General features: G+C 56.7%; 43 protein-coding genes and 1 tRNA gene (2 of these 44 running past the window's edge). 20 read left to right on the top strand and 24 right to left on the bottom strand.

Annotated elements, in window-relative coordinates; all coding sequences use genetic code 11:
- Positions 1 to 304 carry the end of a Gfo/Idh/MocA family protein gene (locus Pan181_RS16635; RefSeq protein WP_145248317.1) on the top strand. The gene continues 764 nt to the left of window position 1, outside the view, so only the last 304 of its 1,068 coding nucleotides appear in the window; its start codon lies off the left edge, out of view; the stop codon is at positions 302 to 304.
- Between the two features lie 333 nt (positions 305 to 637).
- Positions 638 to 1,135 (top strand): hypothetical protein, encoded by a 498-nt coding sequence (locus Pan181_RS16630; protein ID WP_145248315.1) that lies wholly within the window; start codon positions 638 to 640, stop codon positions 1,133 to 1,135.
- A 1,139-nt stretch (positions 1,136 to 2,274) separates the two neighbouring features.
- Here the strand turns inward: Pan181_RS16630 and Pan181_RS16625 are convergent.
- Positions 2,275 to 3,822, bottom strand: coding sequence for a hypothetical protein (locus tag Pan181_RS16625; RefSeq protein ID WP_145248313.1), 1,548 nt, complete (start codon positions 3,820 to 3,822; stop codon positions 2,275 to 2,277).
- A gap of 297 nt (positions 3,823 to 4,119) precedes the next feature.
- On the opposite strand from Pan181_RS16625, the gene Pan181_RS16620 reads away from it, so the two are divergent.
- Positions 4,120 to 5,175, top strand: coding sequence for a calcium/sodium antiporter (locus Pan181_RS16620; RefSeq protein WP_145248311.1), 1,056 nt, complete (start codon positions 4,120 to 4,122; stop codon positions 5,173 to 5,175).
- Positions 5,176 to 5,181: 6 nt separating this feature from the next.
- Here the strand turns inward: Pan181_RS16620 and Pan181_RS16615 are convergent, their stop codons facing one another.
- On the bottom strand, positions 5,182 to 5,625 hold the full coding sequence (locus tag Pan181_RS16615) for a DUF2721 domain-containing protein (protein ID WP_197528429.1): 444 nt from the start codon (positions 5,623 to 5,625) through the stop codon (positions 5,182 to 5,184).
- Between the two features lie 199 nt (positions 5,626 to 5,824).
- Positions 5,825 to 7,141, bottom strand: a complete 1,317-nt coding sequence (locus Pan181_RS16610; RefSeq protein WP_145248307.1) for a DUF5685 family protein — start codon at positions 7,139 to 7,141, stop codon at positions 5,825 to 5,827.
- A 175-nt stretch (positions 7,142 to 7,316) separates the two neighbouring features.
- Between Pan181_RS16610 and Pan181_RS16605 the strand changes: the two genes are divergently transcribed.
- From Pan181_RS16605 to Pan181_RS16595, 3 genes are all read left to right on the top strand, one after another.
- The gene (locus Pan181_RS16605; protein ID WP_231943619.1) at positions 7,317 to 8,267 is read left to right on the top strand and encodes a lysylphosphatidylglycerol synthase transmembrane domain-containing protein; all 951 of its coding nucleotides are present in this window, start codon (positions 7,317 to 7,319) and stop codon (positions 8,265 to 8,267) included.
- Positions 8,268 to 8,276: 9 nt separating this feature from the next.
- Positions 8,277 to 9,263, top strand: coding sequence for a glycosyltransferase family 2 protein (locus Pan181_RS16600; protein WP_145248303.1), 987 nt, complete (start codon positions 8,277 to 8,279; stop codon positions 9,261 to 9,263).
- A gap of 76 nt (positions 9,264 to 9,339) precedes the next feature.
- The gene (locus Pan181_RS16595; protein WP_145248301.1) at positions 9,340 to 10,869 is read left to right on the top strand and encodes a DUF2029 domain-containing protein; all 1,530 of its coding nucleotides are present in this window, start codon (positions 9,340 to 9,342) and stop codon (positions 10,867 to 10,869) included.
- Positions 10,870 to 10,871: 2 nt separating this feature from the next.
- Here Pan181_RS16595 and Pan181_RS16590 read toward each other — a convergent pair whose 3' ends face one another.
- Together Pan181_RS16590 and Pan181_RS16585 are read right to left on the bottom strand one after the other, a co-directional pair.
- Positions 10,872 to 11,132, bottom strand: a complete 261-nt coding sequence (locus tag Pan181_RS16590; protein ID WP_197528427.1) for a hypothetical protein — start codon at positions 11,130 to 11,132, stop codon at positions 10,872 to 10,874.
- A gap of 47 nt (positions 11,133 to 11,179) precedes the next feature.
- The gene (locus Pan181_RS16585; RefSeq protein WP_145248297.1) at positions 11,180 to 12,259 is read right to left on the bottom strand and encodes a DUF1559 domain-containing protein; all 1,080 of its coding nucleotides are present in this window, start codon (positions 12,257 to 12,259) and stop codon (positions 11,180 to 11,182) included.
- Between the two features lie 152 nt (positions 12,260 to 12,411).
- Between Pan181_RS16585 and mntR the strand changes: the two genes are divergently transcribed.
- Entirely contained in the window at positions 12,412 to 12,837 is a 426-nt protein-coding gene (gene mntR / locus Pan181_RS16580; RefSeq protein ID WP_145248295.1) for a manganese-binding transcriptional regulator MntR, read from the top strand.
- A 6-nt stretch (positions 12,838 to 12,843) separates the two neighbouring features.
- On the opposite strand, the gene Pan181_RS16575 is transcribed toward mntR, so the two are convergent.
- The 3 genes from Pan181_RS16575 to Pan181_RS16565 form a co-directional block, all read right to left on the bottom strand.
- Entirely contained in the window at positions 12,844 to 15,957 is a 3,114-nt protein-coding gene (locus tag Pan181_RS16575; RefSeq protein ID WP_145248293.1) for an efflux RND transporter permease subunit, read from the bottom strand.
- Between the two features lie 74 nt (positions 15,958 to 16,031).
- Entirely contained in the window at positions 16,032 to 17,423 is a 1,392-nt protein-coding gene (locus tag Pan181_RS16570) for an efflux RND transporter periplasmic adaptor subunit (protein ID WP_145248291.1), read from the bottom strand.
- On the bottom strand, positions 17,423 to 18,019 hold the full coding sequence (locus tag Pan181_RS16565; RefSeq protein ID WP_145248289.1) for a TetR/AcrR family transcriptional regulator: 597 nt from the start codon (positions 18,017 to 18,019) through the stop codon (positions 17,423 to 17,425). Before Pan181_RS16565 ends, Pan181_RS16570 begins: the two co-directional genes overlap by 1 nt.
- Before the next feature lie 338 nt (positions 18,020 to 18,357).
- On the opposite strand from Pan181_RS16565, the gene Pan181_RS16560 reads away from it, so the two are divergent.
- A complete protein-coding gene (locus Pan181_RS16560) occupies positions 18,358 to 20,019 on the top strand; it encodes an efflux transporter outer membrane subunit (RefSeq protein ID WP_145248287.1) in 1,662 nt (553 codons plus the stop codon).
- A gap of 171 nt (positions 20,020 to 20,190) precedes the next feature.
- A tRNA-Pro gene (locus Pan181_RS16555) sits at positions 20,191 to 20,264 on the top strand.
- Positions 20,265 to 21,272: 1,008 nt separating this feature from the next.
- On the opposite strand, the gene Pan181_RS16550 is transcribed toward Pan181_RS16555, so the two are convergent.
- Complete coding sequence (locus Pan181_RS16550; protein ID WP_145248285.1) at positions 21,273 to 21,635, bottom strand: hypothetical protein; 363 nt, start codon at positions 21,633 to 21,635, stop codon at positions 21,273 to 21,275.
- 305 nt (positions 21,636 to 21,940) lie between these two features.
- Here Pan181_RS16550 and Pan181_RS16545 point away from each other — a divergent pair, with 305 nt between their 5' ends.
- Positions 21,941 to 22,639 (top strand): leucine-rich repeat domain-containing protein, encoded by a 699-nt coding sequence (locus Pan181_RS16545; protein WP_145248283.1) that lies wholly within the window; start codon positions 21,941 to 21,943, stop codon positions 22,637 to 22,639.
- 339 nt (positions 22,640 to 22,978) lie between these two features.
- Here Pan181_RS16545 and Pan181_RS16540 read toward each other — a convergent pair whose 3' ends face one another.
- From Pan181_RS16540 to Pan181_RS16525, 4 genes are all read right to left on the bottom strand, one after another.
- Positions 22,979 to 24,142 carry a hypothetical protein gene (locus Pan181_RS16540; protein ID WP_197528426.1) on the bottom strand — a complete coding sequence of 388 codons (1,164 nt, stop codon included), beginning with the start codon at positions 24,140 to 24,142 and terminating at the stop codon, positions 22,979 to 22,981.
- Between the two features lie 439 nt (positions 24,143 to 24,581).
- Positions 24,582 to 25,742: an aminotransferase class V-fold PLP-dependent enzyme gene (locus Pan181_RS16535; RefSeq protein ID WP_145248278.1), complete on the bottom strand. Its 1,161-nt coding sequence runs from the start codon at positions 25,740 to 25,742 to the stop codon at positions 24,582 to 24,584.
- A 160-nt stretch (positions 25,743 to 25,902) separates the two neighbouring features.
- Positions 25,903 to 27,423, bottom strand: a complete 1,521-nt coding sequence (locus tag Pan181_RS16530) for a hypothetical protein (protein WP_145248276.1) — start codon at positions 27,421 to 27,423, stop codon at positions 25,903 to 25,905.
- 53 nt (positions 27,424 to 27,476) lie between these two features.
- A complete protein-coding gene (locus Pan181_RS16525; RefSeq protein WP_145248274.1) occupies positions 27,477 to 28,013 on the bottom strand; it encodes a sigma-70 family RNA polymerase sigma factor in 537 nt (178 codons plus the stop codon).
- Positions 28,014 to 28,627: 614 nt separating this feature from the next.
- Between Pan181_RS16525 and Pan181_RS16520 the strand changes: the two genes are divergently transcribed.
- The 4 genes from Pan181_RS16520 to Pan181_RS16505 all read left to right on the top strand — a co-directional run bounded on the left by Pan181_RS16520 (position 28,628) and on the right by Pan181_RS16505 (position 35,309).
- On the top strand, positions 28,628 to 29,698 hold the full coding sequence (locus Pan181_RS16520; protein WP_197528425.1) for a DUF1559 domain-containing protein: 1,071 nt from the start codon (positions 28,628 to 28,630) through the stop codon (positions 29,696 to 29,698).
- An 84-nt stretch (positions 29,699 to 29,782) separates the two neighbouring features.
- Positions 29,783 to 30,949 (top strand): hypothetical protein, encoded by a 1,167-nt coding sequence (locus tag Pan181_RS16515; protein ID WP_145248270.1) that lies wholly within the window; start codon positions 29,783 to 29,785, stop codon positions 30,947 to 30,949.
- A 154-nt stretch (positions 30,950 to 31,103) separates the two neighbouring features.
- On the top strand, positions 31,104 to 34,121 hold the full coding sequence (locus Pan181_RS16510) for a PEP-CTERM sorting domain-containing protein (protein WP_145252273.1): 3,018 nt from the start codon (positions 31,104 to 31,106) through the stop codon (positions 34,119 to 34,121).
- 99 nt (positions 34,122 to 34,220) lie between these two features.
- Positions 34,221 to 35,309, top strand: a complete 1,089-nt coding sequence (locus tag Pan181_RS16505) for an IS630 family transposase (RefSeq protein WP_145246142.1) — start codon at positions 34,221 to 34,223, stop codon at positions 35,307 to 35,309.
- 148 nt (positions 35,310 to 35,457) lie between these two features.
- Here Pan181_RS16505 and Pan181_RS16500 read toward each other — a convergent pair whose 3' ends face one another.
- The 6 genes from Pan181_RS16500 to Pan181_RS16475 all read right to left on the bottom strand — a co-directional run bounded on the left by Pan181_RS16500 (position 35,458) and on the right by Pan181_RS16475 (position 42,881).
- Positions 35,458 to 36,474 carry a phosphatase PAP2 family protein gene (locus tag Pan181_RS16500; protein ID WP_145248268.1) on the bottom strand — a complete coding sequence of 339 codons (1,017 nt, stop codon included), beginning with the start codon at positions 36,472 to 36,474 and terminating at the stop codon, positions 35,458 to 35,460.
- Positions 36,475 to 36,541: 67 nt separating this feature from the next.
- On the bottom strand, positions 36,542 to 38,977 hold the full coding sequence (locus Pan181_RS16495; RefSeq protein WP_197528424.1) for a glycosyltransferase: 2,436 nt from the start codon (positions 38,975 to 38,977) through the stop codon (positions 36,542 to 36,544).
- Positions 38,978 to 39,099: 122 nt separating this feature from the next.
- Positions 39,100 to 40,185, bottom strand: a complete 1,086-nt coding sequence (locus tag Pan181_RS16490) for a M56 family metallopeptidase (protein WP_145248264.1) — start codon at positions 40,183 to 40,185, stop codon at positions 39,100 to 39,102.
- Positions 40,182 to 40,568 (bottom strand): BlaI/MecI/CopY family transcriptional regulator, encoded by a 387-nt coding sequence (locus Pan181_RS16485; protein WP_145248262.1) that lies wholly within the window; start codon positions 40,566 to 40,568, stop codon positions 40,182 to 40,184. The genes Pan181_RS16490 and Pan181_RS16485 overlap by 4 nt, the downstream gene beginning before the upstream one ends.
- A 14-nt stretch (positions 40,569 to 40,582) precedes the next feature.
- Positions 40,583 to 41,488 carry a DUF1559 domain-containing protein gene (locus Pan181_RS16480; RefSeq protein WP_231943618.1) on the bottom strand — a complete coding sequence of 302 codons (906 nt, stop codon included), beginning with the start codon at positions 41,486 to 41,488 and terminating at the stop codon, positions 40,583 to 40,585.
- A gap of 235 nt (positions 41,489 to 41,723) precedes the next feature.
- Positions 41,724 to 42,881, bottom strand: a complete 1,158-nt coding sequence (locus Pan181_RS16475) for an AraC family transcriptional regulator (RefSeq protein ID WP_197528423.1) — start codon at positions 42,879 to 42,881, stop codon at positions 41,724 to 41,726.
- Positions 42,882 to 43,287: 406 nt separating this feature from the next.
- On the opposite strand from Pan181_RS16475, the gene Pan181_RS16470 reads away from it, so the two are divergent.
- Genes Pan181_RS16470 through Pan181_RS16460 form a run of 3 tightly spaced genes read left to right on the top strand, consistent with a single transcriptional unit; the run spans position 43,288 to position 49,589 of the window.
- Positions 43,288 to 45,327 (top strand): glycoside hydrolase family 30 beta sandwich domain-containing protein, encoded by a 2,040-nt coding sequence (locus Pan181_RS16470; protein ID WP_145248255.1) that lies wholly within the window; start codon positions 43,288 to 43,290, stop codon positions 45,325 to 45,327.
- A 47-nt stretch (positions 45,328 to 45,374) separates the two neighbouring features.
- A complete protein-coding gene (locus Pan181_RS16465) occupies positions 45,375 to 47,789 on the top strand; it encodes an FAD-dependent oxidoreductase (protein WP_145248253.1) in 2,415 nt (804 codons plus the stop codon).
- 27 nt (positions 47,790 to 47,816) lie between these two features.
- On the top strand, positions 47,817 to 49,589 hold the full coding sequence (locus tag Pan181_RS16460) for a sodium:solute symporter family transporter (RefSeq protein ID WP_145248251.1): 1,773 nt from the start codon (positions 47,817 to 47,819) through the stop codon (positions 49,587 to 49,589).
- On the opposite strand, the gene Pan181_RS16455 is transcribed toward Pan181_RS16460, so the two are convergent.
- Complete coding sequence (locus tag Pan181_RS16455) at positions 49,552 to 50,493, bottom strand: IS5 family transposase (protein ID WP_145244898.1); 942 nt, start codon at positions 50,491 to 50,493, stop codon at positions 49,552 to 49,554. The genes Pan181_RS16460 and Pan181_RS16455 overlap by 38 nt on opposite strands.
- Positions 50,494 to 50,708: 215 nt before the next feature.
- Positions 50,709 to 53,105, bottom strand: coding sequence for an FAD-dependent oxidoreductase (locus tag Pan181_RS16450; RefSeq protein WP_145248249.1), 2,397 nt, complete (start codon positions 53,103 to 53,105; stop codon positions 50,709 to 50,711).
- A 227-nt stretch (positions 53,106 to 53,332) separates the two neighbouring features.
- Here Pan181_RS16450 and Pan181_RS16440 point away from each other — a divergent pair, with 227 nt between their 5' ends.
- Together Pan181_RS16440 and Pan181_RS16435 are read left to right on the top strand one after the other, a co-directional pair.
- The gene (locus Pan181_RS16440) at positions 53,333 to 53,797 is read left to right on the top strand and encodes a helix-turn-helix domain-containing protein (protein WP_145244956.1); all 465 of its coding nucleotides are present in this window, start codon (positions 53,333 to 53,335) and stop codon (positions 53,795 to 53,797) included.
- The gene (locus Pan181_RS16435) at positions 53,785 to 54,432 is read left to right on the top strand and encodes an IS630 family transposase (RefSeq protein WP_145244957.1); all 648 of its coding nucleotides are present in this window, start codon (positions 53,785 to 53,787) and stop codon (positions 54,430 to 54,432) included. Before Pan181_RS16440 ends, Pan181_RS16435 begins: the two co-directional genes overlap by 13 nt.
- Here the strand turns inward: Pan181_RS16435 and Pan181_RS16430 are convergent.
- The 3 genes from Pan181_RS16430 to Pan181_RS26800 form a co-directional block, all read right to left on the bottom strand.
- Positions 54,420 to 55,979 (bottom strand): hypothetical protein, encoded by a 1,560-nt coding sequence (locus Pan181_RS16430; RefSeq protein ID WP_145248245.1) that lies wholly within the window; start codon positions 55,977 to 55,979, stop codon positions 54,420 to 54,422. The two genes, Pan181_RS16435 and Pan181_RS16430, sit on opposite strands and share 13 nt — an antisense overlap.
- A 32-nt stretch (positions 55,980 to 56,011) precedes the next feature.
- Entirely contained in the window at positions 56,012 to 56,428 is a 417-nt protein-coding gene (locus tag Pan181_RS16425) for a hypothetical protein (RefSeq protein WP_145248243.1), read from the bottom strand.
- Between the two features lie 969 nt (positions 56,429 to 57,397).
- Entirely contained in the window at positions 57,398 to 57,532 is a 135-nt protein-coding gene (locus tag Pan181_RS26800) for a hypothetical protein (protein ID WP_261342232.1), read from the bottom strand.
- An 87-nt stretch (positions 57,533 to 57,619) separates the two neighbouring features.
- On the opposite strand from Pan181_RS26800, the gene Pan181_RS16415 reads away from it, so the two are divergent.
- Positions 57,620 to 57,671: the 5' portion of a DUF1559 domain-containing protein gene (locus Pan181_RS16415; protein ID WP_145248239.1), read on the top strand. Its footprint extends 998 nt past the window's final position; only the first 52 of its 1,050 coding nucleotides appear in the window; its start codon is at positions 57,620 to 57,622; its stop codon lies beyond the right edge, outside the window.

The following is a 57,671-nucleotide window of genomic DNA, read 5'->3' as shown; positions in this document are numbered from 1 at the left end:
CGACCTTGCTACGCTGTCGGCCGACCAAACAGCCTACTACCGCGAGCATCTGTTCGAAGAACTCTTGATCAAGCAGGAGTTGGAACCTGAGCAAACCAACGCGATTGCCGAAGAGCACCGCGACTTTGCCGAGTCGATTCGCGAAGGTCGTCAAGTCCGCGTGAGTGGCAAAGCCGGCCGGGCCGCGTTGGCCGTGGCCGAGCAAGTGCTGGCTTCAATCGCCATGCATCACTGGGATGCCCCACCGCTCGGACGCCGAGGTGCTCACATGCTACCAGCCATGCCGCTCCGCAAGGCCGGTTAACACGCCGAGAGCCAAGTTCAACATTCAAAGAACCCCTCTTTCCTGCTTGGGAAAGAGGGGGTCTTTTGTTTTGGGGGCTGATGGTTTTGGCCAGTTTGGCGAGCTGTCGTCTGGTACGGAGTGAAAGGGGCTGGGAATCGTTTCTGGGGGCGACTCGGAAGAATAGTGTGGGCATTTGTTGATTCCGAATGTTCGCTGTTGTTTCTCCCAATATCGACCACTCGTCTCACATGGTGAGTGAAAGTTAATAAAAGGTTGGTAACATTGTTGTAACGATATTAATGCAATGTTACATTTCGTGTGTTGCTTTTCACCAAGTCCAGGAGAGTTGTTATGGCGGACACGATAGTCACATTCACATCCCGCTCACTTCAAGAGATTCTGGAGTCAGGCGGATCTCAGGAGTGGGTTCTGAATCGTAGGAATGCGAGAAATGCGACGTATCTCGTCTGCGCTCGGAATGCCAACGGCGACCACGCACCTGGTCCAGAGGAGCATAAGTCAGGTTTTTTGCTTGGCAAGATTTCGGGGCTCGGCCCCGGCGAGTGGACGCCAGAACGTTTCATTATTCAAATCAGCGAGTATGCAAATATCGACGTTGCCGATCTTTGGACTTTTGGCCGCAATCCAATTCACTACGCGAATCTTGAGGACCTCGGCATCAACCTGAATAAGATTGACTGGAAACCAGTGGGGTCAAAGCCAGCGGCGAAGAGACCTGCAGCACCGCTGCGAAAAGTGCCTGTAAGCATCTTCGATACAGCTAAAGAAATGATAGCCAAACAGCTCGGCATTGGAGTGGACGCTATCGAGATCACTATCCGAACCTAGTTGATGCTGAGGGGCGAGAGCATGGACTAGGGCGACCTAAATAGATTTCAGGGTGTACCGGACTACTTGGTAGCTTGCACCCATTGGCTATGTGCCAATTTAGCAAGAGTCGACAGCCCGATTGATCTCTACGATTTTTCGAATCCCTCATCGAGATCCACGCCCTCTGGGCGTGGTGAGAGTTCGCTGGCTTTGCCAGTTGAACAATAAGACGTTTACTCCTAACTCAGGTTGTCCCCACAACTTGGAGAGAGGAGTAAACCATGTCGCGATTTCGGAGGTTATCATCCGCCATCTGGCATTGCCAGTGCCACTTTGCTTGGGTGCCTAACTAAGAGTTTCCATTTCCCGGGGCGATGCCCCGGGCTGGCCTGTGGGTGCCCCTTCGGGGCGTGGGCGCGTTTGGCGAATGGTCTTTGTCGCTGGGGCCACATCCGATTCTGGCGCGAGCCATCGTAGCACGATTCTCCGAATCGTCGGAACTGGTGCGAGGCATCGCATGAGGTGCACTTCAGAATGCCAGGCCGCTGTGCCCCGCTAACCACTCGGCGGGTCATGCTGCTTTCTTCTGCGGCCCGTTTATTCTTTCCAGTTTTCGCTGGGAATTGGCCACATGTAGTGTTCTAATGGACAGGTGATGTTGTGGCTGTCGGCCATCAGCTTTCGGCTGTTGGCTTTTTAGTGATTGGAGGTTTGCGAGATGTGATGCTTGTCTGAATAGCAGATTACTAGCGACGCGCAGGCGAATGGTTGCCTGCGTGGGTGGTTGCTGCTGCGCGGTTGGCAAAGCGTTGGTGGGGCTGCGTCGCTGTCGCTCCTGGACCCACCCTACTACCTTCAAGAGGACATTCCGCAATCCGCAATCTGAAATCCCCAATCGTGTCCCCTCCCCAGAATAGTTTCCCACTCGATGCGTTTTGGGGAATGGGAATCTATTCGCAGCCTAAAACCACTGGTTTTGTAGAGTGCGTGCAGATTCAATTTTCCCATCGGTGGGAAAATTGGGAATCTATTCGTGAGCGGTGGGAATCTATTTCGCCCGGGGCGGGGAGATTCGCTCGCGTGAGGAGGTTTGTTAGTGCGTTTCGGGAAAGTGCCAAGCGGCCATCGAGCCTGGCCTGGCTCCCGCGATCGCTGGTTTAGGCAGCCATCGAGCGGGAGAAGTTGGGCGAGTTGCGGCGGAGCGCTACGCGGTACTTGTTTCGCATATCCACAAGGTTGAGCCATTGGAACATATTGACCACTCCCAGACCGATCGCGAACGCCCAGGCAATAGCGGCACCAGGGACTCCGGAAGTTTGGGTAGTTTCCTCGTCGCTGCTGTCGTTATTGTCGACTGTCGAGTTACCACCGTTGGGGGCCCAGTCGTATCCTCTGTCCGCTCCATCGGCATCCACCCGGTTTACGGTCGTGGTGCCAGCTGGTTCGATGGGGGGCAGCTTAAAATTGGAGTTCTCTGTCGAATTGCCGGCGTTCGGCGCGTTGGTGTTATCCGCCGCGGCATTCGCCTGGTTGTTGTTCGTGTTGGCCGTGTTGGTAAGTTGGGTATTCGCGGAGGTGTTCCCATTGCCGATCCCGTTCCCGTTGCCGGTGAGGTACGAACGATCCCCCAGCGGGGTCACCGCGTTCGAGGCGGTACGGTCGGGCACGTTTTGCATCGGGAAGTTGGTGGGCGTCAGGGTAGCACTGGAGGAGGCCTCCGCAGCCCGGCGGGCTTGTTCCGATTGCTGGAGCTGGTTGCGAAGTCGATTCAGCTCGTTTTGGTTTTCGATGAGTTGGTTGGTCAGGTATTGAGCCTGAGCCTGAGAGGTTGGTGCAGCGGTGTTTGCCGCTCCCATGTTGGCATTGGGATTCACCCCGTTAAGCAGCGAAGTTTCGCCTGGACGCAGGTTGCTCATGTCGACATTCGCCATGTTCGGGTTGGCCGTCGCATTGGTCGGCTGCTGGGTGTTGCCCTGCATCGCCCGATCGATGGAGTTCCGCATGGCGTCGGTCGTGCTGCGAAACTCTTGCTGCAAGCGGTTCGAGGTGTTCTCGAGCGGCGTGTTTTGGGGATTGTAGGTGCGAGTATCGGGAGGAGCAATCACGTCGCTCACGGTTGTGCGAACGTTGTCGACCACGCCCTGGCCGGCGGAGCCGACGTTGTTCAGGGTTCCCCGCACCGCGTTGGTCGTGTTGTTCAAGCCAGTTTCGGCTGCTTGAAAACCCGATTCCAGGCTGTTGCGGAGGTCCTGCGAGTAGTTGTTGGTCGTTGTGTTGGGATTCGTATTTATCGGAGGTATCGAGAAAGGAGCCGTTTCGGCAGTGTTGGTCGTTGTCGAGCGGGTAGTAGCACCGTTAAATCCATCGGCGTTGCGACCATACCCACCGGCAGGGCCGGTTTGTGCGAGCAGTCCGATACTGGCCGAATCGAGATCGGGCCGGAAGGTGGTGTGGAACGCAGCGCCAGGGCGGAGCTTCTTGGGAAGCTGCTCGGTGCCGACGACGACGCGAATTCGCCGAATTGGATTCACTTCGGCGGGGATATTCACTTCGATCGTGTCGGCATTGCCCCGCTGCATTTGCTCGACCATGGCTGGTTCGACTTGCACAATGTAGTCGTATCCAACCTCAGCGTCGGAGGATGGTTCGTACCCAAATGTGACGCTCAAAAGCGGAGCGAGCAGCATGAGAACAGGAGCTGTCATGATTCGCGTCTATCCCTAAGTAAATGACCAACGGCAGAAATCCAATGCCGGTAAAGCTACTATTGATGGATTCTAACCGAACCTGGCCGATGGTCCTATAGATGTTGTGCTAGCGTGTGGCACTTGCAGCTGGCCGAAGCAGGGCTACTCCGCTAGCCGGCAAGGTGGTTTCTCGCCATGATTTGCGATGCTACGAAGTTCGTTTTTACAAGATGAGAGTGATTCGTCGCGAATACACCATTTCCGGCGGCTAGAAACGGCAGCGGATGGTGCAGGACTTACGAAGGTGCAAACTCGATGAATATGGTTGGGCTCCTGATAGGCTTTGGGCTGCTGATAGCTGGTGCCGAATTATTGGTGCGGGGGGCGAGCCGACTGGCCGCACGAGCGGGCGTGTCGCCGCTGGTGGTTGGACTGACCGTCGTGGCCTTTGGCACCAGTGCTCCCGAGCTAGCAGTGAGCATCAAAGCGTCGTTGGCCGGGCAGGTGGATGTGGCCTTGGGAAACGTGATTGGTAGCAACACGTTCAACGTGCTGTTTATCCTCGGGCTTTCGGCCATGATCGTGCCGCTCACGGTGTCGTCGCAGCTGATTCGTCTCGACGTGCCGGTGATGATTGCTGCTTCGTTGCTGGTTGCCGCAGTTGCCTGGGGAGGAACCATCGGCCCGCTTGAAGGGGCGGTGCTGCTGGCCGCGATGCTGGGCTACACGTACTTACTGTTTCGCATCGCCAGGCGTGAGAACTCCGCGCAGCAGGCGACGGAAAATTCTGCTCCTGCGACGAACATGGTTTGGTCGCTTGTGCTGGTGGCCGTTGGTATGGCGATGCTAGTATTGGGAGCCAAGCTGCTGGTCGATAACGCGGTGGCGATCGCCACCCAACTGGGGGTGAGTCAGCTAGTGATCGGGTTGACGATTGTGGCCGTGGGGACCTCGCTGCCGGAGGTGGTGACTTCGATCGTCGCTTCCGTGCGCGGCGAGCGCGACATCGCAGTCGGCAACGTGGTCGGCAGCAACATCTTCAATTTGCTCGCTGTGCTGGGCGTCGCCGCTTGCGTGTCGCCTGCTGGGCTGCCGGTATCCGAGGCGGTGCAGCGGTTCGATTTGCCGGTGATGGTCGCGGTGTCGGTGGCCTGCCTGCCGATCTTCTTCACCGGCATGGTCATCGCTCGCTGGGAAGGAACGTTGCTGTTCGGCTATTACCTGGCCTACACCGCTTACCTGTTGCTGACCGCATCAGGCAGTTCGGCCCAGCACACGCTTCGGGACGCGATGGTTGGTTTTGTGATTCCCATCACGGCGGTCACCTTGGCCGTGCTCACCTTCAGCGCCTGGCGACAACGTCGAGCGTAGAGCTGGCTACTTGCGTGCTTCTTCCGGAATTTGATGCCAGAGCGCGTGTAGCGACAGGTTCACGTCGACCAAAAAGCAAATCAAACAACCTACGATCGAAGTGAGACAGAGTGCAAAGCAGGCGATAATAGCGTAGACGATCGGCAGTTTGAACAACGCACCGGCAAACAAGCTGATCACGATCACCGCAGTCAACAAGACACTCAGCACCCCCATGGCGATGCCCGCGCGAACGATCCACGCCCGCGACCAGAGGATGCGAAGCTGCTCGACGATGATCTGGCGCTCGTCGCCGGTGGTCGACTTCAGCAGTGGAGCGAGTTGACGAGAGCGATCGATCACCCGACCAAAGCGATTGGTCATGCTCAACAATATAAGGCCGACGCCTGAGATCAGAATCACAGGTCCAACAGCAAGGTTCAAAATGGGAATTAGTTCGTCGAGCGACATCGTCAAATACCTTGGCCTGGTAGGATGCATTTGCAGAGGGCAGGGGGGCGAGCTTCTGACCGACCGTAGCCAAGCAACGTGCGGTCGCTCCCCGTTTCCAAGCGGAATGTCTCGCTACTATAGGCGGCAATCGCCGAGTTTTGTAGGGCGCTGGTCGGCGGGATGCCGTCGACCGACTTTAGATGCTGCGGTTGTAGAGCTAGCCGCCGGAGGTTCTCGATTCCAGCCGTTTGACAATCAGTCCAAACGAATCCTCGGCGATTACTTGCACTTCGGTGTCGTCGCCGATCCACTCGCCCCGCGAGCGTGCTGGCACTGTCTTGCCCCCCAGGCTGATGTAGCCGGAGGGGTTCAGCGGGCCAAACGTGAAGGCAGTCATGCCGACCATCGGGCTCGGGCTCGAGGGGGAATTGGACTCGAGTGGCATCGTGGGCGAGTTCTTTCGCTTGCTGTCTCGGAGATCACCCGGATTGCATCCCCCACAGCAATCGACGCAGATCAAGCAGTCGATGTTCGAGGCATCGCCCCCCAAGGCATCACCGCCCGGGGCATCGCAACATCCCCCGTCGCATCCTCCATCGCATCCCGGGCCATCGCACCCGCCGCAGTCGCAAACACAGAATCCTCGGCGGTACGCGCGATAGGTGGTCAGCAAACCGCGCCGCTTCCGCTTCTTAATGGAGGGCGGGGCAAGCAGCGCTGCTTGGCGATGCGCTACCCGATCGAACACCGCGCGTACCACCCGTCCGGTGGCCGCCGCTGGGCCGAACGTCTGCGTGCAGCGCCAGCCTGCTTCCGCCAGGCAATGGAGCGAGTAGTCGAGCGCACGCTGCACATCGCGGGTGTTTGCCAGTGGATTAAAACTCCCTCGCTGGCGATCCCTGGCGTAGTCGACCGCGCAGTCGAACGAGAGGATCGCCGCACCGATCGAACTGCCAATCTGCTGAACGGCATCGCGTACCGTGGAGTCGGCCGCAAGTTGTTCGGCGAACAGTTGAAAGAAATAACCAAACGCGTTGGCTGTCGGAGCACAGTAATCTTCGATCGACAGCGGCTCGTCTGCTGTGCGTTCAAGTCGCAGGTGTTGCGCAATGAAGTCGGCAACCACGTGCTCGAACTGGGGGTCGAGGTGGGAGAAGTAGTCGCGACTCTCGGCAATCGGTCGTCGCAGTCGCCAACGCAGCAGGCGGGCAACGAGCGAGCGGTCGTCGCGGACATCGTCGTCCAGTTTCGTCGCCGCGAGGATGAGAGCAAACGCGTTGCCGAATCGCGCCCGCTCCACGTCGAATCCAGGCCAGCTGTCGAGTCGGTTGCGCAGTCGGCAGCAGGTCACCGCGGTATCGGGCGGAGAGTCACACGCCTGGGCGTCGATGGCAAGCAGGTACAGGAAGATCGCTTCGTAGCTGTGGAAGAAGAGCGAAGTAAGGCCAAAGTGCCGACGCTGCGCCTGGCAACAAGCGGCATACACCTGGCGGTAGGTGGTGTCGCTGCGGTTGCCACGCATGAAACCGAACATGTTGCTCTTTCTCCTGTGATGAACGGACCGCACGAGTATAGGCCGAACCGGCGAAGGGTGCTACTTCCAAGTCTTTTCAGGGGCAATAACCCACGGTGCTTCATCGCGGGGGTTCTGGTACGATAGCCTGATGGAACCGACGCAGCCGTTATCGCCGAAATCGAAGCCCCGAGTGGTGGTACGTTTTGCGCGTTGGGCAATTACGCTAAGCGTTGTGGGGCTCGTAGTGTGGTTCGCGGGGGGCACCGTTCGCGACGGCTGGCATCAGCTATCGCAGACCGATCTAAAGATCCAATGGCAATGGGTGGCGTTGTCGGCCCTGTTGTACCTGGTGGGACTCGCTCCCATGGCGTGCTACTGGTGGATTGCCCTGCGAACGCTTGGCGAAACACCAACGCCCAGCGATGTACTTCGTGGCTACTATCTAGGTCACCTTGGCAAGTACGTTCCAGGCAAAGCCCTGGTCGTGGTGTTGCGTACCGGCGCGTTGGTGCGAGCTGGTTGCAATATGCGACAAGTGGCCATCAGCGTGTTTCTCGAAACCCTAACCTTCATGGCCGGCGGCGGCATGCTTGCCGCGTTGCTGCTGGCCATCACTGGTCATGGGCCAACGCTCTACGTTTGGTTGTCGCTCGGCCTGGCAGTAATGGTTGGCATCCCGATTACTCCCCCGGTGGCTCGCTGGCTGGCTACCAAGGTCGTGAAGCAGCGAAGCAGCGACCAAAGTGAATCCACTGTTTCGTTGCAAGCAATTAACTGGCGTCTAACTTGCGCGGGACTTGTTTGCTCGGTGATTGCCTGGTCGATCATTGGCGTCAGTTTGTGGTCCGCCGCCCGGGCGGTCGACCCGACCCTCGGCTGGCCCTGGCAAGAGTTGCCATTGTGGATAGAAGCGGTTGCTTTACCGGTGGTCGCCGGCTTTTTGTCGCTGATTCCCGGTGGTTTGATGGTTCGCGACGGGCTGCAAGTCGAGCTGCTGAAGTCGGTTTTCGCCCCAGAGGTTGCCGAAGGGGTCGCCTTGGTAGTGGTCGCGCTCTGGCGACTGGTTTCGGTCGCGTCGGAAGGGGCCATTTGTGTTATACTGGAGGCTACCCGCCTGTATCGTACTCCCCGTGGTCCCTCTTAGCGATACGTCATGACTCCCATCACTGTTGTAGTACCGATTCTCAACGAGTCGGAAAGTGTCGAAGAACTCTATCGCCAGTTGCAGGCTTCGGCCGAGGCGAACGACTATCGCTTGCGCTTGGTGATGGTCGACGACGGTTCGACTGACGACACGTGGAAGAAAATCTGCGAACTCGGCAAACGCGATCCCAACGTGCTCGGCGTTCGATTCCGGCGTAACTTTGGTAAAGCTGCCGCCCTCACGGCTGGGTTCGACGAAGTGGAAGATCCCTACGTGGTGACGATCGATGGCGACTTGCAGGACGATCCAGCCGAGCTGCCGCTGTTGATGGCCAAACTACAGGAAGGCTACGACGTGGTTAGCGGTTGGAAAATCGACCGCAAGGACCCTTGGCACAAGACATTGCCTTCAAAAGTGTTCAACGGCATGGTTGGTTGGCTGACCGGCGTGAAGCTTCACGACCACAACTGTGGATTCAAGCTTTATCGCCGTGAAGTGGTCGGAGAGGTTCGGCTGTATGGCGAGCTGCATCGCTTCGTGCCGGTGCTGGCCGACGCCCGTGGCTTCAAGGTGGCCGAAGTCCCTGTGAATCACCGCCCGCGAAAGTTTGGCCATTCCAAGTACGGCGCCAAGCGAATCGTCAAAGGTTTTCTCGATTTGCTGACCGTGAAGTTCATCACCGGTTTCGGCCAACGCCCACAGCACCTGCTCGGTGGTTTTGGGCTGGTGTCGTTCCTCGTTGGATTTGGGCTACTTGGGTACCTGGCGGTGATGTGGTGCCTGACCCGCATCGAACTGCTCGGCTTGCCCGAGATGCACCTGCACGAACGCCCCGCACTGTATTACGCGCTGGCCTTCTTCTTGATTGGTGGTCAGTTCCTGACCGTCGGCCTGCTGAGTGAGATGGTCACCGGCTTCTTGATCCGCAAGTCCGATATGTTCTCCGTGGCCGAGTACACCGATCCGCGAGAGAACGAGGTGACCGTTCGGCACTAGTTTGGCTTTCTAGTTTCACCCAACGCAGTTTCGGCGCGGAGCGTCGGAACGAATCTCGATTCATGGATTCTCTGGTATGTCTGATTCTCCTGAAACTACTTCCGATTCGTCGGTCACGCTGCGTCGCATGGTCTATGCGATTCTCATCACGATTGCCGTGGGGCACATGGCCGGGCGCATCTTGGCGGTGAATTCCGACAACGTCGCCAAGTTAAGCCAATCACGCATCAACGAACGACTCCAAGAGTTTCGCGCAGCGCAGGAAGCCGAAGGAGTTGACGAAGCGACCCTGGAAGATCGAGTCGAACGCAAGCGGGAAGAGCTGGTGCAGAAAATCGGGCTCGAACGCCCGTTCTTGAGTGCCAATGATCGCAGCCGATGGTTGACCATCCGCTCGCTGGTGGAAGAAGGAACCTACGAAGTCGATAACTTCTTTCGTGAGCCAAGGTGGGACTCGATCGACATGGTCAGTCACGTTGGCCGCGACGGAGAGCAGCATTTTTATTCGAGCAAGCCGCCGTTGATGGCCACGATGCTGGCACCCAAGTACTGGCTCATCAAGCAGATCACCGGCTGGGACTTGGGAACGAACCCTTACGAAGTCGGGCGGTTGATGCTGCTATTGACCAACGTGCCGGCAATGGTGTTGATGTTCCTGGTAATTGCGGTGCTCGCCGAGCAGCTTGGCACTAGCGATTGGGGACGCATCTTCGTGGTTGCTGCTGCTTCGTTCGCTACGCTGCTAACCACGTTTGCCGCAACGCTGAATAATCACATCGTCGGGGCAACCGCGGCTGCAGTAGCGGTGTTCTTCTACGTGCAGATCGCCCGTTCCGAGACTCCACGTGGTTGGCACTTTCTGATGTGCGGGTTGGCCTCGGCGTTTATGGCCGCTAACGAACTTCCGGCGACCGCGCTCCTTGCGCTCTTCGGCTTACTGTTGCTCGTGCGCGACTGGAAGAAGACTCTGATCTGGGGCGTGCCCGGCGTGGCCGTGGTCGCAGCAGCCTTCTTTACCACCAACTACATCGCCCACAATAGCTTGCGGCCCCCCTACATGCACCGCAGCGAAACCGATCCGTCGGACAACTGGTACATGTATACCTACGAGAAGAACGGCCGCACGATCGAGAGCTACTGGCACGACCGACAAGGCATCGACGTCGGCGAAGAGAATGTCGGCACCTACGCGATCCATGTACTCGTGGGCCACCACGGGGTCTATTCGCTGACTCCCATCTGGATTCTAACGCTCGGTGGCATCGGCATCTGGCTTGTCCGCGGTATCAGGCTCGAACGCGAACTCGCCCTCGCCGCGTTGGCCATGACCATCACTTGCTTTGTGTTCTTTATTCTCATGCGGCCGCTGATGGATCGAAACTACGGGGGAATGACCTCCGGTTTTCGCTGGATGTTTTGGCTTGCACCGCTGTGGCTGGTGGTGCTGTTGCCAGTGGTCGACAAGATGAGTCGCAATCGCTGGGCGCGGGGCGTCGCTTTGGTATTGCTGGCGCTGTCAATGATTTCGGTAAGCTACCCCAACTGGAATCCTTGGGAGCAGCCTTGGATCTACAACGCCATGGAACACTACGGCTGGCTGAAGTAGCGTTATCGTTTGATCTGGGCTTCCATCAGCGCGCGACACTCCACGTTGGCAGCTTTCCAGTCGCCTGTTTTGGCCTTTGCGATCACCCCATTCAAGGCATCGGCATCGGTCGAAGTGAGATCTCCCTGCGCGGCCGCTTCGCGAATCCGAGCTTCTACTTCGGTCAGCTGCTGGTCTAGCTCCCGATTGGTAATCGAGTAGAGGGCTATCGAGTAGTCGTAAGCAACGGGGCTGATCTCAGGATGCCCACAGCCAGTGATCATGGATAGGGCAATAAGTAGTGCACGGAGTACGTATGATGAGCGGTGCATTAGAGGTTCCCGGGGATTTCGTGTTCGTTGATGCTGGAGTACTCCGCCCAAACGATTGGGTCGACATCTTCCGTCGTAAACGTTACCGATCCATCTCCCATGGCAATGTTGCCACCGTAACTGTGTTCGGCGTACATTTGCCCCACGTGCAAAGTCGGAAAGTTAATAGGGTGGATAATCGGTTGCCCTGTGATGTCCAACTCGCCACCTGACGGGCCGGCATGCACCAGCACCAGCGTTGCCGCGGCGTCGGGGCCATTCTCCGGCGAGGTGAATCTCGGATGAACCACCGCGCCCGGTACGACCCCCGCCCACGATTTATCGCTCAAGGCCGACGAGTGCTCGCCGAGGAAGATCGTGTGCGACAAGCCATCGGTCACTTCCCGTAGAGCGACTTTCGAATTGCGGTAGAAAGGGCCATCGGCCACGCGCGAGGCATTGCCATCGATGGTGATCGTCCTGGTGAGCCCCTTGTAGATGTCGGTAAACACGAGCCCCGTCGCTTGCGAACCACACTCGCCCCAGCACGATTCCTGCCCATGGCTGGCCACGTAGTCGCTCCGGCCAAGTCGCGGTGTGTGTCCGGCGATGGTGAGCGGTGCCCCCGCCTGATCGACCAGGTCAAACGCTTCGCGCGGCCCGGTGGAACTCGGGCATTGCAGCAACGCGATCCGCGTATCGACCAGCGAAGCGTGCTTGAGCTCCCAGACTGGTTTGTTGAAGTCGATGCGTTCGGCCAGGCTGCCTTGCTCGAGGTGTTCGAGCAGCAGCGCGGTCCAACCCCAACCTGGCGGGGCGTCCCAGGTGTTGGGATCGCGTGTCGCCGGAGGAGGGGAGGCGAGCGAGTTCGACTGGTAACCCGATGGCAAGCACCGCTGCGCCGACTCGTAGTGGTGCAGCGCCAGGGCGAGTTGCTTCAGGTTGTTCATGCAAGCATTGCGTCGCACCGCTTCGCGCGAGTTTTGCACGGCTGGCAATAGCAGCGAGATGAGCAGCCCCACAATGGCGATCACCACCAACAGCTCAACCAGCGTAAATCCTCGGCAATTGCCGAGTCGAATCGTGTTTGGCTGTGACACGGGGGACCTCTAGGTTTAGCTGTGGCTAAATGTTGAATTGCACGAATGTTAGCCGTGGTTAAACTTGTAGTCAAGCAAGTATCCGAAGTTTTCTCCCAAGGAGTGTTTTAGGCCCGCGGAGAAAGTGCCTTCCAACAGAGTGTTCAGCGACGATGGCTTCGAAGCGAAACAAATCGAACGAGTACCGACGCACACGCCATGACCATGCGACCGAAACGGCGGAGGACTACGTGGAAGCGATTGCTCAGATCGAAAGTGATCGAGGCGAGTGTCGTGGGGCGGATCTCGCGCGGTTATTTGCGGTGAGTCATGTCACGGTGACCAAGACCGTCGCCCGCTTGAAGGACGAAGGACTCGTTGATTCGCAGCCGTACGGTCCGATTTCACTCACCGCTCGCGGGCGGAAGCTGGCGCGCGAGTCGCAGGAACGCCACGAACTGGTGCTCGGCTTTCTGCTCGCCATTGGGGTCAGCGAGCAGGCTGCACGTGTCGATGCCGAAGGGATCGAGCATCATGTGAGTAGCGAAACACTCGACTGCTTCGCCGAGTGGATCGCTAAGATCGAAGCCAGCAAGTAGCTGCGATCACTCTTCAGTCTCTTCAGGTTCCGTAGCGACTGGTGCAGGGGTGGTTGCAGGCTTGGCGGCTGGGGACTCTTCGCGTTTGATCCAGAAGGCCAGCACATAGAACAGCGGCAGCACCAGCAAGATCAAAATGGTCGAACCAATCAGGCCCGAAGCCACCGTAGCGGCCATGCCTTTGTAGAACGGGTCCCACACCAACGGAGCCATGCCGAGCACCGTGGTGCCGGAAGCCATGGCCACTGGGCGCAGACGACTGACGCCTGCGTCGAGCACCGCCTGGTAGGGATGCAACCCGGCATGTTTGTTGACTTCGATCTCGTCGATCAGCACGATCGCGTTCTTGATCAACATGCCGGAGAGACCCAGGTAGCCGAGGATCGACATGAAGCCGAATGGCAGTCCGGTAATCAACAGCCCTGCGGTAACACCAATCGAGATCAGCGGCAAGCAAAGGAAGATCACAATTGGCTCGCGAACTTGATTGAACAGGCAGATCAAGATCACGAACATTCCCGCCAGGCAGATGGGGAACATCTTCGCGAGCGGTTCCTGCCCGTCGGCCGAAGCGTCAAGCTCGCCGCCCCACTCCAGCGTGTAACCAGCAGGCAGCTTAATGTTCTCGATCTCCGGCTGGAGGGTCCGCATGGTGACCGAGGCCAGTCCGCTCGAGGGATTGCACTGTGCGGTGATCTCGCGCTCGCGGTGGCGACGATGGATTAGCGCATCCTCCGAACCTGGGCGATCTTCGTTCCAATCCAATACGCTGTTCAGCGACACTGGTTGGCCGGTAATGGCACTCCAGACGTAAACCTCGCGAGCTTTTTGGTAGTTTGTGTGCTCCTCGGCCGGCGATCGCAACATGATCGGCAGCAAGTCGTTTTCTTCGCGATACACCCCCACGGTCTGCCCGCCGAAGTTGGCTCGCAGCGCCTGGGCGACATCGTTTCGAGTAATCCCGACGCTGCGGGCTTTTACTTCCGAGAACTCGGGTCGCAGCACCGTGGTGCGATTACGCCAGTTGTGTCGGGTCGGCGTGCAGTTTGCTTCTCGCATCTTTACCATTGCCTGATCGGCAAGATCACGCAGCACAATCGGATCGGGTCCACGGAAGCGAGCTTCGATGGCATAGTCGTAAGGAGGACCATCTTTCCAACGCTGCACCACGTATTCGGAATCGGGGAATGCGCGGGCGAGATAGGTCTTTAGTCGCTCCATCACGTCGGGCATCGATTCCAGGTCATCCGTGTACACCACCAAACTTCCGTAGCTGGAGTTCGGATCCTTCGGGCTATAGGTCAGGATGAAACGTAGCGCACCTTGACCAATAAACGTGGTCACCCGTTTCACGTGCTCTTCGCTATTCAGGTGCTCTTCGATGCTCCGCATCGTGGCCGACGTTTCCTCGATGTGCGTTCCTTCCGGGCGATAGAGGTCCACCGTGAAGAGCGGCTGACTCGATTCGGGGAAGAAGAAGTTCGGCACATAGGCGAAGCCGATGCCAGCGGCGACCACCGCTGCAGCCACGGCTGCCAGGGAGACGGGCCATAGTCGAATGATGCGGTCGAGCAGCGAGCGATAGATATGAAAGAAGGTGCTATCGTAGGGATCTTTATCGGCCTGGTCAGCAGCAGGAGCTTTCAGCATCCAGACGCAAAGCAGGGGAGTCACGGTAACCGCGGTGAGCCAGCTAATCATCAGCGAACTGCCGAGCACCCAGAACAGCGAACTACAAAACTCGCCGACGTTGCCAGGCGCCAGGCCAATCGCCGCAAAGGCGAGCGACGCAATGAACGTGGCTCCCAGCAGCGGCATTTGCGTTTGGGCGACCGTGTCGATGGCGGCCGTCTTGTGATCGATGCCGCGTTGGAGTTTGATGAGTACCCCTTCGACTACCACAATCGCATTGTCCACGAGCATGCCGAGCGCGAGAATAAGGGCACCGAGCGAAATCTTCTGCAGAGTAATCTCAGCGAGCCACATATAGATGAAGTCGCCCAAAATAGTCATTACCAGCACGAAACCGATCAACAGGCCGCTCCGCCAGCCCATAAAAATCAGCAATAGCACAATCACAATCAGCACCGACTCGATCAGGTTGATCATGAACCCATTGATGGCCACGTTTACCGTGGCTCCCTGGTCGTAGATCGTTTCGACCTCGAGCCCAGGCGGGCGCATCGGTTCGAGTTCCGCCAGCCGGGCCTTTACCGCGTCGCCCATCGTCACCGCGTTGCCACCTGCGACGGTTGAAACCCCCAGGCCGATGGCCGGCTTGCCATTGAATCGCATCAGCGACCGGGCGGGATCGAGGTAGTCGCGGCGGATCGTCGCAATGTCGCGCAACCGAATCGATCCGCCGACTCCCGGCGCGGCGATCAATAGCTCGCCGATGCGCTCCTCGGAGTTGAACGAGCCAGTAGGTTCGATGCGAATATAGTCTTCGCCCATTCGCACGTGCCCTGAGGGCTGCACGACGTCTTGCGATTGCAGGAGCTGCAAGATCGCCTGCGGCGAGATGCCCAACTCGGCCATGCGAGCTTGAGGAATCTCGATATAGATCACTTCGGGTTGCAAACCCCAGAACGAGATTTTGGCCACGTCCTGGCAGAGCACCAGGTTCTTCTTGAGTTCCTCGGCGTACTCCTTCAGCTCCTTGTACGAGTAGTCTTCGCCCGAGAGCGAAAAGAATAGCCCGTACACGTCGCTAAAGTCGTCGTTTACGATCGAAGGGCCTGCACCTGGGGGAAGCGAGCCTTGGATGTCGTTCACTTTGCGGCGCAGCTTGTCCCAGATTTGCTGCAGGTCGGCATCGCCGCGGTACTTGTCTTTCATTTCCGCGTGGATGATCGACAAACCATCTTGCGAAGTCGAGCGGACCTCTTTCAGCTCGCCGAGCGACTGGATGTTCTCTTCCAGCACGTCGGTCACTTGCTGCTCTACCTCTTCGGCCGACGCACCAGGGTAGGGGGTGGTGACCACCACTTCTTTGATGACGAAGTCGGGAAACTCAAGCCGCCCCAGTCGCGTGTAGGCATACATGCCTACGCCGATGGTGATGAGGCTCAAGATGATCGTCGTGGTGCGCTGCTCTAGGGCAAACTTTGCGGGATTCATACTTCGGTCGGTGCAGCAAGCAGGGGAGTGTGTAGAGGTAAGATCGCAAAGCCAAATGCGCGTTTATCGGTGAGTTAGTTCGTCGCTGGCGAGGTGCTTTGGGTGCTCGTTACGCTGGCCCGGTCAACCACCTTCATGCCTTCGTGCAGGAAAGCCGCGCCGCTGGTCACTACTTGTTCGCCGGCGGTCAGTCCTTCGCGCACGACGTACTGGTTGTCGTCGGTCAGCGGACCGAGTTTCACTGGGTGCTTGTGAGCAGCCCCCTGCTGGACCACCCAAACGTAGTGGTCGCCGGCTGCGTTGCTTTGCACTGCTGGCACCGGTACCAAAGGAAGCGCGGTCGAATCGCTTGCGTCGGTCGCCGAAACGAGGGTGATGTCGGCCACCATGCCAGGGAATACGTTGATGCCTTCGGGCTTCGGCATGACGAACGTCACGCGATAGGTTCGTGTGGTGGGATCTGCGTCGGTATTGATCTCTTTGAAATCGGCAACAAACGTGCGATTCGGCAGCGAGACTAAACGCACGATTGCGTCGAATGCTTCGTCGAGCTGGCGGTGCAAGATCTCGCGTTCCGGCAGCGATACATCGACCTCAAGCAAGTTGATGTTGTGCATGCCGAGCACGGTTTGCCCGGGGGCCACTTGCTCGTAGTTCTCCACCGCCTGCACGGTGACCATGCCGTCGAAGGGGGCTCGCAACGAGGAGTCGGCCAATTGATCGCGGGCGACCTTCAGTTGTGTTTCGAGCGCTCGGATGTCGGCCTGCATGGCGTCGACATCTTCTTCGCGGGAGCCAACTTTGCCTTTCTGAAGTTCTTCGGTTGCTGCGCGGAGATCCGCCTCGGCAGCCGATAGCTCTGCCTTCGAAGCGTCGTACTCAGCCATCGCTACTGCGTTGGACTTGAGCAAGCGTTCGTTGCGTTCGTACTCGGCCTGGGCAAACTGCCGCCGGGCATTTGCAGCAGCCAGGCGGGCTTCGAGCGAGCGGACATCTTCCTGCCGGGCCCCTTTTTGCATAGCCGCCAGCTTGGCCTTGGCCGACTCGAGCGTTGCGCTAGCAGCAGCTACTGCGTTCTCGTAGTCGCGAGGGTCGATGCGCATCAGCACGTCTCCCTTCTTCACTTCGCTACCTGGAGCAATGTCGACCGCGACCAGCGGACCACCCACGCGAAAGGCCAGATTCGCGGTCTTGTTCGCGCGAATTGTTCCAGGGTATGTCGTTTGACTTTCGACCCGCTGGCTGGTGACCGTAACGATCTCCACCACCTGCGCAGCTGCCGGCTTCTCTGTATCGGCGCTCACGGTTGCCGGAGGACTGGCGGTGCCTTTGGAATTGATCAGCCATAGACCGACGCCGACCACTACAATCAGCAGGGTGCTACCAGCCAGGTACTGCCAAGGTCGCCAGTGCGCAAGACGCTTTAACGAGGTCGAACGGGTTGTACTTTGATTACGATCAGCCATTAGGTGACTTTCTCAGGGGAGACGGCAAATCCGATAGCACAGAACTGCGATAGTTGCTGAGCAATGTGATCCACTTCCAGTGGTTCCTCTGCGTCCAAGTAGTCGTCGCTAATGGCTCGCAGCATTCCGTACACCATCGTGGCGTGGAAATTCGTATCACAAGGACGGAAAACCCCATCGTCGATGCCTTGCTGAATCAACAGGGCGAACGTGGCAGGTCCTTGCGAACAACTCGGCGTAATGTATTTCTGCAATGCTTGTTGCGAGAGCAGAAAGCTAAACAGCTTGCGGCGTTCGCCCAGGTAGTTCAGCAGGGTTACAAACACCCCGTGCAGCTTTTCTAAAACAGGGGCATTGGAGTCGACGATGCCCATGATTTGCTCGTGGAGCGGGTCGATCGTCTTCTCGAAAACAAACTCCAGCAGGTGGTCTTTGTCTTTGAAGTAGTTGTAAAGACTACCTTTCGAAATCCCCGCCTGCTGGGCGACTCGGCTCATCGTCGCCCGATCGAGTCCGTCGTGCGTGAGCACTTCGACCGCGGCTTCGTAAATTCCTTGTTTTGTCGCGTCTTTTTGACGCTCAGAGATCGTCGGCATCGCGCAAAAATTAAGAATTTTGGGGAAGTGGAATGGAAAAATGAATCTAAAGTCATCATATTGACCGATCGGTCATTTTGTCAACGTTGCTTGAATCACTCTACGGCAATCCACGGTTCGATTGGGGCAATCCGCGAACCTCGAGCGTGAGTTTGGGTGGAATAGCCAAACCAAAACGGGAGCATCGGGTAGGCAAGGGTTTCGGCTGAAAACTGCCGACACCAGTTAGGAGGGTGGTAACGCATATCCGGGGGGAGATCCTCCCGACCGGCGCGAAACCCCACGCGGCCAAGGATGGCAGCGTCCGCGAGTAGAACACTCCCAGAGGAGGGAGACACATGGAAGTGAAGCAGTTCTTGCCCTTCGGTCGGCGAATCCCCCTGGCGGTGGTTTCGGTGGTGATGTTGTGCACCGCGAGCGGTTGCCTGACGGGGCCCAAGCAGTGGATCCAGCAGCGATTCAAAGTGGGGCCCGAATACTGTCGACCTGCGACTCCGGTTGCGTCGGACTGGATCGACGCCGACGACCCCAGTGTAGTGTCGGCCTGCGCCGACTACAGCAACTGGTGGCGCGTATTCGACGACCCGACGCTCAACGCCCTGGAAGAGGAAGCCGCCTCGCAAAACCTGCAGCTTCGCCAAGCCGCCATGCGAGTGGTCGAAGCCCGCGCACTGCTCAACACCGCCCGTGGCACGTTGTTCCCACAGTCGCAGCAAGCAACAGGTAGCTTCGCACATATCAAGAACAGCGAGACCAACGCCAATCAGTTTCCCGCGGTTGAGTACGACCAATGGGGAGCCGGATTCAACGCGTCTTGGGAACTCGACATGTGGGGCCGCTTCCGCCGACTGGTCGAAGCAGCCGAAGCCAACTACGAGTCGTCGATCTACAGCTACGACGACGTGCTCGTCATCCTGCAGGGCGAGCTTGCCTCGGCCTACATCCAGATGCGCACGCTGGAAGAGCGACTCGATATCGTTCAGGAGAATGTCGTACTGCAGCAACAAACTTTGGAACTCGCTCAAAAACGCTTTGAAAACGGACGGGTTAGTGAGTTGGATGTCGCCCAAGCGGCGACTAGTTTGAACGCTACCAAGGCGGCCATTCCGCCGTTGGAAGAGTCGATTCGTAAAACGCAAAACGCGATCTGTGTCCTCCTGGGCTCCGCACCAGAAGATCTGGCGGGCTATCTGGAGCAAACCGGCATCCCAACCCCGCCCGAGCAGGTGGTCGTCGGCATCCCGGCCGAGCTGCTCCGCCGTCGCCCCGACGTGCGTCAGGCGGAACAACAAGTCGCTCTGCAAAGTGCGCTGGTTGGATTCACCGAGGCGAATCTCTATCCGCACTTTGCTCTTACCGGTTCGATCGGCGTCGAGGCTGCAAAGATTTCCGACTTGTTCCGTTCCGAGTCACTCGTTGGTTCCGTGGGACCAGGATTTCAGTGGGACATCCTCAACTACGGCCGGCTCATCAACGGCTACCGCGCCCAGCAGGCACGCTTGCAGGAGGCCGTGCTCGGCTACCAACAAGCGGTGCTCAACGCCGACCGGTCGGTCGAGGATGCCATTATTTCGTACCTCAAAGAAAAAGAGCGGGTGGAGTTGCTGCGGGAGTCGGTAGTCAACGCGGAACGCTCAGTGGACATCGCCACGTTGCAGTACCGCGAGGGGAAGGCCGATTTTCAACGGGTGATCGATACTCAGCGGGTATTGGTCACACGACAGGAGGAGCTTGCCGCCAGTCGTGGTCGGGTGAACGTGAATCTCGTCTCGGTCTACAAGGAGCTCGGCGGTGGGTGGCAAACCCGATGCCAGAACTCCGGGGCCGGCGCGACCCTGGCGGTCGATCCGACCTCGACCACCATTCCGGCGCTCTCGCCGACCATGTCGACCGAACCGGCGAGCGACTCCTCCGAGCCGACGCCGGCCACCGACGAGGTCGACGCGGCTGTCACGACCGAAATTGCCTTGCCAGTCGACCTGCTGCTAACGTTGGAATAGCAAAAAACCGAGAAATATAGGTAACCGGCGAACCCGCACCCTGCGGGGCCCGTCTTGCCAAAACAAGCATCGACCTGTACAACTGGGGATCTGAAAATCATCAAAACCTCGCCGGCAACGCCAGCGAGAATCCGGCACCGGCCATCTCGGCCGCTGTCTCTAAAACAAGTTCGGGCCGTGGCGCAGTCTGGTAGCGCGTTTGACTGGGGGTCAAAAGGTCGCAGGTTCGAATCCTGTCGGCCCGACTGCTTTAAGTTCTGTTCTCCAGAGGACTTATTGCGTTTCTTGTGCGAGGGGGCTTCGGGTTCACTGGAACCCTCAACTCGCCCCTCGCATGATCCGGCGACACCTTGCTCAGCGTTGTCCGCGATCGGTTTGCGTTCTCTCCTCCCTCTGCATCCATCACCAGCAGTGCGTCGCCACCTTTGCAGCCGACGCTTGGTTCGTCGACTGACGAATACATTCCCACCGCCGAGCAAATAGATTCCCAATTTACCCACCGATGGGAAAATTGAATCACCGCGTACTCTGTAAAACCAGTGGTTTTCGCGCTCGAATAGATTCCCATTTCCCAAAACGCATCGAGTGGGAATCTATTTTCCCGCTGGGCACTTATCGCAAGTCGTTGGTGGGTAATGAGTTGCATCAACACCTCCGCGATAGTTGCCCAAAATAGATTCCCATGGGTGGGAAAGTATTTTGAGTTGGGAGTTGGGGGATTTCGGATTGGGGATTTCGGAATGCGGAATGTCATCTTGAGGAAGCTTCCAGCGACTGAAAGATCTAGCCTACTGCTTACAGCCTAAAGCTTTGGCATCCGCGCAGCAGCCAGCGCCCACGCAAGCAACCATTCGCCTGCGCGTCGCTAGAAGTCGGACACTAAGACAAACATCACATCTCCAAAACCTCCAAACACTAACAAACCAACAGCTGAAAGCCGACAGCCTCGACCAACTGTCCATTAGAACACCATGAGTGGCCAATTCCAAGCGAAAACTACAAAGAACAAAAAGGCGACAGCCGAATGTAGCACCACTCTCCGAGTGGTTGGCCGATCGCAGTAGTTCGCCTGACTAGGTCATCCGCTTAATAGGCCGGCATCAAGTTCCAGCGAATCGGATATCCGTGCGACAGTGGCTCGCGACAGTATCGGATGCCTTTCGCTCGTTCAAGTAACACCTAGAGGGAAACCGCGTTCTGCAACATTAAGCGTCTGAAAACCGATTGCTTCGATACGATCCAACGTCATTCTGCTACTTGTTTGGCGGATGTAGCCGCAGGAGAGCAAGTAGCGAATCCAGTGTCGCCTGAGAATAGCCTTTAGTGTGCCATGTATCTGAGGGTAATCCCCCTTGGTATTCGATAGAGGGATATAACAGGCGTGTTTCAAAATGCGCAAGAACCAGCGTCACGGCCTCATCGTCGGTGAGAATGCCCTTCGCAAGGACCTCTCGAATGGAGCGATCACGAATAAAGTCGTTGAGAAACTGGTAGACCTGACCGGAAGGGAGTCTCACCTGATGGGAGTCCCACGCTTCGGTCGTCAAATCGCGAATAGCACTAATCAGGAGATCCTCATGCACTAGGCGTCCCCGGTGAAGGTGTGAGATGGTCATTAAAGGTTAATCCTGTTGCCCGGGCTCGTCGAATGTCAGGCTCTCGAGTGAACCGGCGAGTGGGTGACAAGGCCCTCCATCATACAGTTTGTCGTGAATCTCTGTCACACCCTTCCGCACGGGCGAAGCCCGTGGCACCCCGGCGGTATAATCGCAGCCACTGCGCCTTGGGCAACTTGCTTTGCTTCGGCGTGTCACGCCGAGGTGGGGGAGAGACGCGGCTCGTTAGCTCTGCTAAACTAAGAACGGTGACGCTTCGGTGTGAGACTCCTTTCTTTCCATCCATATTCAATCGGACTCGTCAAATGGCTACAAAGATCGAAGGTCAGCCTGAAACGAAGAGAAGACGGTGGCCTGCCATCTCACTAAGAACCGCATTTCTGCTGCTAACTATACTATGTATCTGGCTAGGCGTGGTGGTGTCGGCGGCTCGTCGACAAGAGCGTATCGTTCGGAGAGTGGAGGAACTTGGTGGTCGAGTCGAGTATGACTATGAATGGGATTCTGATGTGAGGGGACAGCTCGACTGGCAAGGCACTGGAGGCGTAGGTCCTGCCCCTGAACCCGCAGGTCCTCGTTGGCTGCGAAATCTGGTTGGCAAGCACTACTTCTGTAATGTGGTCTACGTCTACCTTCGTGACGCGCCCGAGGTTGATGATGAACTTGTGGCGGATATTGGGCATCTTAGTGAATTGCACCGCCTCGGACTAAACAACTGTCCCAAAGTCACCGATGCTGGGATTGAACAGTTGCCGGTGTCTTTGCCACTAATAGCTCTCGACGTGGAGGGGACGGCAATCTCGGATGCGGGGGTGGCACATGCGAGCCGTTTCAAGAAACTGGAGCAACTCTATATTCGCCGAACGAATGCAACTGCCAAATGTTCACGGTTCATACAGGACATAGAGCATTTGGACCGTATAGGCATCGAAGAGGATGTTATGCCTGATGTAGAGGTCGAAGAACTGCGAAAGTCGATTCCGTCACTGCGTGTTGTTCGCTAGAAGGTCAATCAACAGGGCGTGCTCTGAATTTACAGAGTTCGAGATTGCTGTCCGACTTGTTTCATTGACGCAAACCTACCTCGGCCACATCGTCCGACGCAGAATAAGCCACGGTCGCTTCTAAACCTCGTATCGTCCTCTGGCCGAGGTTCTTTTGCTCAACCAGATACCCATCATACAGGCTGTTGTGAATCGCTGTCACACCCTTTCGCACGGGCGGAGCCCGTGGCACCCCGGCGGTATAATCGCAGCCACAACGTCTTGGGCAACTTGCTCTGCTTCGGCGTGTCGCGCTTGTGCACTCTGGAGGATGTGTACCGAAGCCGTTTCCAGCACTTCTCACTGTTGTCCAGGCCGATGAAGCCGGGCCTGCGTGCGAGTCGTGCAAATGCAGAGAACCAGTACTATCGTCATACCAAGGGTACTGGGTTCTGGTATGCGTAGATCGACCACAAAGGCTTCCAATCGTCCATCGGGATTAATACCGCCTCCCACGATGACTTTGCCGTCGTCGGAAATGCCATAAGCTCTCGACAGACTCCAGCCGGCGATGTCGATTTGGTGGCACTCTTGCAAGAATGTGTCTAAGTTCTCAGTACCGCGTTCTAGCGTCCAAATAAATGACGGAAAACGTGCTCTCGGGTCTGTGTTGTAGGCATTGGTTGTACCCAGAATAACCGAACCATCAGCAGATAAATCATATGGGATGGTACCGAACTCGCTCCCTGGTAGCGATGGAATTGCCTGGTAGCCATTGGATTCGTCCCACCGCCATCCTTGTCCATCGACGTAACCGATAATAACCTCGCCATCCGACGAGATCCCGTTAACATAGGTACTAGTATTTGAACCAGGGAAAAGCCCTAAGTTCTCGACATGATTCGGTTCTGTGAAGCGATAAGGGTAACGCAAACCATCCAGGTCACGAGACCCGACAATCACCGAGCCATCAGCCGATACTCCTCCCACTCCGCTTGACCCTGGCAAATCTGATATACCAGGTATTTCGCTGATACCGTCTACTTCGGTCCATTTGAATGCACGATTGTCTGACGAGCCAACGATTACCCGCCCATCATTGGAAATGGATCCAGGATAGCTGAAAAGCATACCATCCCTTGGAAAGTACCCAATTAATTCCATTTGGGTTTTGTCAGTCCATCTAAATGCGTCGATTCCCGCGTAATCCCCTGCCGTCCCTCGTCCTATTACCACGCTTCCATCGCCTGAAACTGCGGAGGCGTTTGACCAAGTATCTCCTCCCGGTAAGTCGCCAAGACCTTGCATTCCGTTTGATCGCGTCCAACGAAAAGCCTCTGTGCCAGCACTGCCGTTGTGCGATTGCCCGACAACTACATTACCATCCGCAGATACGTTGGTCGCTAAACTCGAATAGTAACCACCGGGAAGGTAGCCGAGCGGTATGAATTCCGCTCCCTGAACTAGTTCGCCGAGTGCGAATAGAAATACTAAGCCAACGCAGTATGGAGTAAGCGTGGCCACTGTCTTTAGATTCGATCGCATAAGCTAAGTATAACTTCCTCTGGCCTGATATACTAATCTACACAATTACCTTCCCCCTTGTCTATCTAGGGGTATCAATTGCCCCAGCGTGGAACGCTTCATTGATTTTCGAGTCACCGCCAATCAGGTAGCGGTGCAGCATCCCTCAGTATATTGGGAGTGGTCAAAAACTCCCTCGGCTACATCATCCGACGCAGAATAGGCCATGGTCGCTTCTACGCCCCGAATCGTCCTCTGGCCATGTTGCCTTCGCTCAACTAGATATCCATCAAACAGACTATCGTGAATCGCTGTCACACCCTTCCGCACGGGCGGAGCCCGTGGCACCCCGGCGATTTTGCTTTGTATCGAGTGCCAAGTGGTGACAGAAGTTTAATCGATGTCGGCGGTCCGCTTCCTAAGAACGGACCCTCGTCGATCACGCTTGCCGTAGCTGGTGCTGGTTGGGCAATTCGCCGAGGGCGTGGAGCAGGTGTTGGATGTCTTGCTCGGTGGTGTACGCGTGGGCGGAGACGCGGATGAAGGTTCGCCCGTTCCAGCGGATGGTGGGGGCTTCGATGCGATGCGTGTCGTAAAGCCAGATTTTGAGGGCGTCGGCATCGACCTGCAGGGTGGTCACGTCGATGAGTCCCATCTGATAGAAGAACGAGTCGGGGTGCACCCGCTCGATGCCTTCGATAAGCGACGCTTGCTGTACCGCGGTATGTACCAAGTCGCGCGAACGCTGGCGGACTTCGGGCGTGATGTGCTGTTGTTGCCAGGCGATGGCCGTCGGCACGGTGAGGTAGGCCGACGGGTCGTGCGTGCCGAGCCATTCGTGATGCTCGATAAACTCGTTGTCGCGGTGGAAGGTCTTCTCGGGCCCCCATCCCCAGCCAACGACGAGCGGCTCGATCAGTTGCTGACGATCCTCGCGAACGTAGAACACACCAGAGCCCTTGGGCGCGCACATCCACTTATGGCAAGTGGCGGTGTAGAAGTCGGCCCCGAGTTGGCCGAGGTCGACATCGATCTGCCCGGGGGCGTGGGCACCGTCGATCATGGTGAGGATGCCGGCCTCGCGGGCACGCTGGCAGATCTCGGGGATCGGCAACGTGAGGGCCGTCGCGGAGGTGATGTGACTGATGAAGATCAGTTTGGTGCGGTCGGTTACGCCTTGCCAAAAAGTGTCGGCCACGGCTTGGTCCGATTCGACCGGCAACGGAATCGCTTGCTCGACCACGCGGAAGCCCTTCTTGCTTCCAGCGAACTGGAACGCAAACCGGCAGGCACCGTACTCGTGGTCGGTGATTAGAACTTCGTCTCCTTCACCCAGGTCGAGGCAGCGGGCAATCGTGTTCGCGGCGAAGGTGGGGTTGGGGACAAACACGATCTCCGTAGGTTGAGCACCCAGGTAGTTGGCCACCTGCGAGCGGGCGTCGGCGAGCAACTCGGGAAGATCGCGGGCGAGGAACTTCACCGGCTGCGTTTCGAGCTTGCGTTGCCAGTGTTGGTACTCCTCGAATACCGGTCGCGGGCAGGCGCCAAACGAACCATGGTTGAGGAAGACAACGTTGGGATCCAGCAGAAAATCAGACATCGGGTGGCCGCAGTGCGAGGAAGGTGCTCAGTCGGGGCGAATCTGGCGAGGCCAAAAACGCTTCTCGAACACTTTCTACGCTCGCGACGCCGATGAAAAGAGGGGGGCGTGCGTTTTCGCCAGCTGGCAGCCGATGGGATGGAATCCGAACCGGACGTGATTACTCGGCAAATTTACGCAGGAACACGCGGACGTCGTCCCAACTGTCGAGCGGTCCCGACTTCTGCGGATCGTCGAATCCGACGACGGCTGTCTTATTGTCCTTCGCCAGCACGCGAAACTTGTTGTGCACCCAGGCGGCATCGGGGCCGCTACCGCCGGGGCGGTGACGACCTTGGATCAGGTAGTGCTCCGTCTCGTCGGTGGAGTTGGTGATGAGATAGATGCCGCGGTTGCGCTCTTGCCGCACGCCATGGATTTCGGGCGGGCCATCGTCGCTCCAAATAATGCGCCCGGTATGGGTGTCGATCACGCGCATCGAGTTTTGCCACATTGCGTCGCTATACACGGCCATGATCACTTGCTGGTGCGGGTCGACCTGAAACGTGTAGCCCTTGCTCTCTTCGGGTGCGAGCTGCTCGGGGGTGATCGCGGGTGGAGAGAACACCAGGCCTTGGCCATGCTTGATGGGCGACGAGATGCGAAGCATCGCGCGGATGTCGTTGTAGTCGCGGTCGGGTGGTGCTTCGAACTCCTTTGCCTGTATCAGCCCGGAGTAGCCACTGTCGTCCCAGCCGAGGACGAGCAAGCCATCCTGATCGAGCTGCACTTCGAAGTCGCTTTGCCGCCAGATTTCTTGCTCGTTGTCGTCGTACAGCATATGCGAACCGGCAAACAAGTAGTACTTGGTGTACGCCGATGCGTTGATTTCCGATAGTTCCCCAACGGCACCCGCACGAGCTTGTTGCACGGTGCTGACGCCGCTCGGTAGGTTGTTGAACTGCATGGTTTTGCCGGTGAGGTAGCCGGACGAATCGATCTCGGCAACAGCCAGCGAGTTACGCCCCATCGCGTCGGTGTCGATGCAGGCGCTCAAGTGTTCGCCGGGTTTGAGGGCGACCAGGTATCCCTGCTCGCGTTTGCGGGCGGGGCGTTCGTACCAGGCGCTGCCGTTGCAGAGGGTGACTTGCGACTGCGAGCTGCTGCTCTGGTGAGGCAGCAGAACGCTGGTCACTCCGGTGTCGCGCGTCAGTTCGCCGAGTAGCTCAAGCGAATCGTTGTTCAGAATCGCCAGTCCATCGGTGCGGACTCGGCTATCCTGAATGCTGATCAAGTCGTGATGTTCGGAATCGAGGGTCCGGCCATCGTTCGAAACGCGGCCGACCCAAAACATAAGGAACAGCGAGGCAGCCAGGGCAGACGCCTGCCATAGCGCTCGGCGATTCACTTTTCGCGGAGCAGGTTGCACCGCCGCTTCTTCGGCAGTCGCCTCGTTGGGCATGGGAATCGGACAGCCATTCGCTGCGTTGTCGTCGCCATCGAGCGAGGGGGAGGTAGCATCGGTCTTGCGAATCTCGGCATCCAGCAGCACGTGCACGGCAACCAGCTTGAGGAAATGATCTTGCATTTCGGGCTGGTCGAGCAGCAGCTCTTCCATGGCTTCGATCTGATCGCGCGTAGCGCCGTCGTCAGCCGAGGCGGAGAAGAGCCGTTCGAGTTCTGAACGTTTCGTGGGATCCATGGGACCTTGGCAATTCCGTTGATGGTTTCCGGTGGTCTACTCTACAAAAAGGGCTACTCAGGTGAAAGCTTGGATTCGATGCAGCTGAGCAAACTGCGGCGAATCCGTAACAACGCGGATCGAATCGCATCTTCTGATCGACCGGCACGCTCCGCGATGGTGCCAATCGGTAAGCTCTCCTCATAACGCAGTTTCACCAGTTCACTCTGTGTTTGGTGAAGCTTCTTAATACAGTCGCGCAAAGCACCGCGAGTTTCGGGGTCGGTGGCGAACTCGGCATCACGATTGCTAATTTGGGCGATGAGTTCTTCGCTGAATACATGGCGATCTCGGCGGATATCGCGCAAGTAAGCCATGATTTGCCAGTGGGCTACTTTACGCGACCACGCGCGAAAACTGGTGCCAGAGGTAAACTCCGTCGCTTTGCGCCAGAGCACCAGGTTGGTTTCCTGCAGTACGTTCTCCGCTGCGAGCACATCGCCACACAAAAGCGCGGTGATGTAATTCAGCAAGTACGTTTGTTCTTTCGTCAGGTGCTGGACAAACTCCTCATAGTCCGCTTCTGGTTCTCGGTTGAGGCCTTCATCCATCACTGGTCGCCTTCGTGTATCGCATAAAGTCCGTGGAACGCGGTACCCAGTTCTCTGTTGAATCGTCGCAAGTGTGCACGGGGGACAAGACTCGGTGCATCAGGGATGTTCCCTGTCTGTGCAGACACTCACTTCAGCGCTGGCTACTTGGATCAGCGGCAAACGAGACCGCTGATATCTGCAGCCAAACTATAGCAAGACCTCATAGATTAGATACCACCTGCCCATGGTTTTGTGACGCAGAAAAAAGTCTGCGCAACTACATGGAACTCAAGCATGAAGGTCGCACTCTGGGGGGAGTGCGTGGAACCCGCATATCTCACCATGGGGTCCGAATTGTACTTGGCGGGCAGTTGGGGATGCCAGATATCGGATTGGAATATTTCTGGAAATGGGCCGTCACAAAAAGATGGCTGGTGGTATTTGAAGGTGTTGGGGAAGAAATTCCCTCTCTATTCAGGGCTTTCCGCCTGCAAGACAACGGACCAAGGCGGTTTGGTTCCTGAAACACAAGCTATTCCAATATTTACTTGGCAGCGTTCGCGTGGGGTTCGTCGCGCACAGGTGCCGTGCTCTTGTCACTTATGACTTGTTGTTTCAGTAAAGGACTCGCCATGCGAATCGTCCGCCGCAAACCTTCAGGCTTTAATGGATTTACGCTGGTAGAACTGTTGGTGGTCATTGCCATTATCGGGATTCTCGTCGCGTTGCTTTTGCCTGCCGTGCAGGCCGCGCGGGAGGCCGCTCGCCGAACCCAATGCACGAATAATCTCAAAAATCTGTCATTGGCGATGGCAAATTTGGAATCGTCCACTGGCAAGCTTCCCTCGTCGGGTTGGAAAGGCAACTGGACAGGCGACCCCGATCGAGGGCTTGACCACACCCAGCCAGGTGGTTGGATCTTTGCCTTGCTGCCTTTCATCGAGCAGCAATCGCTCTACGAAATGGGAAGCGGCACTACCGGTGCTACTCGAGGCTCTTTACTCGCCCAGCGCGACAGCACGCCGATTGGGTTGTTGAATTGTCCCTCGCGCCGCGATGGTGGTCCGTATGCTCAGAATAATGGGAATCCCTATCCCACTGACGGACGCACCGCTTACTCGGGAAACGGTGCGGGTGGCGTCATCCAGTATAAGCAGCCACAAGGTGCCCGCAGCGATTATGCTTCGAACGTCGGCGACGAAACTGGTTTTGACGGCAAATGCCAGGCGATCTCGCCAAGCAATTATTCATCGTTGCCAGCAGGCTTTCCACCTCGCGTCTCCGAATTCTCCGGCGTGACCTTCTGCGGCAACGCAGTGAAGTTCCGCCAGATCACCGACGGACTGAGCAAGACGATTGCTCTCGGCGAGCGTTGGGTTCCCCAGCAATCGTACTTGGGCGATGTCTATTTCAAGGCCGACGATTGGGCGATGTACACCGGATTTCAAGATGACACCGTGCGTTCAACGTTTTACGACGGACGCACGCCGACGCATACGCCTCGCAGTGATGCCGACGAGTCGTATTCCATTACCGAATTGGAAGCACGCGAAGCATTTGGCAGTGCTCACCCAGGGGGGTGCCTGTTTGCGAACTGCGATAGTTCGGTTTCGCTAGTTGCCTACGATGTCGACGCGGAAACGTTCCGCCAAATGGGCCATCGCAACGATGGTGGAGAGATCAAGGTCTATAAGCGGCGGTAAATGGCACCTTCGACACAGTCATCCTTTGAGACTATTTGAGATTATTGGCTTACTCAGAACGACACCCTTATTCACGACAGACTAATGAAGAAAACCACGTTCCAAGTTACTCGCAAGTTGATCGCTAGCTGCTTGTTGACTGGCGTTGCTAGTCTCTTTTTGCCAAGTGAATCGCAGGCAATCAGTCTGATTTCACCGGGCGATCCGGTGCTGGCTATCGACCTCGACATCAGCACCGGTAGCGAGGTGCGAGAAGCACAGCTAGCCGATTTTATGCTGGATGGCGATACCTACACCAAGATGCTCAACCGCGGCGGCGATAACGCCGGTTTCATTGTGACTCCTTCGACAGCTTCCGTCGTCCAGAGTTTTACGATGACCACGGCCAACGACTCGGAAAGTCGAGACCCTGCTTCCTACTTGCTTTATGGTACCAACGATCCAATCACCAGTGTCGAAGCAAGTAACGGTCGCGAGGAAGACTGGACACTGATCGTTTCGGGCGACTTGACGCTTCCTTCCGATCGCGAAACACTCAGCTCGCCGATTTCGTTCACCAATTCCAATTCCTACAGTTCTTACAAGATGGTTTGGCCCACGATCAAGGGAAGTGGCAGTTTGACTCAGGTAGCGGAAATTGGTTTCTTCACCTCGGTGGATGCGACCGGTGATAACCTGCTGGCCTACGGAGACCCCATTATTTCGATTCGCGATGTCGACTATGTCTACGAAAGTCGCACTGGTTCGTCGGATGGAACGCAAGAAGCAGCCGAAGCGATCGATCAGGATGTCACTACCAAGTACTTGAATTTTGGCAAAGAAAACACGGGGCTCATTGTGACCCCGTCGGTGGGAATGTCGATCGTCGATAGCTTTCAGTTGACGACCGCAAACGATGCCAGCGACCGCGATCCAAGTTCGTGGGTACTTTACGGCACCAACGATCCAATTACATCCGAATACAACACCGATGGCAGTCTGGAAGATTGGGTGTTGATTGATTCGGGCGACATTGAGCTTCCCAACGACCGTGGGGCCTTAGGACCGCTGGTATCGGTCGATAACAGCGAGGGCGCTTTCACTTCCTATCGATTGGTATTCCCCACCTTACGAAACAGTGGCGGAGCGAACTCGATGCAGATCGCTGAGATCCAGTTATTCGGTTCGCAAGTTCCTGAGCCCAGTTCGGTAGTGCTGGGTTTGGGAGTGCTCGCCTCGTTGGTCGTCGTCGGACGACTCAAGAAGGGCTAAATAGCTTCCTTAGGTCAGCTTCCTATTCCTTTTATCTGTTCACGATAGCTTCTGGTTCTGGCGGGCCGATTGCCTATTCGGAAAGTCGGTTCGCCAGCCGTCGCTTTCGTAGTCTTTTTCAGTACACTTTTTGATTGAACAAGGTTGTTTCACCATGGCATGTACTTCCACGCTGCGTCTGATCGCAGCACTTGCCGTGCTGCTGGCGGCAAGGCAGGCGGCGGCACTCAATATCCTCTCGCCAGAGGATCCGATCATCGCGATCGATCTCGACGTAAGCACTGGTAGCGATGTGCGTGACGGACAGTTGGCAGATTTGTTGTTAGATGACGACCCTGCTACGAAGACGTTGAATCGCGGAGGCCCCAACGCAGGTTTCATCGTTACTCCTACCACTTCGTCGGTACTGCAAAGCTTCGTCATGTCGACGGCCAACGATGCGGTGGGACGCGACCCAGCGTCGTACCTGATATATGGTACCAATGATGCGATCATCAGTACCGAGGCCAGTAATGGTCGGTTGGAAGACTGGACCCTCATTTCGTCGGGCGAGCTATCGCTTCCCGAGGGACGACTCGAAGTCGCTTCGGCGGTTGGCTTTGCCAACAGTACTGTGTATTCGTCGTATAAAATGGTCTGGCCAACCATGAAGGACCCGAATCAGAACTTGACGCAGCTTGGTGACATTGGGTTTTACAGTTCGTTGGATGGAACCGGCTCCGATATTCTTACCGTGGGGGATCCGATCATCTCCATTCGCGATGTCGAGTACACTTCCGAAAGCCGCACCGGTTCGGGCGGTGGAATGCAAGAAGCAACGGAAGCAATCGATCAGAACATCGGTACGAAGTACTTGAACTTTGGGAAGGAGAATTCCGGTTTTATTGTGACTCCTTCCAAGGGATCGTACGCGGTTTCGAGCTTCCAGATCACGACCGCGAACGACATCCCCGCTCGCGATCCCTCGTCTTGGGAACTCTACGGAACAAACGACGAAATCACTTCGGAAGATAATAGTGGTGGCCTCGAAGAAAACTGGACTCTGATCGACTCCGGATCGCTTGAACTGCCGGCTGAACGCACCACGGCCGGCCCGATTGTTTCGGTGAACAACACCGCTGGTGAGTTCAGCTCGTATCGTATGGTGTTCCCCACCTTGCGTGATTCGGCAGCAACGAATTCCATGCAAATTGCGGAAGTCGCTTTCTTTGTCGATGATCCTGTAACACTGCTGATTGACCGTAGCACTGGCGAAGCGACTATTCGTGCCGATCAGACGCTGACTTTCTCTGGCTACACTCTCTCGTCCAATAACTCGCAGATTCTTAATCCTGAGGGATGGGAGTCGGTTGCCGTTAATGGTGGCGATCCAGGCGATGCATGGCTTGAAAACCAGGATTCGAACGAAGCGATGCTGGGCGAGTCGGATACCGCCGGTGGCGATGATAATGGCATCACTTTGCAGGCCGGAGCTACTTACAGCCTTGGCAATATTTGGTCGATCAGCCCTTCGAATTATGAAGACCTTGTCTTCAATCTGCTCGATGCCGATGGCAAAGTGATTGGCGACGGAGTGGAATTCATCGGCGACGACATCATGGCTGGCGACTATACCGGCGATGGCGTCATCAATTACCTCGATTGGCAAGTCTTCCGCGAAGGCTATGGTGGTGACTACTACGACCAGAGTGCTGCTCGGGCCTACCTGGGGGGCGACCTCGATGGCGACCTCGACAGCGACGCTTACGACTTCCAAAAACTAGTCGAACTGGCTGGTGGCCTGTCGGCACTCCTCAGCAATCCAGCTTCCGTGCCCGAGCCCTCGTCGTTGGCCATTATCGCCATCGGCGGTGTCGTCGCGGTGTTTGGCGCTCGTCGTCGCTGGCAGCGAGGTGTGGTCGCAAGCTTGGTATTCGGCCTCAGCTTTGTTGTTGTCGCTGGTCAGGCTTCGGCTCAGAGCTTCTCGGTTGTGGGAGGTTCTCCTAATTTTTATCCTTCGATTACCATTCCCGAGGGACAGGCAAACGATCAGGAGTCGCAAGGCCCTGAGAAGCTTTTCGACGATACCTACCTCGACGAAGGCACCAATATCAACACCGAACTCTTCTTGCTGGACTACAACGACCTGGAAGTCGAGCTAGACCAGTACGCTGGCGACGGTGTCGGTCCCATGACCTTGTTCATGGACTATGGTTCGAGCGTGTCGGCCAACTGGTTCGCTTACGCTCAACGGTCGGGCGCCGATCCAACGGCCGACCGTGTCGGTCAGTTTGACTTCTGGTTCAGCAATACCGATTTTGGGGGAGTGCTTCCCGATTCGGCTCCGGATGCCACCTTTAAGCTTGAGCCGACCGACGAGCGTGTGACCACTAGTACGCTTTATCCCTTCACCCTGTCGGGTACGCACTCGGGACGATACGTAGCCGTGCAACTTACCGCTTCGGAAATCTCGACAAGCCGTCCAACCAACAACATTGGTGGCCACGAGTTCCGTTTGCTTTCGGGGCCTGCGGACATCGTGCTGGAAATCGACCGGCAGACTGGCGAAATGACCCTGAGCAACGACCTGGCTGGTGCGGTTGGCATCGAGATGCGAAACATCACCATCAGCAGTGCTGAGGGTGGCCTCAGCCCAGAAGCATTCAATGGTATTGGTGGTGATTCCACCTTCCCACTCGGCAACGGCACCGGTAATGGCTGGGAAGTTGGCGGTGGCTCAGGCGACACCCGGTTGGTGGAAGCCTATTGGTCGGGTGGATCGACATTCTCAGCTGGTACCTCGGACATCGCTCTTGGAGCTGGTTACAACGAACTGCTCGCATCGGAGGACGTTCACTTTCAGTGGATGAACTCGGATGGAGAAGTGTACGATGGCCGCGTGGTTTACAAGGGTATCGCTCATGATCTGCATTTCGGGGATTACAACGACGATGGAACGGTCGACCTCGGTGACTACACCGTATGGCGCGACAATCTAGGTTCCAGCATCTCGTTGCCGAACGATCCAACGCCAGGCGTTGTCGACATATCTGACTACAATCGTTGGAAAAGCTATTTCGGCACCGTGAGTGGTACGTTGGCAGCTTCGCAGGCAGTGCCTGAGCCGTCGTCGGTCGTATTGCTCGGCAGCTTGGCAGGGCTGTTGGCAGTTGTTGCACGTCGGCAGAAATAACACCTCGCATGATTGCAGGTGGTTGTAGTGGGCAGCTAATACGCATTCTAAAGAAGAGCTGCGCGCTTTCTATTGCGCTTTCCTATTCCCCCCATCATAATGCGACTTTCCGAGAACATGGAGGTCGCGATGAAAGTGGCGGGGCATCTTCCGCTTGCGGAGTTAAAGCGATTGGAGCGTGTGGAGAAGAACGTCAATCGCTCCAAGCGGTTGCGGATTCTGATCTTAGGTCACGAGGGCTGGACGGCCCCCGCTGTGGCAGCCGCTGTTGGGCTATCGCGACGGGCGTGCCAGGAGTGGGTCGCCCGATACAATCGACACGGGCTGGCGGGGCTGGACGACCACCGCGGTGGGTCGTTGAACCTGCCACTCACAGCCGACCAAGAGCAGACGTTTCGTGAGCGTCTCGCGGCAGGGCCAACGAGCGAAGACCTTGTCTGCTCGTTGCGGGGCAAGGACTTCCAACGCATCTTGGCCGAGGAGTTCGGCGTGAGGCGGTCGTTGCCTGCGGTGTACTGGCTGCTACACCGATTGGGCTACAGCTACCTGCGTCCCAGGCCGCGTCATCGCAAAGCAGACCCTGAAAAGATCGAGGCGTTCAAGCGGGAGTGGCCTGAGCGAATCAAGGAGATCGCCGCGGAGCATCCCCATAAACAGCTGCGGGTCTACTTCCAGGACGAATCACGGTTCGGACAGCAGGGGACCAACACCAACCTGTGGGCCGAGCGGGGCTCCCGACCGACCGCCGTCCGTCAAACCGAATACGAATACTTGTGGGTGATTGGGGCGGTCTGCCCGGAAACCGGACACGCCGAGGGCCTGCTGAGCCCGCAACTGAACACGAAGATCATTAACTCGTTCTTGGAATCGTTCTCCGAAACGATCCCCGAGGGCGAGCACGCCGTGATGATCTGGGATGGCGCCGGCTTCCACACCAGCAAGGCAATTCAGGTCCCAGAAAACGTGTCGCTGGTGCAACTGCCGCCCTACAGCCCTGAACTTAACCCAATCGAAAACCTCTGGCATTACCTCAAAAGCCACTTCTGGAGCAACCGGGCCTACGACGACTACGATGACTTGGAAGAAGCGGCCATGACCGCATGGCGGACCGCCGTGCTCAACGAAGAACTCATCAAAACCGTCTGTGCCGCCCCGTATGTTGATGGCGGCTCAAACGCGCAGGTTTAAATTAGAATGCGTATAACAACTACGATGCGAAACCGCGAGATCTTAAGAGCGACCATCGATTCATAGGAATCGGTGGTCGTTCTTTGTTTTAATCATCGATGTGATTGAACATGAGAATGGGGACGCCAGGCTTGCAATATACAGGCGGTTAGAATCGCACTTCGGTCATCAAGCCGGTGGATTCTTTGGTGGCATACGGAGAGATGGTCCAGCCTTGCGACGCGTTATCAGAGTGCTCCACCGCGGTTGCCGCCAGATAGGCCATCCACCAGCCTAGTGCTACTTGCGACGGGTAATGATCGTTGTCGTTCGCCCTGGATAGCGGTGCGAGCAGCGAAGCCGAGTACCATAGCAGCTTCTCCGTGCGCGTGTCCGCCATCTTGGCCGCGGTAATAAAGGGGAGCGACCCCATAAAGCTATGCCCGCTCACCCCGTTGTTGTCGTTGAATGGCTTCCATAGCGAGCCGTGCGGCGACTCGTAGGGGCGGGAGCCGCCGGTGAGCAATTGCAAGCCGATCACTGGAGGGGCACCCACGGCAAAGCCGCGGAGTGAGCGTCCTCCCCATTGTCCCATGGTTGCCGCCAGTTCCGAGTCGGGAAACAGTTCGGCAGTGATCCAGGCACTCGCGAACACCGGCAAGGTATACATGCCATTGCCGAGTTCCTTACTCGCGTGGAAAGTGTGATACCATTCGTCCGATTCGGCTCCCAGCACACTCGTGCGAAAATGACGTTGGATGGCACCGTCAAGCGAAGTGTTAGCAACAATACTTCCTGCGGCAAAACCAGATCCGAGCATCAAGAGCGAGTCAGAGGAGTAGAACTGTTGTTGGTCTTGCAGTAGCTTGCCGAAAAGAGCGGTTTGCGGGATGGATTCGCTGCAAGCATTGCTTGTTGGTTCTAGTTCGAGGTCGACAGGCACGCCAGCGATCACCGGGGCGGTCGTGGGCTCCTCCATGGGTGGGGGAGCAAACAGTTTGCTGGGGGTGTTGTCGACTGTCTCGCCAGAGCGAACGTGCTGCTCGTCGGCAACCGCGAGCAGTTGAATAGGCTCTTGTCGAGGGCTCGACGGGGCAATGCATCCGCAACTGGTTGGGATCGCAAGTACTGCAACCCATAGCCAGGCAATGTAGTGGAATCGAGATTTCAGTCGGAGCTCAAGCAAGATCACAAGCGCGCTTTAACGTTTCAGTGGTAGCAAGTCGGAAGAGGAATAAGGTTGCCAGGAAATGCTAGCGTGTGTGCGAGGTGGTATTCACCGGCCTGGCAATCGTATTTTGCTCGAGAATCTGAAGCTGAGCGCGGCCTCGACTCATCTCGGTAATCACTCGAAAACCTGCTGGAACGTATGGCTGTGAGTCTTGTGACTTGTGTTTCAAGGAGATCAGCAGCAATTGCCCCTTAGGATTGCACTTTGCAATCGCGTCGGCTGAACTCAAGGTGGGATAGTTCTTGATGTCGTCCCTGTTGAGATAAAACGGCACGCCCGACCATTCGTTACCTGTGGTGACAATCGGAAGGTGATCGTCGATCACCAGTTGCTGGTTCCAAGGCGAACTGGGGCCAAACAGACTGTTGGCAACCGCGTATTGAGGAATCGATTGATGCAGTATGAAAATACCTACCAGCAGCGTAGCAGCAGAGCAGATACTCCAGCTGACCATTGGTTGCCAGCGGCTGCCGCGCCAAGCGTAGCTGGCGAGAGTTACTGCAGCAGCGATCCCCAGCAGGATGAAGAAGGTGATTGGCGACGCGTAACCCATCATGATTCCATACACCGCAAAGCCGATGCCGGTGGCAATCGAGCACAGCGTCGCCAGCCCCGGCGCCCAGCGAACTGCATAGGTGGTCCAAGGCAAAGCGGGACGCTGCCACACGGCGACTTCTAGGTATTTGGCAATCACCATGGCCAACGCTGGCGCGGCGGGAAGGATATAGGCAGGCAGCTTGCAGCTCGAAATCGAGAAAAACGCAAAGCACCAGGCGGCTGACATGACCAGGAAGCCGAGCACTTGAGGGCGTAGTTGCTGTACTTCGGACTTTCTCGTGGTCAGATAATTCAGGCAGGGCAAAGCGAGGAACGACCAAGGATGCCCACCGACTAGCACCACGGGAATAAAGAACCAGATCGGCTTCACATGGAACGCACCACCGAATCGCTCGACGTTATGTAGCCAGAAGAACTGATAAGCGAAGTCAGGCACTCGTTGGGTTACAGCAACAAACCAGGGAGCACTAATACCGGCTACAATCGTGAAGAAGAGCAACCAGTCGCGAAGGCGAACTCGGTGAGTACCTTCGGTAAGCCAGGCATAGGCAAACACCGGCGGTAGGAATAGCACTAGCGAAATCGGTCCCTTCGAAAGAAAGGCGAATCCCGCAGCGACCGCCGCCATAATCCACCAGCCGAGATTCAGAGTTCCTTCACGAATGGCTTCGTACGCTGCGAACAGCGAAATGGCCACGCAAAGGGTGAGCAGTCCGTCGATCACCAGAATACGGCTGGCGCCGAGGAAGCCAACCGACAGAAACAGCACCAGGCCGGTAAGGAAGCCTACCTTCCGATCGAACATGCGATTGGCAAAAAACATGGTCGTTGCCAAGGTGGCCAATCCGCCGACGGCGGGAACCAACCGGGCCGACCAGGCGGAGACACCGAACAACGTGTAACTCACCGCACACGCCCAGTAGAGCAGCGGCGGCTTGTCGTAGTAGGTCTCGAAGTTCAACTGAGGCACGATCCAGTCGCCGGTAACGACCATCTCGCGGGGAATTTCGGCGTAACGAGTTTCGTCGCGATCAATCAGTGGATAGGAAAGCGTGCTCAGCAGCAACATCGCAGCCACCAATAGCAACGCGTATTGCATCCACCGATAACGAAGCTGTGATGGATCGCTGGCCGCACGAACGCTTGACGACTGTGGGTGGTTTGGGAACTGAATGCGATTCCACCAGAATCGCAGCAAGTTGGTGAGCACCACGGGAATATGAGTGACCGATACGGTGCTCTGGCCCTCGCATCGCGGGCGGTGGGTGACGCCGACTTCGACCACCGAGAACCCCCGCTGACGGGCGCCGGTGAGTAGTTCGGTGTTTACCAAGAATCCGTCGGTGGTGATTTCCAGTTGTTGCAGTTTCTCACGACGGAACATTTTGAAAGCGCAGTCGATGTCTCGCACACTGGTTCCGATCAGTGTGCGGACCAGCAGGTTGTATCCTCGTGAGTAAAAGCACCGCAGCGGCGAGTCTTTGCGATCGATGCGATACCCGCAAACGATATCGTAGTCCTCAGCCAGTACAACAAAACGCCGCACTTCAGAGAGATCGAATTGCACGTCGGCGTCGGTGAACATCACTAAGTCGCAACGCGCGGCCGCGAAACCGGTCCGCAGGGCTGCACCGTAGCCGCGATTTTGTTCGTGATGAATCGCTCGCAACGCTGGGTATTCGCTTGCTAAGTTCTCCAGGCACTCAGCGGTACCGTCGGTGCTTCCATCGTTGACGACTAGGATCTCGTATTCGTCTGCTACCGAACGCAGCGCCTTGTCGGCTTCTTCCACAGCACGTGGGAGGGCTTCGCTTTCGTTCCAGGCGGGGAGCACCAACGAAATTGTCGCTTTCGAACCTTCGGTTGCACTCTTGGTAGCGGAGTGGATCTCGATACTCACTGTTTGCATCCTTGCGTTGTCGATATTTGTCGCGTGGAGTTTCTCACGTCCATGTGAGGAGGACTCCAGCGGTCGTGTTCTACTAAAGCTTTAGGAGTTGTGTTCAAAAAAACACATCAAAACTAGGGTGATTCTTGCGCTTCGATTAATTCATCCACTCTCAGATCGCGATCGAAGGTCTCGAAATCCTTGAGAGACACACCAAAAGCATGGGCCACGGAAGCCGTCCAAGTAGGCCAGGGCGAATACTGGGAATGGTGTGGAGAGAGGGGGTTCGTGGGCAGCCATACTTGGGCAGCGATCATGGCACCGAGCAGTACCAACGCGGGAGCCCAATAGCCGCTGTAGGGTGGGGTGCGTTGTTCGAGTACCAGTCGACGTGCTCGCAACTTTAGTTCGCTCTGGCTGCGGCCAAACATAAGCCCGCCGGCAGGCGACTTGGTTTGGTTTTCCACCAAGCGGAGCAGGGTGCGAAGGTACGAAGCGGTCGATTCCGCATCGCTGCTGGCGGCTTCGTCGCAAACAAACTCGCGAACCAGCGAGCAACGCCGGCCACTGATCCATACCAACGGATGGAACCAGAAGAGGACTTGCGCCAACTTCTGAGCGAATTGCTGCATCGGGTGCTGCGTATCGAGATGGGTTAGTTCGTGTCGAAGCACATGTTCCAGTTCGGTCGAGTTGCCATGCGCCAACGATGGCGGCAGGAAGATCAGCGGGCGATGGAATTGGTAGCAAAATGGTCCAAGTTCCTCGGGGCATTCGAGAAACAGCAACTGGTCGTGATGCGGCGCGGCCATTTCGGTGGGGATATGCTGCTTCAAGCGAGTGTTCATTTCCGCCGAGTATTCAGGGCAACCTCGAATGAACGCTCGGACGCGAACAAACTGGATGGCCCATCTCGTAAGCATCACTCCCACCCCACACAGCCAGATCGCGAGCAGGCACTTGCCGAGAACAAACTCGGTGGTGGCTACCGCCAGCAATTGTGTCGGCCCGAGCGACGACCAGGGATGCAGCCACTCGAGTCGCGGTAGAAGCAACCCGATCATCAGCATCAACAGCAAGCTGACGAAGCAAGCGCTCCATACCCGGGCTTTGACTAACACACTACTGGTCCAGCGTTCCAGACCCCATGCCAGGCCAAGTACGATGGTAAGTTGAATGACAAGCGACAGAATCACTTGGAACCACTGAAGACCATTCATTTTTGGTTCTCCAGTTGTTCAATCATCTGCTTGATTTCGGCCAGATCTTCCGAGTCGACTTTCGAATCGCTGATGAGATTCAGCATGAGCGACTTGACGGAGCCTCCGAACAAGCGGTTGGCAATTTCGTGAGTCATCGAACCGGTGACTTGCGATTTTTCGATTGCCGGCACGTAGACGAAAGCTCGTCCACGCTTGCCACGCTTCTCGACCACTCCTTTATCTTCCAGGATGCGGAGGGTCGTCATCACCGTGGTGTAAGCCAGTTCGCGGGGCAATCGCTCTACCACATCAGAGACGGTTGCCTCGTGGACCGACCACAGCACATTCATTACTTCTGCTTCTGGAGCAGTCAGCATGGAAACTTCGGGTTTATCAGGCATAGGGGGTCTTTCGGCTACCGAGCAAAGCGTTGAGAGTACTCTTGATACAGAGCGGTCTCGACGTTGTCTTCCATGAGTTCAACATGTCCATCGGCCCACAAAAAATTCGCACCTCCGTTGTGGCGACTACTGAATTCGCATTCGTCGCACCACTCGCAGTTGGGGGTTGTCATCGCTGAGCCGACCAGGCGGCATTCGGCATCTTCTCCAGCGATGTCGACACCCAGCCAGGTGGAAGGCACCATGGCCATGGTCCGTTCACCGATGAGGAGGGTTTGGCTCGTGCCACGCTCAAGGTCCTTGAAGCGAACTCGCCGGTCGTGGACGATCGATCCATCGCTCGGTGGGGCAGCGGGCTCCCCCTCTTCGGGGCTTTGTTCGTCGGCTTCAAGGGTGCCGAACACGCCAACGTAGTTGGCCGTCGGCAACACCTGCAGGAGTTCGTCCGGCTCTATGTCGGTCGAGGAGTCAGTGTAATAGGCCGCATGCTCTATTTCGTGCTTGCCCGAGCGAAGTTCGAAGGTCGGTTCCACGATGTCGGAAGGACAGAGCAGCAGCGGAATGCTGTGACTGGCTAGTTCATTGCTGAAAGTAGGTGTCCGATTAAGCAATTCGGCTACGTTGGGTTCGCCGATATCGGTTAGCAATAGAGTGGCCCATCCCTGTAATAGTTGAGGGGTCGCAGGATTGCTTTGCCAGGCTGCGGGGAGCTTGCGATGGCGTTCGTAGTAGCCATGCGTTGCCAGCCCGAGTTCGCGAAGACGACTACAGCAGGTCGCCCGGCGGGCGGTTTCGCGAGCAACCATTACCGCTGGGAGCAGTAGTGCTAGCAGGATTCCCATGATGGCGATCACCACCAGCAGTTCGGCCACGGTGAAACCATGCCCGCGGGTTAACCAGGTTGGACGCTGTGAGTGCATTGATGGCGAATCCATTCGCGTTTATCAAGCGATCGTTGATGAAAGCGACCAGTCTACTAACGTCATAGTAATTCGGCAACAGCAGTCGAATGGCTCAAGGTGATTACCGCATTCAACGGACATTTACCTGCTTGGTTGCTAGCAGTAGAGTTCTTTGAAACCTACCATTCTGGTTAACTTTGGTGAACCGCGGGAAGAACGGCCGCCATGTTAGAGCATGGATATGCACGTTGTTCTAGCGGCCCTGATGTTGTCCACGATATTGTCGCGGGGTGAGACCGGTATCGCGTTTCATCACCCGGGCGAAGTACTCTGGCGAGCCGTACCCCGAGGCATCGGCGACCGCTGGAATCGGCATATCGGTCGTCGCCAGCAGCAACTTGGCACGCTCCAAGTGGACTCGCGAGATCTCATCGCCCATCGTGCGGTGAAGCGATTGCTGGAACCGCCGTTCCAGGGACCGGCGACTGATTGCCAGCGTGTCGGCGATTTCTTGCACCGAGAGGGGGTTACTTGCGCGGTTGCGAATGATCCTCACGGCCGACGCCACTTCGGTATCGTCGATGGCTAGCACATCGGTCGAGGCACGTGGCTCGATCGCTGTGGGAGCCACTGTTATCACGCGCTCGTCGAGAGGTCGTCCTTCCATGAGTGCGTGAATCATCGCGGCGGCCTTCAAGCCGATTTGCTCGGAAGGCAAAACCACACCGGAGAGCGGAGGGTGAACCGAATTGCAGAGCAACTCGTCGTCGTCCCCCAGCACTGCAACATCGTCTGGCACACGGAAACCGCGGTGCATTGCTTCTTCAATCACGTCGCCACCGCGTCGTACGGCCCACGCCAGAATACCGACCGGTTTGGGAAGACCCTCAATCCAGCTTCCCAGTCGCTCCCTGGCCCGCAGCCAACGTCGCCCACTTTGGTCGGGCACTTGGTGATACACCAGAAAGTCGCAACCGGCAGCTTCGCACGCCCGGGCGAGGGCTTCTTGTCGATCCACCGAGTAAGGTCTTGCATGCAAGCCGACGTAAGCGATGTGCCGAACACCTCGATCGAGGAAGTGCTCGACCGCCAGTTGGGCAAAGGCATCGTTGTCGATACTTACTTTCGGAAAGGTCGCTTCACGAACGCGAATGCCCGACACGTTAACCACCGGCAAGTTTTGTTGCTGCAGGTGACGAGCCATGGCTGGCGAGGAGACCCGGGCGATGATGCCATGGCCGCTCCAGCCTTCAGGAATGCGAAGCGTCTCACTACCGCCGCGCGGTTCTACCCAGATGTTCCAGGGGCCATTGCGTTCAGCGTATAGCAGGATGCCTTGGTTGAGCCTTCTTCCCCAAGCCGAAGAGGTGTCGACCAGTACCGCTACACGAAAAGGGGCCTGTCTTTCCATGCCGTTGTTCAAGTTGTAACTAGAGCGAAGAAAAGGTCGGCAAGGTGTTTGTGGGGAACAACCCCGATGCGCCTGACACCCCTGCCGAATCCGCCAGTGACGTAATTGTTTTGTATTATTGCGCATTTGCACCTTGGATTGCAACTTGTTTCAGGGCTAAACTTCAGTTCTTTAAAGGAGTCGCTGGTAGCGAAGATCGGTCACAAACTGCGTGAAGGATCATCGTCGCCAAGTCGACAAGGCGAGAAGACTCGCGATCAGGCGTCCACTCTTTTCGATGAACGAGCCTGCGGTTGCTGCCTAATCTGTTCTGCTTGGAACTAAAAGCTGGTAGCCCAGGCGATGCTTTCGTGTACGACTGGTGTCGCATCGCAATCCGAGAGAGGCAACCGGGGAGATAGCTGTCATGGAGCTTTGCTCGTTGATTGAACAGGTGTCAGTTCGGTGCGCGTTGCGTAACGACCTGGCAAGCAAGCATTGGTGGATGTGGTTCATCGGAGGATGGCTGGTCGTCATGTCGATTGGACCGGCTCAAGCAAAGTATCCTGTATTGCGCCCGATGCGCGAAAATCCAGCCCCAACCACAGGGCGGTACGTGGTGCATGTCGACCAACCGCAGCAACTGGTCTGGGGCATGGGGTTCGAAATTCAGTGCGACTCGATCCGCTCCGGTAATCAAGGCTTGCCGGAGGAGAGGACCAGCGTACCCCGCGACTTGGTACCCGAGGAGCGAGACAGGTTGGCCAACGAGATGCTGAGTGGGTTTCGCTATTGTCGACTGGCGGGGGGGCTTTACTGGCGCGGAACTGACGACGATCAAAAGGTGTTAAAACCTCGCTGGCCTAACCAGCTTGAGGAGTTGCAAGCATTGCTCGATAACGCGGGTGTCGAGGGACTTTCGTTTGAGTACTGGACTCCACCACCATTTTGGAAGGCCAATCGCAATTATGTCGACACGCAAGATGGCAAGAACATCCTTCGCTGTTACGGGCGACAATTCGCGAACGACCCCGTCTACCACGGCGACGTCAAGCGTTTCCTGCGCGATTTTGCCGACGCGAGAGTGCAAGACATCCAAACGCTCAAGAATGCAGGCTTCCGCATCGATCAGTGGGGGCTGAGTAACGAACCTTGGGTGAACAACGCCTACTCAACTTGTTACTACACCAAAGAGCAGTACGGCGAGGTCTTCAAGGCGGTTGCTCCTGCCATTCGGGATCATGATCCATCGATCAAGATCATTGCCGACACGATGTATGGATCGCCGCAATACATTGCACCTGTCATGCGGACGGAGTACGCCAAGTATGTCGATGCGTTGGTGGTGCATGCAATTGGGGAAGACTCGGCAATTGTTCCTAAGATTGTACGTGAGACGCGAAACAGCATTTCGCAACCATTACCGCTTTATCAAAATGAGTATGAGTATCTGGATGGTCCGGCCACTCGCGATCGATGTCACAATACGGTGCAAAACATCATGAATTGGTACCAGTTGGCCCAATCGCCAACTTGGTATTGGATTCACGCACTGAAGCCTTGTACGAACTCCGAAGCGAGTGGTTACGCGTTGGGGTATTGGATGCCACTCGACCCGAGTGACTCACCGCCAGAGGAGCCACGAGAGTTGGCGTACGCCGTGGCCCGTCGGTGCAGCGATGACCACTTGCTCAAGGGTGTGTCGGATCCGTTAATTGGCACCTATTGCCTTACGGTTCCGCGGGGCGATGGGTTTCAACCCGCCAGCAGCTATGAGTTTTCGGTGAGCAAGCCTTGCGAAGTCTATCTACTCGCGCATGAGCGGGGAGGGCCTCTCGAAATCGCTGGGTGGGAGAAGACTGACTACAAAACGCTCTGGAGTTATGAGGAGCGAGATGCCGTCTATCGCCGAACCGTTGGGCCGGGCGTGGTGCGCGTTCCATCGCATACGGGCAAGCTGGCCAACGGATACTACGGGGTGCCTCACGCAGTGCTGGTGCGAGCCATTGATGGCGTGGAGTGTCCAATCGCCGAAGACGACTTACCAATAGGAGCATCGGTAGAGTTGCTGGAAAAGTTCACTCCCGAGGAAATCGTCGCCGAACTCGAGCCAGGGCACTGGACCTGGAACAAGTACAACTGGCACTCCGTGGTCGGTTTTCTAAAGTACATGCCATGGGATAGCACCGTGGTCAAAGTCACAGAAGAGGCGTTTGACCACGATATGCGGATTCTGGCCTTCAAGCGACCCGATGGAAAGCTAGTAGTAGTGCTCTCGAATCGATGCTGGAGCGACTATCAGTTCCAAGTCGACACACAGCTACCCGACGCGGAGTTTAGAGGGTATCGCTACACGCCCGACGAATCTGGCGAGGGATTCATGGGGGTGCCGGTGGGAGCACAGCAGGGCCCGGTGCTCAACGCGACCGTGCCCGATCTGGTGTGGGAGTTCTGGGTGCAGCAATGACGCCAATTAAGCGGGCGAAACCTGCGTAACGAAGACATAGACGATTCATGAAACGCAAAACCGAAGAGTACGAGGTAGTTGTCTGCGGCGGAGGTCTAGCCGGCTTCTGTGCAGCAGTCGCCTCGGCGCGGGGCGGCGCCAGCACGGTGCTCATCCACAATCGCCCGGTGCTTGGAGGCAATAGTTCTTCGGAAATCGGCGTGACTCCCCACGGAGCGGCTGCCTTTCATGCTTATGCACGTGAGACGGGCATTATCTCCGAGTTGCTCATCGAAGAGCGAGCGATGAACCACGCGGAGGTCTACGAGAATGGCTGGACTAACAGCGTGTGGGACCTCGTGCTCTACAATATGGCTGTATCCACAGCGAACTTAACCGTGCACTTGAACACCAACATTCAGGAAGTTGTACTGCAGGGAGAAGGAGTAAGCTCGTCCTGGGCTGATCTACTGGACGAAGTCACTCATCAGTATGGCTATAGTCATCGCCCGACGTGTCATGGCAACCAGCCGGCAACCATCGCCGAGGTGAAAGCCTTGGTGCTGAACGCCGAACTCGAACTCACGATCCGCGGACGGATGTTTATTGATTGCACCGGCGATGGATTGGTGGGCGATCGGGCGGGGTGTGAGTGGCGGATGGGCAGCGAGGGGCGAGAGGAGTTCAACGAGCCACACGCTCCGCTGCAGCCAAGTACCGATACGATGGGGAGCAGTATTCACTTTCGCGCTAAAGACTTGGGTTACCCCGTTACCTACCACGCGCCCGACTGGGCCATCAAGCACGAAGACGCCAGCTATTTCTACGATCAAGGTCGCCTGCCAAAGGAAGAACGCGGCGGCTACTGGTGGCTCGAAATCGGCGTGCCTTATCACACGATCTACGACAACGAGGATATTCGCCACGAGCTGACGCGGCATACGCTCGGCGTGTGGGACTGGATCAAAAACCGTGACCCCGTGATGAAAGACCGAGCGAAGAACTACGCCCTCGATTGGATCGGGCAAGTTCCCGGTAAACGGGAGAGCCGCAGGATCATCGGGCGGTACTTTGTGACCGAGCACGATGTTCAGAATCGCACTGTGTTTGAAGACGAAGTTGCCTTCGGTGGATGGTTTGTCGATTTACACACTCCCGGTGGATTGTTGGCAAACTCAAGCGAACCCTGCTCGGCTGGCGAGCAGGAATACAACACCTTCTCGGAGTATTCCGTGAAGTCGTACTGTGGTCCTTATGGCATTCCGCTGCGTTGTCTGATGGCAAAGGATGCCACTAATCTCTTGATGGCAGGGCGCAATATTAGTGCTTCGCACGCGGCGCTGGGCACCATGCGCGTGATGGGCACCACGGCCTTGATGGGACAGGCGTGCGGAACCGCTGCCGCTTACGCGGTGAGAAACAAAATAGCCACCGCCGAGTTGTCGCATGGCGATGCGATTGCTGCGATTCAGCAAACGTTGTTGCGAGAGGGATGCTTTCTGCCCAACGTGCGAAACCAAGACACGTGCGATCTCGCCCGCCTGGCGACGGCGACATCAAGCAGCGACGCCCAGGTTAGCGAAGCGGGACCTCATACGCAAGGTTGTCACGCGGGGCTTGCCGAGTGGCGAGACCAACCGCAATACCACCAGCAGCAGCTCGACAGTCGCAAAGGTCAGCTCATTGCCATTGGGCATGAAGGTATCGATGTGGTGTCGGTCTGTTTAACTAATCGCAGTGGAACACCGCAGTCGGTCGAAGCGGCCATCTACGCGGTCGACCATGTGTGGGACTACCGCGTCGAACCGGGCCCATCGCTCGCTACGGCAATGCTGCAGGTGTTGCCAGGCGAGGAGCAGTGGGTCGACTGGTCGGTGCAACTGGACGCTGCTCAAATTGCCGAACACCCGCAATACTTGCGACTCGATCTGCTTACAAATCCTGCTGTTGAATGGCTTACCGCTGGCAACATCGAGCCCGGGATGACCAGCTACTATCAAATTGGTGCAGAGAAAATGCGTCGATTCGCGAATGGGTCGACCTTGAGTGTTCGGGTGATGCCACACCAGTCGGCTTATCCTGCAAGCATGGTACTGTCGGGTACAACTCGCCCCCACCGATCTACCAATGTGTGGCGTTCCGATCCCAATCAACCGCTCCCGCAATGGCTCGATCTGTCGTGGGATTCGGTGCAGGCGATCGGCCTGATCGAGCTGACGTTTCCTGGCCATTTGCTCCGTGAGTACCATGCCTACGCTCCTCACTATCGCGATCCTCAGACTCCCGCTGACTATTCCATTCAGTGTGAAGTAGATGGAGAATGGCAAACTGTGGCTACATGCACCGATAACTACCAGCGGAGGGGGATTCATAGGTTGCCACGGGGAATCGAGACTCGAAAGTTGCGAATCACGGTGACTCGTACCAACGGCGATCCATCGGCCGCAATCAATGAAATACGTTGCTACACCGACCTCCAATGAGCTGGCTCCGCTGAGAGGATACCTGGCATGCATGCCTGGGACTACACACTGATCGTCTTCTACTTGGTCCTGCCGCTTTTGGTGGGGCCCTGGTTGGCTCGCCGTGTGAAATCGTCGAACGACCTCTTCTCAGCCGGCAATCAATCGCCTTGGTGGCTATCGGGCTTGAGTGCCTATATGACGATGTTCAGCTCGGGGACTTTCGTCGTATGGGGAGGAATCGCTTTTAAGTACGGGCTGGTCTCGGTAAGCATCTGCATGGCGCTCGGAGTTGCTGCGCTTTTGGTCGCTGCGTTTCTCGCCCGGCGTTGGCGCAACACCGGCGCCAACTCGGCTGCCGAGTTCATTTACTACCGCTACGGTCCTGGAGTCGTGCAGATGTATACCTGGTTGCTCATGGCGGCCAGGCTGATCGGTGTTGCCGTGTCGATTTACTCGCTGGCCGTGATCAGTTGCGAGCTGATGCCGATCCCTAGCGACTCGTTTCTCGCTAACGAACACGGCCGAATTTCTACCGAAGCGGCTATCGTGATCGCAGGCATAGCAATCATCGGCTACACGGTATTCGGGGGGCTCTGGTCGGTCTTGGTGACCGACATGATGCAGTTTGTTGTGCTGACTTCTTCGGTGGCGATCGTGGTACCACTGATCGTTGCCGAAGCGGGAGGAGTCGAGGCCATTGGGCAATCGGTGCCAGAAGGATTCTTCTCGCCGGTGGCCAGCGACTTCACGTGGTGGTTTCTCGTTGGCTGGATCGTCATCCACGCGATGAAGATCGGGGGAGAGTGGGCGTTCGTGCAGCGATTGACCTGCGTGCCGACCCCCCGAGACGCAGTGTTGAGTGCTACGTTGTTCGGTTTGCTCTATCTGGTAACTCCCATCGTTTGGATGACACCGGCCATGGTTTATCGTGTGATCGATCCCATTCCCGAAGAGTTGAATGCCGATTTGGTCGCGTACTATCCAGCGTTCAAAGTCAGCGAACTCTCCGCTTCCGATCAGCAAGCAATCGCGGAAGGGGCTTTTGAAAAGCTCTCGAGCGAAGGTACTGCGAAGGTGCGTAGCGGGGCAATCGATCGCAAGGCTGAAGCTGCTTATATTCGTGCCTGTCGGCGGGTGGCTCCCGTCGGACTGCTCGGCATGATGATGGCCTCGATGTTCGCCGCCACGGCAAGCATGGCCAACTCGGAGCTCAACGTGCTCGCCGGGGCGATCACCAACGACATCTACGCAAAGATGCGGGGACCAGCGGTTAGCGAATCGCACCTGGTCGCCGTAGGACGGGTGCTCACGGTGCTCATCGGGGCTCTCTTCATTGCGCTGGCCTTGGCAGTACCCAAAATGGGAGGAGCCGAAGGCGTGATTCTCACCATCACCGGGCTGTTTGTTGGGCCGATGGTGTTGCCGACTATTTGGGGACTGTTTTCCGACAAGATCGGCGCGGGGGCTACCGTGCTCACCGTGGTGGTCACGGCCGCTTGTGCGGCTTACCTGAAGTTCGGTGCAGAGGATGTATCGTGGATTCATTCGAATATGCGTGTTGCCGAGATCCTCGTGGGCACGCTCGTACCTGCGGCGGTGCTTATCCTGTGTGAGTTATTGGGAAGATCAGTAAACCCAGGAGCTAAGCAAGCAGCCATGTTGGAGAAGCGATTGAGCGAGAGTACTTCGCAGACCATGCTGGATTTGCCGCTACGCATCGTGGCCATTAGCTTAGGTACCCAATCGCTGGTGTTCTTTGTGTTGGCAACGGCCTTGTTGACTAACTCCACTCGAACTGTGGAAGCCCGAGTTGGGTGAATTGATTGATGATTTTACAGCGCAAGCGGGCTTCCGTTTGTTGGTTTTCGAATACTCGGTTTTTGAGATGGCTCCCAAAGCTTTGTTTCACTCGGTACATGGTCGTTTCCGCCAAGCTTCTACGATGATAGCCCACTTCCTCTTTCCAACTCCTACGCCCCTTGCGTCGAATCTGACGAATTGCCTCGTCCCGGGGCAAAGGCTCCTCCGCAGAGTTGCCATGTTGTTTGATCTTGGCGTTGTGCTGCGGCGGAATCACCGGCTCAATGCCTTCGGATTCCAGCCCTTCATAAACCTTCCACTTGTCGTAACTACCGTCGCCGTGAAACTTTTTTACGGGCTGCTCCACCTGCTCCAGCATTTCGGGAACCGCATCGGCATCGTGGCAACTGTTCTCGGTCAAAATCTCCGCCACAATCTCGCGGGTGTCAGGATTCACCGACAAATGCAGCTTCCGCCATGTCCGCCGCTTCGACTTGCCATGCGTCCGCATCTTCCATTCGCCCTCGCCAAACACTTTCATGCCGGTGCTATCCACCACGATATCGATGTCGCCCCTCTTGTTAGCGATATCGAGCGAAACATTCAGCTTGCTGGCTCGCTTGGCGAGCGAAGAATAATTGGGAATCGCTGCCTCGACGCCCAACATCGCCACCAGCGAGCGGCCGAATCCCTCAGTCTGCCGATAGGGAAGTTTCAGCAGTTCGCGAATCGTCAGCAAGCACTCGATCGCCGTATCGCTGAAGACAAAAGGGCGACCGACTTTTGTCTGGTCGTTAGGATGTTCCCAGTTCTCCAACGCCTCGTCGCTAAACCAAATAGTGATGTTTCCACGCTCGATGAGCGACTTGTTATACTCCTTCCAGTTCGTGACTTTGTAGGTTCGTTTTTCTTTCGTAGCCATGTTCGATCTCCGTAAAAAAGGTACGTGGTTCCATTCCACGTTAGTTTTTACGGAGGTTTGTGACTAATTGTTCAACAAGGCCGTTGGCAACTCTCAATTCTCAGCAATCTGGCTACTTACTCACGGCTGGTACGGTTTGCGGACTGCTCACGATGGGGGTGATTCGAAAAATCATCGTATCCGCAAATCCGGCAGAAGAGCTTTCGGAGTGAGACTCACTCCGCATAGCAGCTGATGCTAAACAAACTGGCGGGTACGTGGGGGCTGGGGTGATCGATTTCCACACGCAATCGATCGGTGCGTATCGGCTTGTCGAAAGTGATTTCGTTACGGGTTTGATGATTGTCGTGCTTCTCGCACAGCAGTTCGCCATGCATTTCCCACACTCGATATCGCTGAACGCATAAAGGCATGATCCGTTCCGGATGCCCCATCAATACGGTTTCCATTGCGTGGTCGAAGTCGGTATCGAACGACAGCGCGATTCGTTGGATCGATTGAATCTCGTCCCATTGCAACTCCACCACGGGGGCGGGATCACTCAACGCAGCTGTCCAGCAATTGGGGGCTGTGGTCGGTCGACTCCAGCCGTTTACCAGATTGACTCCCTGAAAACCGGAGACGGGTGGAGAGAATCTCGCAGCAATGTTCTTGCCGCCTGGGCGACGCTCCGGCAGCCAAAACTCAAATGTGTCGATACCACTGTCCGCGGGAGGCGACTGCACCGCCCCGCGGGCAACTTTGCGATCTCCTCGCTGGGTGAGTGTCAATAAACCCGACACGCGATGGTTGCTTAGCTGAATGGTAACGTCGGGGTTCGCCATGAAGCAGACGAACGCATATCCATCGTCAGTAAAGTGGTGCTCGAAGTCGATCGCGACTTGATGCCATCGATGAGTCTGAGGAACCGTCGATGTTTCCATCGCTGAGGTCGCCGAAGGATACGGTCCATTCGTCGCATAGGTGCTTGCCGAGGATCGCTTAATGTTTAGATGGCTCGCTGGACCTGTGTTGAGGGCGACCTGCTTTTGTTCAACCAAAGTATCGGGAGTGAAACTTGCCAATCGACTGCAGGTGCGAAGCTGCACTTGTAGCTCGCAATCGCAGGGAATGGCCACTTGCATGGTGATTTGAGGGCACCGCCCAGCGCGTACGGGAACCATCAACGCCAGAGAATCGGTGAGCGGAACCGTTTCCCCCGATGGTGGGAACTCGGTCAGCTGAAACTCACTGCTGGTCGTCACGGTTGCACGCCTAGCAAGGTCGTCGGGGTGAACGCCTGCCACTTGTGGGATAAACTGTCCTTTGGCCACTAACGCTTGCTGAAGCTCGTGGATGTGGTCTGCACTGCCGACGTCGCGAGGCTGTAACTGATGTTTGTGACAGAGTACGGCCGCCATGCCGACTGCCTGCGCGTTGTGAGCACAGGTGGCCATCACTCGCGTGGAACCAAACGCGATATGTGAGGAGCTGATCACCCGGCCGGCCAGAAACAAATTAGCGATATTGCGACTATACATGCAACGGTAGGGAATGCCGTAGACACCTTTGGAGTGCCACTGCGTGCAGGGGGATTGTTTGCTGAAGATCGAATCGACCGGGTGCAAATCGATGGCCCACCCGCCGTAGCTTACTGCGTCGTTGTGCGGGCGCTGCTCTACGATGTCCTGCTGGGTGAGCATGTAGTCCCCTTCGAATCGGCGACTCTCACGTTTGCCTGGGATGAGTCCCACCCACTCCAAGGTAAGCGTTTCCGCTTCAGGGAACTGGCCAGAGTTTTTGATGTGGTTCCACACGCCATATACGATTTTCCAAAGATCCCACTTGATCTCTTCCGACTCGTGTACCGTGTCGCGGCTACCCCCCAGCTCAATCCACCAGAGTTGACAACCCTGGTGCGATGAATTGAATGATTTATAGCGAGGGATCTGGGTGATATCTTCTAACGCGAACGAGGGAGCAACGTACTGAATCGGCTGGCCAGTGTCACGCGTATAAAAGTAGAGGGAGTGCCCCAATAGTTCTCGATGCTCCTTGAGGGGGGCGAGTTGTTCGCCGAACTCCGAGCGTGCTTCAGCGCCAATCCGAAACGCAGCACCCGACAAGAAGCCAACGATGCCATCGCCCGAGGCGTCGCAAAACAATCGTGACCGCAGCGTATAGCGGGTAGAATTCTGACTACAAAAGGCCACCACGGCAGAAATCGTGTTGTCTTGCTCTTTGTGAAGATCATAGACCGAGGTGTTGAGCAGCAAACGTAGTTTCGGCTCGGCTGTGACTTTCTCCAGAATAAGACTATCAAGCAGCACCGCGTTGCCTTCAGGATTCCGGTAGGTATTCTCTACCAGGATCTCATCGATCACGCCACCTTCGCGGGCCCAACGGTTGTTGTTGCCCATGTGCGAAGTGGCCCCCAGCGTCCAGAGTCGAACCTCGCTTGATGCGTTGCCTCCCAGCACAGGGCGGTCTTGAACCAAAGCGACCTGCAGTCCCTCTCTGGCCGCAGTGATCGCGCAGCAGCAACCTGCCAGACCACCGCCGACGACTACCAAATCAGCTTCGATATCGATGGAGTGTAGATCACGATGTGCATTATCGTCACGTAGTAACATCAGTCTCGTGCGTCGTTGATGGAGTGGTCTGCTGAGTCGAGAAGGTCGGGAGCCATGGCATAGGCAAGCCCAACATTCAGCGCGGAATTAAAGGCGGTCCATCCTTCGGGGTGTCGGAAAGGAGCTGTCGGGTTGTAAGGATAGTGCTCGCTGGCAGCCGACGAACTGATGGCGCCACGTACTAGTACGTCTTTCCTGAAATCCATTCCGCTGCTATATGCTGCGGAATGAAAAAGCACATTGTTTGCCTGGACCACCAGGCCCGTGGAGGTTTGGAGCAGCTAGCACGCTCAGGCGCCCGCGCGGCGCAAGTGGTGCGTCGCTGCCAGATATTATTGAAATCGGACTCGGGATGCACCGACGAAGAGATCGCCGAGCATGTGGGCTGCACGACGCGCAACGTCCGAGCCGTCCGAAAGCGGTTCTGCGAAGAGGGCGTCCAGCGGGCGGTGTACGATGCGCCTCGCTCGGGCCGCCCCCCAGAGTTCACCAAGCGGCAGCAGCAACAGGTAATCGCCCTGGCGTGCAGCGAGCCGCCCGAGGGACGGGCTCGCTGGACGCTGGAATTGTTGTGCGAGCACGCGGTGAAGGAAGGCTTCGTCGATTCGCTCAGCGTGACGGAGGTCTCGCTGTGGCTCAAGGAACACGACCTGAAGCCGTGGCGAAAAAAACTTGGTGCGTGCCCAAGCTGAACGACGAGTTCTGTGAGCGGATGGAGGACGTCCTCGAGCAGTACGAGAAGCCGCTCGACCCGAACGAGCCGGTCGTCTGCCTCGACGAGCAGCCCTATCAGAGGGTCGACGACGCGCGGCCGCCCGAGCCCGCGGCACCCGGCAAGATCGCGAAGCAGGACTACGAGTACCGCCGCTGCGGAACCTGCAGCGTGTTCGTGGCGGTCGAGCCGAAGGCGGGCAAGCGATTCGTTCAGGCCAAGCGTCACCGCAAGCGAGCCGACTTCGCCCGGTTCGTCCGCGACCTCTTGAAGCGCTATCCCGACGCAGAGCGGGTTCATCTGGTGATGGACAACCTCAACACGCACAACGAGAAGTCGTTGATCGAAACCTTTGGCGAGGAGGCGGCTCGGCCAATGCTGGAGCGGATTGTGTGGCATTTTACCCCCAAGCATGCCAGTTGGCTCAACATGGCCGAGATCGAAATCTCGGCCATACAGCGACAATGCCTGGGACGTCGGTTGGCTTCGCTCGACAAGGTTCAAAGCGAACTCTCCCACTGTTCACGCGACCGCAATCGGAAGAAAATCAAAATCAATTGGACCTTCCATCGAAAAGACGCCAAACGCGTCTTCCCTGAACTCTATAGGAAATGACTTCCGGGACGACGTACTAGTTCGAGCCTTGCACAAGTGTCGTTATGGAAGTGCTTGGGCCACCCTCGCTCGGCACCGGCAAAACCTTTTTCAGGATCAGTAGCCAACGCGGCCGTATGAGCTGCCAGCGGATTGCGCCCGAACAGGTTGTCGAGTTGGGCGATGCCGATCTGACGAAGACGAACGGACTTTTGCGATTCAGGATCCAGATCCGCAACAGCCATGCAGATGCCTGGGAACGCAGCTAGATTGCCAGGCTCATTCCACCCAGCCGCTCCGCTCGTCGAGTGTTGCTGTCCAGTGCTGCGAGGGATCGACCACTCGGTGTCGGTGTATCGGCGGAAGTCCCACAGGTTATCACTGCGGGCGATGACGACATCGGTCCAATGACGGAGCCAATCGTTCAGGGCTTCAGGTGCCGACTCGGGGTAGTCTTTTTGCAGTGTTACCAATCCCATGATGAGCTTGTGTTCGCTCATTCGCTGGCCTTTGGTGACGCGAGGATCAGCAGCATCGAAGTGGGTGATCACCCAATGAGCTTGTTCGACCGCCGCTTGTAGGAATCGTTTGGCATCCGCGCGGCCTTCTCGCTTCGCGACCTCATGCATCAATAGGTTGGGCTGGATCGAGTGCCCCGGGCAGTGCCGACCTTTGAGGGTGCCGACGTCGGTGATCACGTCTAGCAGTCCGACGGATTCCCACTGATCGAATGCAAAATCGTGTGCCTGCTTTTTAAACGAATCGGTAAAGTAACCTTCGATCTCGGGGAGTGCATAGAGGAAGAACGCAAACTGTTCCACGGTTTGGGGGTGAATCTGTCGCGGGAGCGGGTCGTTGCTCGGGTCCTTTGTCGCTGGACTAAGCAGGTACCAACCGACGCCCCAGTGCATCAGTTGCACGATATCCGGACAGTTGTCGCCGACGGGAGGATCGATTTCCTGGTAGTAACGTCGAGCCGTTTCCAGTGCGCCGTCGTCGCCGTTGGCTCGAACGATTTCAAAGTCGCTGGCCAGCACCTTTTGCTTGTCTCTTGCGTAGTTGATCTCGATCGGTAGATTCTGAAAGTAGTCGGGGTTCGACAGATAGAGCAGCACCAGCGATGGCATCTCGAACGTGTAGTAAGTGCTGTCGCGCCAGGGGCCTCCGCCGTAGGCCGAAGGGTGCGTGCCGACCACGCTACGAGTGTCGACCATAAAATGGAGGGCTGCTGGGTAGCAAACGTCCTGCGCCCAATCGGGAGAAACCACGAACGGATCGCTGGTACTCGAGTTCGTGCGGATTACGCACGTCGTCGCCTTGTTTGGGCGATAGTCGCTGAAGTCGCCCACTCCGTCCGCGAGTGCCCCGGAGTACAACACCTCGCCAGTGTCAGCTTGCTGCACCACGAACGCCTGGCCCGGTTCGGCGTGGATCGCGGTAAATCGTTTTGGCCAGTCCGATTGGTAGCCACACTGGTTGACGAACAACAGCGTGCTATCCGCTGACGCAAACGCCGCGTGCGCCCAAAGCAAAGTGAGGGTAGCGAGTAGTTGAAAAGTGCTGTGCATATCGGAAAAAACTCTCCGTGTTATGTCTGGTGCTATCGGCGACGTCTGGCTTGCTTCTCGGATTGCAGACGCAAGTCGAAACGGTGGTCGCTACTTGCGTCGACTGTGTATTGAATGTTCGACAGTCGAGGGTCGTTGTAGCTAGCAGGCACGTAAGGCTCTAGCGGAGTCGCGCTGAACGCGTCGGCCCCAGTCGCTTGTGGCTCGCGAGGTGCAGCGATACCTACCTGATAGGTGCCTTCGGCCAACTTGACCGAGTAATTGCCGCTGGAGTCGATCGCTGCGACGTGAGATTTGTTGTCGGGCCCGACGAAGGTCACCGCCCCGGTCGATACCACGTTGTCGTCGCAAGTCACGGTGCCAGTCACTGGGTAGTTGGTGGATCCACCACAGCCAGCAAGAGATAGCGTGCTGGTAACGATCAGAAACAATGTAGTCCGGAATGTCATCCGCCTAGGTCCCCAAAGATAGGCACCACAGAAAAGGTAAGGAAGTCGCTCTCGCCGATAGTTCGGTGGTAACTTCGTGGGTGTCATCTTACGAAGCCATGGCAACTTCAAACAAGGCAACAACGCGCAATTAATCTGCACTATTGCGTCCTCCTGCGGGGAGCTATGTTGAATCGCTGTTGGGGCGTTTTCTGCTTCGTTGCAGGCTCACGTTAAACTCATGAGCAAGTCTCTGCTCTTCCCAAAGTCACTAGTTTCTTCCTCGTACGAGTCCCACGGGCGAAATAGATTCCCACCGCTCACGAATAGATTCCCAATTTTCCCACCGATGGGAAAATTGAATCTGCACGCACGCTACAAAACCAGTGGTTTTCAGCCTCGAATAGATTCCCATTTCCCAAAACGCATCGAGTGGGAATCTATTTTCCCGCTGCGCACTTATCGCAAGTCTTTTGCCAGCAGTAAGTTGCATCAACACCTCCAAGGAAAGTGCCCAAAATAGTTTCCCATCGGTGGGAATCTATTTTGGTTGGTAGTTGGGAGTTGGGAGTTGGGGAGGACGCTATCCCACGACCGGTTAGGCGTGCGCGCAGCAGTCAACGCCCACGCAAGCACTCATTCGCCAGCGTGTCGCTAGTTGTTCGGTCCCAGTGTAAAGCCTTACCTAACGCGTTCTCCTATCACTCAATAAGCCGACAGCCGACAAACTGTGTTACATGTCCATTAGAACACCATGGGTGGCCACTTTCCATCAAAAAACAGTCGATCAGAGAAAACAGGCGTCCGTTAGCTTGCGGTCGGAGGACAGGCCTTTACCCAGCTTACAGGGCTTGCCACCAATCACCATTACTCGCGTTCAAGCGGTGAGTTTCAGGTAGGTTATCGAGCGACGCAACTGCATCTGTTTTGTGAATAGTGTCCGTTGGAAGATTGTCGAACTCCGTGGAAGGTGAAGATGGAATGTGCGGATTAGGGAGTCTTGAAACGGCGACGCAAAGGAGACTTTGTGCTCTTGTAGGAACGCACCAGCGTGTCGCGATAGTGCAGGTTTTTTTCGCAATATCCGCTGGCTTCGAAAAACGCAAAGCGGTAAGATTCGGCCATCGCTAGGAGCTTAGCGATGGGGCTCGGCAGGCCGCGCACGCGGTCGAGGGCGTGCGAGGTTATCCCCATTCTTTTCTTGGGAGTTCCATGATGACTTTTCTCGGTGGAAGGAAGTCGACAAGGTCGACATTCAATGGCT

Origin of the sequence: Aeoliella mucimassa (assembly GCF_007748035.1) — a bacterium.
GTDB classification, from domain to species: Bacteria; Planctomycetota; Planctomycetia; order Pirellulales; family Lacipirellulaceae; genus Aeoliella; species Aeoliella mucimassa.
Note: the sequence above shows the minus strand (reverse complement) of the source record. Positions and strands in the feature narration are given on the sequence as shown.

Bases quoted from the DNA above. Each gene is read 5' to 3' on its own strand.
- Pan181_RS16630 (WP_145248315.1), top strand. From the start codon at position 638: ATGGCGGACACGATAGTCACATTCACATCCCGCTCACTTCAAGAGATT.
- Pan181_RS16625 (WP_145248313.1), bottom strand. From the start codon at position 3,822: ATGACAGCTCCTGTTCTCATGCTGCTCGCTCCGCTTTTGAGCGTCACA.
- Pan181_RS16620 (WP_145248311.1), top strand. From the start codon at position 4,120: ATGAATATGGTTGGGCTCCTGATAGGCTTTGGGCTGCTGATAGCTGGT.
- Pan181_RS16615 (WP_197528429.1), bottom strand. From the start codon at position 5,625: ATGTCGCTCGACGAACTAATTCCCATTTTGAACCTTGCTGTTGGACCT.
- Pan181_RS16610 (WP_145248307.1), bottom strand. From the start codon at position 7,141: ATGTTCGGTTTCATGCGTGGCAACCGCAGCGACACCACCTACCGCCAG.
- Pan181_RS16600 (WP_145248303.1), top strand. From the start codon at position 8,277: ATGACTCCCATCACTGTTGTAGTACCGATTCTCAACGAGTCGGAAAGT.
- Pan181_RS16595 (WP_145248301.1), top strand. From the start codon at position 9,340: ATGTCTGATTCTCCTGAAACTACTTCCGATTCGTCGGTCACGCTGCGT.
- Pan181_RS16590 (WP_197528427.1), bottom strand. From the start codon at position 11,132: ATGATCACTGGCTGTGGGCATCCTGAGATCAGCCCCGTTGCTTACGAC.
- mntR (WP_145248295.1), top strand. From the start codon at position 12,412: ATGGCTTCGAAGCGAAACAAATCGAACGAGTACCGACGCACACGCCAT.
- Pan181_RS16575 (WP_145248293.1), bottom strand. From the start codon at position 15,957: ATGAATCCCGCAAAGTTTGCCCTAGAGCAGCGCACCACGACGATCATC.
- Pan181_RS16570 (WP_145248291.1), bottom strand. From the start codon at position 17,423: ATGGCTGATCGTAATCAAAGTACAACCCGTTCGACCTCGTTAAAGCGT.
- Pan181_RS16565 (WP_145248289.1), bottom strand. From the start codon at position 18,019: ATGCCGACGATCTCTGAGCGTCAAAAAGACGCGACAAAACAAGGAATT.
- Pan181_RS16560 (WP_145248287.1), top strand. From the start codon at position 18,358: ATGGAAGTGAAGCAGTTCTTGCCCTTCGGTCGGCGAATCCCCCTGGCG.
- Pan181_RS16550 (WP_145248285.1), bottom strand. From the start codon at position 21,635: ATGACCATCTCACACCTTCACCGGGGACGCCTAGTGCATGAGGATCTC.
- Pan181_RS16545 (WP_145248283.1), top strand. From the start codon at position 21,941: ATGGCTACAAAGATCGAAGGTCAGCCTGAAACGAAGAGAAGACGGTGG.
- Pan181_RS16535 (WP_145248278.1), bottom strand. From the start codon at position 25,742: ATGTCTGATTTTCTGCTGGATCCCAACGTTGTCTTCCTCAACCATGGT.
- Pan181_RS16530 (WP_145248276.1), bottom strand. From the start codon at position 27,423: ATGGATCCCACGAAACGTTCAGAACTCGAACGGCTCTTCTCCGCCTCG.
- Pan181_RS16525 (WP_145248274.1), bottom strand. From the start codon at position 28,013: ATGGATGAAGGCCTCAACCGAGAACCAGAAGCGGACTATGAGGAGTTT.
- Pan181_RS16520 (WP_197528425.1), top strand. From the start codon at position 28,628: ATGCGAATCGTCCGCCGCAAACCTTCAGGCTTTAATGGATTTACGCTG.
- Pan181_RS16515 (WP_145248270.1), top strand. From the start codon at position 29,783: ATGAAGAAAACCACGTTCCAAGTTACTCGCAAGTTGATCGCTAGCTGC.
- Pan181_RS16510 (WP_145252273.1), top strand. From the start codon at position 31,104: ATGGCATGTACTTCCACGCTGCGTCTGATCGCAGCACTTGCCGTGCTG.
- Pan181_RS16505 (WP_145246142.1), top strand. From the start codon at position 34,221: ATGCGACTTTCCGAGAACATGGAGGTCGCGATGAAAGTGGCGGGGCAT.
- Pan181_RS16490 (WP_145248264.1), bottom strand. From the start codon at position 40,185: ATGAATGGTCTTCAGTGGTTCCAAGTGATTCTGTCGCTTGTCATTCAA.
- Pan181_RS16485 (WP_145248262.1), bottom strand. From the start codon at position 40,568: ATGCCTGATAAACCCGAAGTTTCCATGCTGACTGCTCCAGAAGCAGAA.
- Pan181_RS16480 (WP_231943618.1), bottom strand. From the start codon at position 41,488: ATGCACTCACAGCGTCCAACCTGGTTAACCCGCGGGCATGGTTTCACC.
- Pan181_RS16475 (WP_197528423.1), bottom strand. From the start codon at position 42,881: ATGGAAAGACAGGCCCCTTTTCGTGTAGCGGTACTGGTCGACACCTCT.
- Pan181_RS16470 (WP_145248255.1), top strand. From the start codon at position 43,288: ATGGAGCTTTGCTCGTTGATTGAACAGGTGTCAGTTCGGTGCGCGTTG.
- Pan181_RS16465 (WP_145248253.1), top strand. From the start codon at position 45,375: ATGAAACGCAAAACCGAAGAGTACGAGGTAGTTGTCTGCGGCGGAGGT.
- Pan181_RS16460 (WP_145248251.1), top strand. From the start codon at position 47,817: ATGCATGCCTGGGACTACACACTGATCGTCTTCTACTTGGTCCTGCCG.
- Pan181_RS16455 (WP_145244898.1), bottom strand. From the start codon at position 50,493: ATGGCTACGAAAGAAAAACGAACCTACAAAGTCACGAACTGGAAGGAG.
- Pan181_RS16450 (WP_145248249.1), bottom strand. From the start codon at position 53,105: ATGTTACTACGTGACGATAATGCACATCGTGATCTACACTCCATCGAT.
- Pan181_RS16440 (WP_145244956.1), top strand. From the start codon at position 53,333: ATGAAAAAGCACATTGTTTGCCTGGACCACCAGGCCCGTGGAGGTTTG.
- Pan181_RS16430 (WP_145248245.1), bottom strand. From the start codon at position 55,979: ATGCACAGCACTTTTCAACTACTCGCTACCCTCACTTTGCTTTGGGCG.
- Pan181_RS16425 (WP_145248243.1), bottom strand. From the start codon at position 56,428: ATGACATTCCGGACTACATTGTTTCTGATCGTTACCAGCACGCTATCT.
- Pan181_RS26800 (WP_261342232.1), bottom strand. From the start codon at position 57,532: ATGGCCGAATCTTACCGCTTTGCGTTTTTCGAAGCCAGCGGATATTGC.